Source organism: Flavobacterium cutihirudinis (genome assembly GCF_003385895.1).
GTDB lineage: Bacteria > Bacteroidota > Bacteroidia > Flavobacteriales > Flavobacteriaceae > Flavobacterium > Flavobacterium cutihirudinis.
The window spans coordinates 346029-403699 of sequence record NZ_QRDQ01000008.1 but is presented as its reverse complement, the minus strand read 5'-3'; the positions used below and the strand labels follow the sequence as shown (position 1 = coordinate 403699).

Here is a 57671-nt window from a genome sequence, read left to right as displayed (position 1 = left end):
ATCCAAATCAAATTCATATTCCGGGAATTATGGTGCAACGTATTTTTCAGGGAGAAAAATTTGAGAAACGAATTGAACAACGCACCGTAAGACAGAGAGCATAATTAGATAATTTGCAATTAGATAATGCATCACTTTACGTGAAGAAAAATTATCTAATTATCAAATTGACTAATTGCCACATTAAAAAATGCCACATTAAAAATATGACGAAACTTTCTATCCTTCTGATTTCATTTTTGACTTTTCAGACTTTTTCGCAGTCAACTTCTGATCTTCGAAAAGAGCTAAATCAGATTATTGCAACTAAGAATGCAACAGTTGGAATTTCCATTAAAAGTATTGAAGATAAAGATATGTTAAGCATTAATGGAAATTTGAAAGCGCCGTTAATGAGTGTTTTTAAATTTCATATTGCCTTAACTGTTTTAAGTAAAGTTGATGAAGGAAAGCTTTCATTAGATCAAAAAATCTTTATCAAAAAGAAAGATTTGAATGAAAACACCTGGAGTCCGATGAGGGATGATTATCCGGAAGGGAATATGTATTTAACGTTGGATAAATTATTGCGATACACGGTTTCACATAGCGACAATAATGGATGTGATTTATTGATTAAGTTAGTTGGAGGAACTAAAGAAGTTCAGAAATTTATAAACAAACAAGGAATTAAGGATTTCGTCATTAAGGTCAATGAAAAGCAAATGGAAACCTGGAAAAACCTTTACGTAAATACGACAACACCATTGGCAACAACAGAATTGCTTGAGAAATTCTATAAAGGAGAAATTCTAAAAGAAACGACCATAAAGTATTTATATCAAATAATGGTTGAAACGTCAAGAGGACTTACTTGGTTGAAAGCCGGCCTTCCTGAGGGAACTGAACTGGCACACAGAACGGGAATTTCAGGAACGAATGATAATAATCTGAGAGTTGCTATGAATGATGTTGGAATTGTAAAACTTCCAAACGGAAAGCATTTTATTATTTCAGTTTATTTAAAAGAGATAACAGAAACCAAAGAAGATACGGAGAAAATAATTGCAGATATCGCAAAAGCAACGTGGAATTATTTTACCAAAAGAGAATTAGATAATTAAGATAATGTGATAATTAGATAATTGATAGATTGTGCAAAGTGAAGCATTATCTAATTATCTAATTTCCAAATTGACACATTGAATTTATGTTAACAAAAGAAGATATAGCAAAACGAATTGCAAAAGAAGTAAAAGATAGATATTTTGTAAACCTTGGAATCGGGATTCCGACTTTGGTTGCGAATTACGTTAGAGAAGATATTGCGGTTGAATTTCAAAGCGAAAACGGAGTGCTCGGAATGGGACCTTTTCCTTTTGCCGGAGAAGAAGACGCCGATATTATCAACGCAGGAAAGCAAACTATTACAACACTTCCTGGCGCAAGTTTTTTTGATTCGGCTTTTAGTTTTGGAATGATCCGCAGTCAAAAAGTTGATTTGACGATTTTAGGCGCGATGGAAGTTTCGGAAAATGGAGATATTGCCAATTGGAAAATCCCAGGGAAAATGGTAAAAGGAATGGGTGGCGCAATGGATTTGGTGGCTTCCGCCGAAAATATCATTGTAGCCATGATGCACGTAAATAAAGCAGGCGAATCTAAAATCTTAAAAAAATGTACTTTGCCATTAACCGGCGTAGGATGTGTTAAAAAAGTCGTAACCGAGCTTGCGGTTCTCGAAGTAACCGAAAAAGGTTTTAAGCTCTTAGAACGCGCGCCAGGTGTTTCTGTCGAGCATATCATCGCCTCAACTGAAGCTGATTTGATTATTGAAGGTGAAATTCCTGAAATGCAGTTTTAAGAGAGATTGCCACAAAGGCACAAGGACACGAAGATATATAAATAAAAAACCGCCTAATTAGGCGGTTTTTTATATCATATAAAAATATACTTTGTGTCCTTGTGCCTTTGTGGCAAATCGTTATTGCAAATTAAACGAAGCTCCTAGACTAAAAGTTGTCTGATTATTTAAGTGATCGAATACATCATTATTTTCACTGTATTTTGCAATTGGGAAACCAATTTCTGTGAAAACACCAAATCCGTCTGTAAAGAAATAACGGCCTCCAATATGACCTCCAAAATTTTTCAGACCTAAACTTAAACCAGGATATATATCCAATTGCTCAACTCCAATAACACTGCTTAAGTTAGCATTGATTCTTGCTTTTGCATCAAAACGATCTTTAAATTCCGGTTTGTAATCGGTGTATGGAGTTGGATGGTTGCCGTAGAAGCCATTAAAGTTATCTACACCAAGTAAATAATTTGATACAAAACCAAAAGAGAAATTTTCTCCTAATCCAAAATCTACAGAACCCTGAATTCCAGAACCACCATCCTGAATATTAGCACCAACATTTACTCTAATATCTCCTTTTCCTGTAAAAGCTTTTTGCGCATTTATAAATCCAAACGATACTAAAAACAAGAGTGTAACAACTTTTTTCATAAATTTTATATTAACAATTTTAAAGTGCAAAAATAGTTTTTTGAGGATTAATTCCTACCTTTTTCTTCAGGATATAATTCATTTAATGGTTCGCTTTGCCAGAATTCCTTGGTATCTACATTCATTATGGTCAAAGGTCCTTTGAAGGCTGCACCTGTATCAACATTCCAAACACATGCTTTATTTACCGGAACAGTTTCTCCAATTCGGGTAACTGGCGTATGGCCAATATAGATTTCTTTGTAAACCGTAAAACGCTTTGGATAATACAAATCATCAGGTTTTAAGTTTGGGTTCAAAGCAAGAGCCGATTCCCAAAGTGTTCTGTCCCAATAAAATAATTTTGGAAAGTATTCCCAGACAACTCCATTTAAATTGGTAAAGCCGGCATGAACAAAAAGACGGTTTTGATCATCCAGATAATAATCCTTAAGTGATTCTAAGAAAGTAATATGTGTTTTCTTTTTTTCTTCAGAAAGTTTAGAATATCCTTCAACAGTAGCTTTTCCGCCATGTTTGTACCACATTTCTTCATCAAAATCTTCGTGTCTGTTTTCAAGCCAGTCGAGTGCCAACTGATCATGGTTTCCTCTAATACAAATGCATTTTTGTTTGCTTTTAAGCTCAATCAAAAAATCGATTACTTCAGCCGATTGGCTCCAGCCGTCAACATAATCGCCTAAAAATATAAGAGTATCTTCTGTAGTAACTTCGGCTCTATCCAACACTTGTTCAAGTGCACGTAATCCTCCGTGTATGTCGCCTAAAACAAATGTTCGCATTTTTAAAATTTTCGGGTAGGAATACAAAAATAGAAAGAATAATTGGTTTCAACTCAATGAATTTTTATTCTTTAGAGATTGATATTATTTATAACCATTTGGCACGACTTTTTATTGCTTTACTTTTTAAATTTGCAATATGTCAGAAGCGCCAGCATATCGAAAAATTATCCATATTGATATGGATGCTTTTTATGCTTCCGTAGAGCAGATGGATAATCCTGCTTTGCGCGGAAAACCTGTTGCGGTTGGTGGTTCTGAAAATCGGGGAGTGGTTTCGGCGGCAAGTTATGAAGCCAGAAAATTTGGTGTTCGAAGTGCAATTAGTGGCGTTTTGGCTAAAAAATATTGTCCCGAAATTATTTTTGTTCGCCCGAGATTTGACCGTTACAAAGAGATTTCGGCTAAAATTCATAAAATCTTTCACGAATATACTGATTTGGTCGAGCCGCTTTCGCTTGACGAAGCTTATCTTGATGTTACTCAAAATAAAAAAGGAAATCCAAGTGCCAGTTTACTTGCGCAGGAAATCAGACTTCGAATCCTGAATGAAGTTGGTCTTACAGCTTCGGCAGGGATTTCAGTTAATAAGTTTGTGGCTAAAATTGCCAGCGATGTCAATAAACCAAATGGTCAGAAAACAGTAAATCCAGATGAAATTCTAGATTTTCTAGAAGAATTACCGATTCGAAAATTTTATGGAGTTGGAAAAGTGACAACCGAAAAAATGTATCAACTTGGTATATTTACCGGACTGGATCTCAAAAGCAAGTCGGAAGAGTTTTTAGAAAAGCACTTCGGAAAATCGGGTTCTTTTTATTACAACGTAGTTCGTGGCATTCACCATAGTGAAGTCAAAGCACATCGAGTAACAAAATCTGTGGCTGCAGAACATACTTTTGATGTTAATCTATCGTCGGAAATTTTTATGCTGGAGCAATTGGATAAAATTGCCTCTTCATTGGAAAAAAGACTCAAAAAACATAAACTTTCCGGGAAAACGGTTACACTTAAAATTAAATATAGTGATTTTACGCAACAAACTCGAAGTAAAACACTTCCGTATTTTATTTCAGATAAAAGCCTGATTTTAGAAATAGTAGAGGAATTACTGTATCAGGAAAAGATGAAAGACTCGGTTCGTTTATTGGGAATTTCACTAAATAACTTGAATAATGAAGAAAAAAAAGCTGTCGTAGTTCAGCTAAAATTTTCGTTTTAAATTACATTTGCAATGTATAATTTATGTTTGATTTGTGATTTTGTGATGAATTTTCTTTCTACCTTTGAGGGAGATTATTTAAATTTAGTAAAATGAAAGATACTAGTCCAGAAGAACCTTCGTATCGTTATTCCGTTCCTATAATGGCTTGGGATTTTCATTATTTGTATCTAAATGAATTGAAATCTATAGTAAAGGATCTGAAAAGGCTCAAAGAAATTTCAGCGCAGTTTTCATGGAATCAGGATAATTTGGAAATCGAAGAACGAATTAAAGATGAAGTGGTTTTAATTACGGATCTCACTTTAAAGATTGTATTTGCTTCCCGCGGAATAAAAAAAATGACGGGATATATAGAGGAAGAGGTTTTGGGTAAAACACCCAAAATGTTTCAAGGGCCAGCTACTTCAAAAGTGGTTTTAGAAGAGATTAAAGAGGCAATTCAGTTAAAAGTTCCATTTAGTAAGACGCTTGAAAATTATAAAAAAAATGGCAAAACTTATAAATGTAAAATTGATGCCGTGCCGGTTTATAATTTAAAAGGTAAAATTTCGCACTTTATAGCATTTGAAAAAGAAGATAAAAGTGCTTAGTATTTTAGGGTCAAAGGCACAAAGTTGCAAAGGCTCAAAGTGAAACAATTATAAATAATAAAACCGCCTTTTAGGGCGGTTTTATTATTTTAAAAAACTTAGCAGCTCAGTAACTTAGTATCTCAGCAGCTAAAAAAAAATTATAAATTCTCAAAGAAATCATTTCCTTTATCGTCTGTAATGATAAAAGCAGGGAAATCTTTAACGGTGATTTTACGAACCGCTTCCATTCCTAATTCTTCAAAATCTACTACTTCAACTTTTAGAATGTTGTCTTGAGCCAAAATCGCAGCAGGACCTCCAATAGAACCAAGGTAGAAACCTCCGTATTTGTTGCAGGCATCTGTAACTTGTTTAGTACGGTTTCCTTTTGCAAGCATCACCATACTGCCGCCATGTTTCTGGAATTCATCAACATAAACATCCATACGACCAGCAGTTGTTGGTCCAAAACTTCCTGAAGCCATTCCTTCTGGAGTTTTTGCAGGTCCAGCGTAATAAACGGGGTGATTTTTGAAATATTCCGGCATTGGTTTTCCGGCATCCAATAATTCTTTAATTTTTGCGTGTGCAATATCTCTTGCTACAATAACAGTTCCGTTTAGTTTTAAACGGGTTTTGATAGGATATTGAGATAATTTAGCCAAAATATCTGCCATTGGCTGATCTAAATCAATTTCAACCGGCGCTTCTAAATGTGGCGCTGTTTCCGGTAAAAATTGTTTCGGATTTACTTCTAGTTGTTCAACGAAGATTCCGTCTTTTGTAATTTTTCCTTTGATGTTTCTATCAGCAGAACAAGAAACGCCTAATCCAACCGGACAAGAAGCCGCGTGACGAGGCAAACGGATTACACGAACATCATGTGTGAAATATTTTCCTCCAAACTGTGCTCCAATCTCACTTTCCTGACAGATTTTCTGAACTCTTTCTTCCCATTCTAAATCACGAAACGCCTGACCAGCCATGTTTCCTGAAGTTGGCAAGTGATCATAATATCCTGCAGAAGCTTTTTTAACGGCGCTTAGGTTCGCTTCCGCAGAAGTTCCACCAATTACCAAAGCCAAGTGATAAGGAGGACAAGCCGAAGTTCCTAAATCTTTGATTTTTGCACGAATAAAAGCATCCATAGATTTGTCGTTCAATAACGATTTGGTTTGCTGATATAAGTAGGTTTTATTTGCAGATCCTCCACCTTTTGCCATAAACAAAAATTCGTAAGAAGCTCCTTTTTTAGCATAAATATCAATTTGAGCCGGAAGATTTGATCCTGAATTTTTTTCTTCAAACATCGAAATCGGAACGATTTGAGAATAACGTAAATTACGTTTTTGGTAGGTATTGAAAATTCCTTTGCTCAACCATTCTGCATCATCAACACCCGTGAAAATACTTTCACCTTTTTTCGCCATAACGATTGCTGTTCCGGTATCCTGACAACTTGGTAATTGACCTTCGGCAGCAACCGAAGCATTTTGAAGCAAATTATACGCGACAAAACGATCATTGTCTGTAGCTTCTGGATCATCAAGTATTTTTCTTAGTTTTTGTAAATGTGTCGTTCTCAACATAAACGAAACATCTGTCAAGGCTTCTTCAGCTAATAATTCTAAACCTTTTGGATCAACAGTTAAAACTTCGCGTTCTCCAAATTTTTCTGTTTTTACAAAATCTGAGGTGATTTTGCGGTATTGTGTCTCATCCTTTAAGATAGGATAAGGATCTTGGTATATAAAATCAATCATTGCTTTGTTTTTTTACAAAGTTAGAAATTATTTACCTAAGAAAGAATTTGAATTAGGGGTGTTTGTATGTCTTAATTTATAAAAAAAGCAAATTTTAAAAATGCGCATAATATATAAACTGGACTGAAGTCCAGCCCTACAAAATAAATCGTTCCTCCCGAACTAAGAAAGAGCCATCGGCTCGAGCTATATTGTAGGGCTGGACTTCAGTCCAGTTTATTTTAATGTGTTTTGAATATTAAATTAGATTTTCAAAAACACATCGCTCGTCAAATTTGACATTGTATTTGTTTAAGAAAGAGGAATATTCATCTCTGAAGTTTTGTTTTTTATGATGTTCCTCTTGATTAGCAATATATTTGAAAACAGCATCGATATGAGATTTACTATATGAAAAGACACCATAGCCTTCTTGCCATTCAAATTTGTATTTTGTCAATTGATGATCATTGATAAATTTTGAAGATTTGCCTTTTACAAGTTTCATCAAATCCGAAACTGAAATTGTCGGCTTCAGTGCTAGTAGACAGTGAACATGATCTTCGGTGCCATTTATAATAATTGTTTTGCATCCTGTTTCATTTATCAAATTTCCAATTATGCTTAATATTTTTGATTTGCATTCATTAGTAATTAGTGCTTCTCTATATTTGACTGCAAAAACGGCTTGTATGTAAACTTGATGAAAGGTGTTTGACATTTTGTATATTTTTAATATTGGATTCAAATATAAAAATACAAAATTTTCCTACAAACAAATATATCAAATCATTTATATGGTTAAACTGGACTGAAGTCCAGCTCTACAAAATAAATCGTTCCTCCGGAACTAAGAAAGAGCCAATGGCTCGAACCATATTGTAGGGCTGGACTTCAGTCCAGTTTAATATATGCATGTTTTTAAAAAAACCAAGTCGCCACAAAAATCGCCGTAATCACGCAAATCAAATCCACCAAAAGCATGGTGCCCAAAGCGTAGCGTGTATTTTTAATATTTACAGATCCAAAATAAACCGCAATTACATAAAAAGTACTTTCAGCACTACATTGAAAAATACTGCTCAATCTTGCCGTTAAAGAATCGGCTCCAAAAGTATTCATTGAATCAATTAAAAAGCCTCTTGAACCAGCAGAACTAAACGGACGAAGCATCGCAACAGGAAGCGCATTGGTGATTTCTTTGCTTACGCCTAAATTAGAGAATACAAATCCGATTCCGTCACTGATGATTTCGAATAATCCGCTGTTTCTGAATAGCGAAATTGCAACCAACATTCCCAAAACATAAGGGAAAATGGTAACACCGGTTTTAACACCGTTATTTGCTCCAACAACAAAAGTGTCGAAAACAGTAGTATCTGCTTCTCTGAATTTTTTCTCGTGTTTGAAAGAGAAAATCAAAGTAAAAAGAACAATTGTCAGTAAGATTAAACCTGAAAGATTAGAAGTAAAATAATTCTTTCCGATTAAATCCAAATGATTCACATACATCAATAAACCTACGATGGCAGCAATCATGGTAATTAAACCAATTAAAAGTGAAGCACTTTTGAAATTGATTTTTTGTTTGATTCCAACAATTAGGAAAGCGGCAATTGTACCAATAAACGAAGTGATAACACAAGGAAGTATTACATCGGCTGGGTTTGTAGCATTTGCGGCAGCGCGATACCCAATAATCGAAGTTGCAATCAGAGTTAAACCAGAAGCATGAAGACACATAAACATGATTTGTGCGTCGCTTGCTTTATCTTTTTCAGGATTTATTTCCTGCAGACTTTCCATTGCTTTTAAACCAAATGGTGTTGCAGCCGAATCTAATCCCAGGAAATTGGCAGCAAAATTTAAGGTCATGTAGGATATTGAAGGGTGATTTTTAGGAATGCTTGGAAACACTTTTACAAAAACCGGACTTAAAGTTTTAGCTAATTTTCCAGATGCGCCAGAAATAATCAAGAGTTCCATTAATCCGCAGAAGAATGCTAAATAGGCAATAAGAGGAAGAATTAAATCAACCAAAGTACTTTTGCAAGTTGGCAATAAACCATCAGATTTTTGAAGACCGCTATAGATTTTTACGGTTTTGTTTTTGTAAACGTAAGTCGTGTCAGCATTTAGCGTATCACGATTGATAATCATGGTTTGATCTTTCGCTTTTGAAATACTGTCTTTGATAAAAGCAGGAAGTTGCTCGATGTATTTTTCCGAAATTAAAATTGGGTCATCTTTTTTTCCATTCAAAACAGAATCGATTGTATACGTGTTTGCAGTAAACAAACTAACTGCAATAAAGAGAATCGAAGAAATAAAAATCACTAACCAAAATCTGCTCAATACCATAATTATAATTTTTTGTAAATGTAATTATTTAGCAATAATAAGCATAAAGATTTAAGTATTGAAACAGGAAGTAATAGGCAAAAAGAATAATTTTTTACTTAAAATCTGATTTATTCAATAATAATTTCGGTCTCCAGATAATTTTCAAAAGATTTAATTCCTTCAAAGAGAAGTTGTTTTTTAGTCGATTCGACTTCGCTGAAAAATTCGGTTTCTACTTTTGCGTGACCTTTTTTTATGGTTCTTTTCCAGATTCCAATCACTTTTCCATTTTCTAAAATAATCGGCTTAAAAATGCCATTGTTAGTAAAAGCTTTTGATTGATGTTCAGGTTGCATGGAAGCTTCTCTTGTTTTATACGAAATTAAAATCTCATCAAAAGCAGGAAGAAAATGTACGCTTTCGCGGAAATTTTCCGCATCTGAATACGTTTTTCCAAACCAATATTCTTGGTTTTCAATTGTGATTTTATTTAATTGCAACTCAATTGCATTTATGGCAAATTTGCAGTTAGTTGGCGGAAAACCAGACCACCACGAAAAATCAAGTAACGTTGCTGGGCCGTGACTTTCAAAATATCTTAGCGCAAGTTTTGCTAAAGCTTCCTCTTTGCTTATTTTATTTTTAGGTTTTGAAACTCTTTCTTCAAGTAAAGCATAAGTAATTTTTTTGCCCTTCATTTTTCCATTACAGACTAAACCGTCGAGTTCGGCATTCATCATAATAGCGGCGCTTAGAAAATCTTCTTTCGAAGTTTTGCTAATGCCCAGTTCCTGCATAATTTCTTCTCGAGTCAAATAATTGTTTCCGGCTAAAAGCTTTTCAATTGCATTATTGGTTTGGTCAAGTTTTATGGCATCATAACCAAATTTCTTAGCTGCAGAAGCTGTAAAACGTTTCACCTGTGGAGCAGAAAGTTCAAGCATCCAATAAATATCTTCTGAAGAAACAAAATGCCAAGTTGGACGCAGAATATGTGTCCGAATAATTTTAGCCGAATTCACAGCTTCGTCAATTTCCTTTTCAGAAGCATCACAACGCGAACCAATTGCCCATTTTGCCATTGCATAATCTTGTGCCTGCATTGCACCCATATGCTTTACAATTTGCTCTGGCGAATAAGGATTTGTTTTATAAAGCTTTTGAGCAAGCAATCGATGATGCGAAATTTCAGAATGAATCATTTTTGAAACTTTTTATTAAACCATATAAGTGATATAAGCTTGTTTAGTCTTTGTTTTTCAAAAACTTAGAATCTTAGTATCTCAGAATCTTAGCAGCTAAAAAAAGAGCTATACATGAATAATCTCTTCCTCAATCAATAGATCTTCTCGGCGCAAGCGAAGAAAAATCTGCGCTACGGCAATGGTATCTTTTTCACAATACGTTACAATTCGGTCAATGTCTTTCTCTACATAAAAAACATGTGCAACCTGACTTCCGTCGATATCACCTTTTGGAGATGGAATTCCCAAAATTTTAGTCAATAATTTTAAAGAAGTAAAATGTTTGTAATCGCCAAACTTCCATAATTCTAAAGTATCTAAATGCGCAATTTCCCAAGGTTTTTTTCCAAATAAATTCAGTTTGTCCGGAATCGCAATTTGGTTGATAATCATTCGGCGTGCAATAAAAGGAATGTCAAATTCCTTGGCATTGTGTCCGCACAAAAGATGTTGAGGTTGATTGAAATGATTATTAACAAGATTATTGAAGTCTTTCAGGATCTTTTTTTCTTCTCCAAAAAAAGAAGTTACCCTAAAATTCCGAATATCCCCTCTGATGGTGAAATAACCGACAGAAATACAAACTATTTTCCCAAATTCGGCCCAAATTCCGGCGCGGTCATAAAATTCTTCCGGCGTAAAATCGTCTTTTCGCTGGTATTGAGTTTTTAAATCCCAAAGCGATTGCATTTCTGCGTCAAGCGAATTGAAGTTTTCTTCTTCCGGAACAGTTTCTATATCAAGAAAAAGAATATTGTTGAGGTTTATTTTTTCAATCATATTTGTTTGCCACGAATTTCACCAATTTTCACTAATTCTTTGTGGTTATAAATGTACATAAATTTGATATTTCTGTGTGAGTAATTTTACAAATCACACGAATTTTCTTCTTAAAACATCCTTTTGTTTTTAAGGCAAAGAAAAAAATTAGTGAAAATTGGTGAATTGCTTCGCCTGTTCGCTATCGCTCGGGTCGTGGCAAAAAACTTAAAACAAACTTTGCTGTTTACTTGGAATTTCGTGTTCCAAAAGCCATTTTTTACGTGATAATCCTCCGGCATAACCAGTTAAAGAGCCATTTGTGCCAATAACGCGATGACAAGGAACGACTATCCAAAGCGGATTTTTGCCATTTGCAGAAGCCACTGCACGAATCGCTTTTACATCGCCCAACTTTTTGGTCTGATCCATATAACTTACGGTTTTTCCGTATGGAATTTCCAATAGCGCTTTCCAGACTTTTTGCTGGAATTCGGTGCCTTGCGGATTCAATTTTAAGTCGAAATCGGTTCTTTTTCCTTCGAAATATTCTTCTAATTGCGAAACAGCGTCTTTTAAAACTTTTGGTATTTTCTTTGAAACTTCATTTGTGCCAACATCAGAAACAGAAATCACAGCAATACCATCTTCATCGCCAACTATTTTGGTGATTCCTAAAGGTGAATTGATGTAAACTGTTTCCATAATTTTTTTAACCGCAAAGGCGCTAAGATTTACGCAAAGTTCGCAAAGTTTTTGATTTAATAATTGGCTAATCTAAATTTATAATCTAAAACATTTTCAATTTTTTTACTCAAAACTACCTTTTTAATATTCGATTGTTCAGAACTGAATTTTGGCAAAACCAAGTTTTGCTCTTTTGCTTTTTGCGTATAATATTCCTCTCTTGTTGGATGAAATGGCGCTACGGCATTGAAAATTTCATTCCATTTTGATTGGTTTATGATTGATTCAATAATTCCGATACAGTCATTTTGATGAATTAAATTAACGGGAGCATCAGGATTTTCAAGATTTTCTTTTCCGGATAAATGCTTTACAGGATGTCGGTCTTCGCCGATTAATCCGCCGAAACGTAAAATTGTTGTTTGGAAGTTTTTGTTTTCAAGAAGAATGTTTTCGGCCAAAAGCAATTGTTTACCGCTTTCCGTTTCCGGATTTGGGATTGTTTCTTCGTTTATTAAGTCATTTTCATCGCCATAAACCGAAGTTGAACTGACAAAAAGTACTTTCTTAACGATTGATTTTTCTATAAAGGGAATTAGATTTTCGATTTTTCGAACGAATGTCATTTCGAGCGGAGTCGAAAAACTTTGATTTCCACGTAATTTTGGTGGAATATCAATAATTAAGATTTCACTTTCGGATAAAAAATCAGTTATACTTTCTGAAACACTTTCGCTTTCAAGCGCAACCAAAAACGGATTTATTCCGGCTTTTTCTAAAATTGAAAGTTTATTTTCAGAAGTTGTGGAGCCTTTTACAAGATTTTCTTTTTCGAGAAGTCTTTCCGCTAAAGGTAATCCGAGCCATCCGCAGCCTAAAATGCTTATTTGTTTCATTGTTTTTAAGGTTCAAAGGCACAAAGATACAAAGGTTCAGAGGTTATTCGCAATCTTGTCATCCTGAGGAACGAAGGATCACACAAGAAGCTCCTTATTCTAAATCGCCAATCTTTGTCGAGTTTCAAGTGTGATCCTTCGTTCCTCAGGATGACAAAAAACTCTGTGTCTCTGCGACTTTGCGAGATTAAATTTCCAGATAATTACAAATCCAGAAAAAAGCAAATTTTATCTTTTCCTTTTGCACCAATTCTGTGATAAAATTTAATGGCTCTTTCGTTAAATTGTGGTGTACGCCATTGCATATTAACGCAGTTTTTTTCCTTCCCGATTTGTTTTAATTTATTGATTAAAACTTCTCCAATTCCAAAATTTCGGGCTTTTTCTTCTAAAAATAAACAATCCATGTAAATGAAATCGCCCGCGCTCCAAGTTGAGTAGGTGAAATTATAAGAAACATAACCAACAATATCATTGTCTGTTGCCACAACTAAGCAAAATAATTTAGGATTTTCATTAAATAAAGCTTCTTTTAAACCTTCTTCTTTACCTTTCGGATCATAATCAGCTTTTTCGAATTCAGCATGTTTTTGACATAAAATCACCAGTTTTGGTAAATCGGCGATTTCGCATTTTCTTATTGTATATTCCATTGTAGGTTGATTTCGTTTTGTAGAAAGTTGATAAAATGGTGGAAATAATCCGGATAGTTTTCGTTTGCACGGGTGGCGATAAAATGTTTTCTCTTCAAACCGTTTTTTCCGACTTTAATTGCTCTGATCGGACTTGATTTTAGATGTGGCTGAAGCGCCCATTTTGCCATTGACATTACGCCCATATCTGCTTTTACCATTTCCAAGGAAGCTTCTGTCAAAGGCATTGGTGTAATTTTCTTGGGTGTAACTTTGGCTGGAGCCAAAAGAAATTGATGAATAGTAACAGTTTCCATCGGAAGTGAATGAATAATTAAGTGTTCATCAGCAAAATCTTCTGCAACGACATATTTTTTATTTGCCCAAGCGTGATTTTCAGAAACTACCATAACCACTTCATCCTGAAAAAGCTCGGTATATTTGATATTATTGTCTTTAATGGTGTCGCTTACAATGGAGATATCAATGGTATTATCTAAAAGTTTTTGAAGCGGAATATGAGTGGCTTCAATTACTATTTTCAATTCAACATTGGGATATAAAAGATGAAACTGCTTCATAACCGATGGAAGCCAGTGATAACTCGAGAAACATTCTGTACTGATTCGGATTTCGCCATATTCGCCAAAAACCATTTGCTTAATCTGAGATTGAGTTTCGGTGAGTTTATTTAGAATTTCGTTGGCTAATTCATAGATTTTTTCGCCGGCTTTTGTTAAAACCAGTTTTTTATTAGTGCGTAAAAAAATGGCAGTTCCCAATTGATATTCTGCTTCTTTGAGCTGATGACTCAATGCCGATTGTGTCAAATGAAGTTTATCGATTGCTTTTGTGATGCTGCCTTCTTCGACAATTGCTTTTATCAATTTTAAATGACGTATTTCCATTTCTTTAGCTTATTAATACACAAAGTAACAAAATTTTAGAGTGGATTTTGTATGAAAAAAAGTAATGTTCTGCATGAATTCTTTTCGTTTTTATAAGATTGTAAAGCGTTCTACTTTTGGAAAAACAAAACTCTTAAAACAACACACTATGGAAACGCAAATTAAACATTACGAAAATAAACTGGCCTTTGAAATGGATCCATCCGATTTGTTTGATGCCTTAAATAATGGTGAGAAAGTAATTGCACTTGATGCCAGAAAAGCTTTTGGATTTGATGCAGAACATATTCCGAATGCGATTAATATTCCGCATCGTGAAATGTCTTTAGAAACTACCCAACATTTAGACCGAGACGTTTTATATGTTACGTATTGCGACGGAATTGGCTGTAACGCTTCGACCAAAGGCGCTTTAAATATGACAAAATTAGGATTTAAGGTAAAAGAATTAATTGGCGGAATTGAGTGGTGGAAGTTTGACGGTTATGCAACCGAAGGCACAAAAGGAGTAAAAGAAGGATTAAAAATTGAATGTGCTTGTTAAAAGGGACAAAGGCGCAAAGGTACAAAGTGACAAAGGTTTCTCAGAATGTCTTAAAAAAAAGCACCATGAAAATAGTGCTTTTTTAATCTTTGTAGCTATGTACATTTGCTTCTTTGAACCTAATTTTTCAAAATATGGGTTATGTTAATACTTTTATTGAGGTTTAACAACCGCTGGTTTTAAACTGTCTTTTGCAATTGCAAGACTGTCTACAACAGGTGCCGTTACAATTGGTGCAACAGGAGCTACATATCTTTTTATTTTCTGCTGAATCAAAACGGCATCATTTAATACAAAAGGCGTCGGCATCATCCAGTCGCTTCTTGGTTTAACTTTTAGTAATGGATTGGTCATTAAATCGAAAGAACTTTCAATTAAATCCATATCAAAAATAGAAGCTTTATTGATGTAAAACTCCATTTCAAGAGGTTCGTTGCCAACAACATAATAACATAATATTTTTGCACCTTCACGCTCAAGACGATTTGTTTTTGCACCCAATTCTGAAACGCCGTTTGCTTTGAAGTTGTAAAGAGTCATTTTTGGATTTGCAAAAATGTCGTAGCGATTTACTTTTCGGTTTGGCGTTATTCTAATTTTCAGATATCTTTTGTTTCCAATTACACTGTCTCTTAAAAATGATATTGTCGGTTTAGGAATATCAACAACTGGAGCAATGGCACTATAAGTAAAACCAGAATTGTACTTGCTGGCAAGCGGAAGACTATTCAGGCCTACAGCTTTTTGATTTTTTTCTCCCAAATATGATTTCGTCCATTCGTCTAAATTAACATCATATGTCGTCCAGACTGCAGAGTTGGTATTGGCATTATAAACATATAATAAACTGTTTGATTTTGCTTTTCCGTGCTCGTATCCGGAATGATAACCCGCATAAATAAAAAATCCTATAGAAACAGCAAAGAAGAACATTGTCCAGGCGCCTTTTTTTACAAATGACCCAAAAATCGGAAGTAATAAACCGAAAGTCAAAACAGTTAAAATGGCGCTTCCGTAAAGGATTTTCAATCCTAATCCAATTGGGAACATTACAATAAATGGTGATACGATCACCAAAGCAGGAATACCAAACAATAAGTTCATTCCTAAGCTGTAATGTTGTGTAAAAACATAAATCCCGAATAAAAGTATTCCAAAATAAACGGGAATAATCAGAAATCCTGCGCCAGTTAAGCTATTTGCAATAACAGCGTTTATGATTATCCAAAGTAATAATGGCGAAACATAATGATTCATTGTCGATTTTGCTTCCGAAAAATGATGATAGAAAGCAAAACAAATAGCAATACTTAATGTTACAAAAGCACCTATGTAAGCATGACCGTTATAAGTGAATCCGTTCAATAGATCGGAATATTGTGGGTAAAACTGCAAAACAATTTTCCATCCTAAAAATGTAACCAGTCCTGCAATAATTATGGAACCCAACAACGGAACAAATCCTTTGAATATTTCTCTGAATGTGATTAGGCGTTTTGCTTTTCCTATAAAAATGAAAAGAATCAAAAGTCCTAAAGCAATCAAAGTCATTGGCATTACCCAATCAAAAGGATAATTGATGAATGAAAATGGAATACTGAAATAAACATCGTCTTGTGTTGATGTAGTAGCGTTGAGATCGATGTTTGAAAAATATTTCAACAAAGGCATTAAATAAGTCCCTTGATGTGCAAGCGTCGTTTTGTTTAAATGCTGAACATCGTCTTGTTGTGTGTGATAATTATAATGCCCGTCGATAAAAGCAAAATTAAATCCCTGTATGTTACCCTGTTCTCTAAAAACAGTCAAATCAGTATCGTTTGGAAGCATTTTGTAAATGCTGTACATTAATGAATTTGAAACCGGATAAGTGGCTTTTGCATTAGAGAATTCTTTCACAAGTGCTTGGTTTCCTTTATTGGTTTCCATCAACATGTAACTTGGGCCGGAAGATCCTCGGGCTTCAAAGTTTAATACCAAACCAACATCTTTTGCCCAAGGATGTTTATTGACAAAAAGGGCAGCTCCGTTTAAGCCCAATTCCTCAGCATCTGAAAAAAGGATAATGATATCATTTTTTTGGGGTTGTTTTGAATATAAAAAAGCACGAATTCCTTCGAGAATAGTAGCAACTCCCGATGCATCATCGCTTGCACCTTTAGAAAATGAATGCGGAGCACTGTCATAATGAGAAAGAAGAAGGAGCGCTTTAGTATTATTGGTTCCTTTTATACGGGCAAGGATATTTTTTGATTTTACTAAAAGACCTTTGTCATTAAGAGTAAATCCTTCTTGAGTTGAAGTTTCAAGACCAATTCGGTTTAGTTCAAGTTTTAGATAATTAGCAACTAGTTCATGATTTGTCGACCCAACATAATGTGGTTTCTGTGCGATAATTTCAACCTGATTTAAGGCTCTTTCTGTAGAAAATTCGGCCAAAGCTTCTTCTTCTTTAGAAATGTATTGCGGCATCATTGTGGTATAAATGATACCCAAAATAGCTAACACGCATAGAAAGCCTAGAATTGAGGTGGGGTTTTTTTTCATGACGAACTGTACTATATTTCTTTTTTTACAAGCATAAAATAATCATTGTCCAAAGATCGATATCCTTGGTCATACAGAAAATAGTAGGTATTCCCTGTTTTGGTGTGCAAGATATTAGTAAAGAAATCAAAATCAAAACCTTTATTAATCATTTTATCCCTTCTTGCTTTTGATTTTCCATCTGTATTTAACTCAGACAAAATACGGTAATTTTTTCGTAATTTATTGTTTACATTTCGCATGAAATTAGTAGTGTCCTTGTTTATTTTATTATTGTAGGCATTTCGACAGCTATCGGAGCAAAATTTCTTGTCTTCTCTACCTACAATTTTTTCGGAGCATTCGGGGCAGGTCTTCATGAATTTAGTTTTTTGATTTCATATAAATCTGTTCTTCTGTCTTTTAGAGTATGAACACTCCCGTGTTCGTGCAGCTCTTTTAATAAATTTAGGTCGACGTCGACAATCAAAGTCATTTCTGTATTTGGAGTAGCCTCGGCTTTGATTCCGTTACTTGGAAAAGCAAAATCGGAAGGGGTAAAAACGGATGCCTGCGCATACTGAATATCCATATTATTCACTTTTGGAAGATTACCAACACAACCTGCAATGGCTACATAACATTCGTTTTCAATGGCACGCGCCTGCGAACAATGTTTAACACGTGTGTATCCGTTTTGTGTATCGGTTAAAAAAGGTACAAATAAGATATTCATTCCTTCATCTGCCAATAGTCTTGAAAGTTCCGGGAATTCGACATCATAACAGATTAAAATTCCAATTTTTCCACAATCAGTATCGAAGGTTTTAAACTCTGATCCGCCTTTCATTCCCCAATGCACGACTTCGTTTGGTGTGATATGAATTTTAGTGTACATTTCTGAAGTTCCGTCTCTTTTGCATAAAAAACCAACATTGTATAGATTGCCATTTTCCATAAGAGGCATACTTCCGGTTATAATGTTGATATTGTATGAAATCGAGAATTCCTGAAAACGTTTCCTGATAGGTTCAGAATATCGAGCAAGTTCCCGAATGGCTTCTGCTTCTGATAAATGGTTATAATCGGCCATTAATGGCGCAATGAAAAGTTCCGGAAACAGCGCAAAATCGCTTCCATAACCCGAAACGACATCGATAAAAAATTCTGCCTGTTCAAAAAACTCTTCCAAATTGCTCAACTGGCGCATTTGCCATTGAATTAAACCAAGTCGGATTACACTTTTTTCAAGATTAATCAGTTTTGGACTTTCATCATAGTAAATATTATTCCATTCCAGTAAAACCGCAAATTCTTTCGATTCTTCGTCGCCTTCCAGATAGTTTTTTATAATTCGCAGCACATGAAAATCATTGCTCAACTGAAAAGAAAGTACAGGATCATACAATTCTTTGTGTTTTACTTTTTCGATATAGTTTTTCGGACTTAATTTTTTGGAGTGTTGTGCATAGTTTGGAATCCTTCCTGCAAAGACAATTGCTTTTAAATTTAACTGTTCGCAGAGTTCTTTTCGTGCATCATATAATCGTCGGCCTAAACGCAAACCACGATAATTTGGATGAATGAAAACATCTATTCCGTACAGAATTTCTCCATCAGGATTATGTGTGGAGAATGTATAATCACCAAGAATCTGGCTGTAATTGTGTTTTTTGTCAACGAGTTTTTCATCAACAATAAGCGACAATGCTGATCCTACAACTATTCCGTCTACTAAGATTACTAGTTGTCCTTCCGGAAAAATAGCCAATAGTTTTTCAATATCTTCAGATTGCCAATACGAATTCGCCATTTCAGGATAAGACTGAATCATCGAATTTTTTAGCTGTTTGTAATCTTCGATCTCTAAATTGCGAAGTTCAACTTTATTGATTTTTGTTTGCATATCGTAGGATTTATCTCAAATATACGAAATAAATTTCCATTTACAAACGCTTACAATTATTTACAACCGATATTAAATAGTTTGAAACCGAATATTTTACGAGTTCGGTTACATCTTTGCCCTGTTGAATTTGACAATCGAATTCTTTAAATGAACATTTTAAATTTTATAAGCCATGAATGCAATGAGAAACAGAGTACAATTAATAGGGAATGTTGGAAATGACCCTGAAATCAAAACACTTGAAACCGGTAAAAAACTTGCGCACCTAACCATCGCAACCAAAGATTATTATAAAAATGATAAAGGTGAAAAAGTAGAGCAAACCGAATGGCACCGCATTACGGCTTGGGGAAAAACAGCTGAAATTATAGAAAGGTTTGTTGTAAAAGGAAAAGAAATTGCAGTAGAAGGAAAGCTAACACACAGAAGTTATGATGACAAAAACGGAGAGAAAAAATATATAACCGAAGTTGTTGTAAACGAGGTTCTGTTGCTGAGCAAATAAATTTGATTAAACGCCACGAAATCGTAAACAAACAAACCCGACAGTCCCGAAGTCTCGAGATAAAACCTGTCGGGTTTAATTTTTGGTTAAGTTACAAAACAGAAGCTCCATTTATGTCTGTAGAAAGTACTTCACTCATATAATCGAAAAAAGGACGCATATTTTTGCAAGTTTCCAAAGCTTGTTCTAAAAAAAGCGGACTTAAAACTTCTTCGTCTGTAAAACGTTTGATTATTAAAAACTGTTTGAAACGCAGTAAATCAATAGCTTCATGATCAGCATCAAAACCTTTCGGTGAAGTTTTGAGTTGTTCACCCTGCAGAACTCCAAAAGTATTTTTGAAAGTTTTAGAATTTAATATTTTTCTAAAGGATTCGTGATCGTGTGCAAATTCACTTCTAATACGTTTTAAATCGGCTGCATTTGGTCCCCAGAAACCTCCGGCAAAAAAGCTGTTTCCTTTTTCCAGATGAAAATAATAGCCTCCTCTTCTGGCTGCGGTTGCACGTGTATAACTTCCTCCCCAAAAAATTTTAAAAGGAGTTTTGTCTTTAGAAAAGCGAATATCACGATAAATTCTATAGACACTTTTTTTGCCCGACTGATTTTCCAGAACATCCGTTTTAGAAAGTTCCCGAAGCAGCGCTCCGGCAAAAGTCTCAATATGATTTAATTCGATTAAATATTGTGGTTTATTGGCTTCAAACCATGGCTTGTTGTTGTTTTGTTTGAGCTGAAGCAAAAAATCTAATGCAGATTCTGGAATAATGATTTGGTTTTCCATGTTGTTTTTGTGTCTTTGATAATCAAAAGTAGATTGCAATTTAAAACTAAAAAACCCACCGAAAAAATTTGGTGGGTTTTGTTTATATCGTTAAGCAGTTTTTTTGAATAAATCAAACATGGGACAACGTGAACAACGTTTCTTTTCGCTTTTTTTGTATTTCTCACAGCAAGAAGATTTACAGTTTTCCAACTTCTTAATGTTCTCAAGGATAGCAGCTTTATTCTTCTTTTTCTTTTTATCCTTTTTTTTGTCCTTGTCTTTTTCTTTCTTGCCCACTTTGCCTCTGTATTATTAAAAACAGAGCAAATATATATCAAAAAAGTTATTTTTAAGCGTTCTAAATAAACTTTAACTTTTTTTATTTTGGATTAATTGCAATCGAGCTTGTAACCGTTAATTGCTGAATATCACGGTCGAACAAGTAGAGTCCGCCTTTATCTTCACCAATTAAATTGATTTTATCCAAAATAGATTTAGCAGTAGCTTCTTCTTCAATTTGTTCAGAAACGTACCATTGTAAGAAATTATGTGTTGCATAATCTTTTTCTTCAAAAGTTATGTGCACTAATTCGTTGATAGATTTAGAAACAAAAAGTTCGTGATTGTAAAGTTCTTCAAACATTTCTTTAAAAGTAGAATATGATATTCTAGGCGCTTTAAGATCTGTAATTTGAGCGTGACCTCCGCGTTCGTTTACATACTTAACCAATTTAAGCATGTGCGCGCGCTCTTCGTCTGACTGTGTGTACATAAATTGAGCGATTCCTTCTAATCCGTGTACTTCAGCCCAACAAGCCATAGAAAGATAAGTTTGCGAAGATTCTGCTTCTATGCGGATTTGCTTGTTTAAAGCTGATTCAATATTTGTTGTTAGCATAATAATGTCTTTTTTGTAAAATTAACGAAAATAATCCATTCCATTTTTCAGAAAGGGCGAAAACATTAGACTTTTGAATTAATTCTTATTAGGTTTTAGATCGCCAAAAGTGGCCGGATTCGATAATAATGCTTTATTCATAATTGGGTTTCCGAGGTCTTCGTTCATAAAACCATCTGTAAATTTACGCATTATATACTTTCGTGAAGCCAGGTCGTAATAGCCTAAAATATAAAAGTCCTTCAGTTTGATAATACTATCAAACGCTATGTTTCTGGTTTTGTATCTATAGTAAGAAATATTGTCGATCGCCAGAATTTCAGGTTGTTTATTATGAACAAATTCAAGATTAGAATCCATAATGGCATCAAAGAAAGCCATTTTAGTTACATACTCGGAATAAGAACCGTCATCAAAATCGGAGAAGAAATTATTTCGATAATCATAACTTGGAGCAGTAGATACGAGAAATTTTTCAAATCCGCCAAAAGTTATAAAAGTGTTTTCTCTGTTTTTTATAACCGAAATTCCTGCTTTTAATGATGATAATTGTTTCAGAAATTTTGCCGTAGTTTTTATTCTTTTCGGAGTTTGACCGTTTGTCTGAAGAAACAAAGGCGAATTCTTGAAAGTAATCGTGTCATTTTTTGAAATAGAAACGTTTTTGATGGTTCCGCCAGATTCAAAATCTTTAACATTGAATAGGAATTCTTCGTTATTCACACTAAACTGAAAAAGCTTCTTATCGATATAAAAAGAGTTGGAAGTTGCTAAAGGTTTTTGAGAAACTGGCTGATCAAATACTTTTCTTTTTACATCGAGAGATTCCAGATTGAGTTCAAAAGTTTCCGTTTTAGCGACATTATAATTCAAGGTCAATAGAATTCTATTATCCAGAAAATACATTTTATTTCTGCGAGAAGTGTTTTCTAAAGGATTAAACTCCGAAGATTCAATTTTTTCAAGTGGATAATATTGAAGGAGAGAAGTAAAAGTAAACTTTCGGCCGTTCTCATTTTGAAATGAAAAGTCTGAAAAGTCGAACATTTTTATCAGGCAGGATCCATCATTAAATTCAAAAAGCAGAAGGTGCTCTTCTCTTTTTTCATGCGCAAGTACATAGAAAGTATTATTTTTTTGAAAAGTGGCGATGATGTTTCCTGTATAGTCCGGAAACTTAAAATTTAATGAACGCGTCGTTTTAGTAGTAAAAAAGTACTTAACAATTCGGATGTCGCTACTGTTATCAGAAGTCCAGTACAATGTAGGATTCCCATCTTCACTAAAACTATGCCCGATCAAAACTTTGCTTTGCAGGTTGTTTATTGTGTCTGTGAATTGATCTGTAAAGAAGAAAAACTTACTGTATTTTAGAATTTGTGTCTTTTTATTGTCTGCAGCAAATACATAAATTTCATTTGTTTTTACATCTTCGGTGCTTAAAATCTGACCGTTTTCCTGCGGACGGTTTAGGTTTAAAGGAAAAGAATTTAATACAGTTTGGCTAAAAAGTACCGATTTTGAGAATAAAAGAAAAAAAAGTAGCAGTTTTTTCATTGGTGTATACGATCGAATGTCTTTTCAAATTTAATCAATTATTGCACCAAATTAAAAAGCCCTAATTGGAAATTTTCCATTTAGGGCTTTTCTTACTCAAATTATTGATTTATTTTACTTTAAAAGTAACTCTTCGAGCTAATCTTCTTGCTTCTTCAGAGTCTTTTTGAATGCTCGTATCTGCGCCTTCAGAAATAACATTTAGTCTTGAAGAAGAAATTCCTGCTTTTTCCAAAATAGATTTAACATTAGTAGCTCTAATATTTGCTAATTTATCGTTGTAAGCATCGCTGCCAACTTGGTCTGCATGACCAACAAGATCAATAGTTGCATTTGGGTTTTTTCTTAAATAAGATAATATAACATCAATAGCTGCGACTGAATTTTGATCAGGAGTTGATTTGTTAAAGTCAAAGTAAACACTGTAATATTTATCATTGATCATATCCTTAACAACATCTTTGTCGTTTACAACGGTATTTGTAACAGGTTTTTCTACAATAACTTGTTTCGACGGTATGTTTTTGATTTGATTTTCAAGCTCAGCGATTTTGTTATCGTATGCTGAAAGATCTACATTTTCAGAAATTACAGTCCAATCAGCGTGTTTAGTGTTTTTACCCAAATAGACATTTAATCCGACAGTACCATTAAAAATTAATCCTGAAAAACCTCTGTTGTTAGAAAGGTAAGCTCCATCAAAAGTACGGTTTTGCGATGCATTAAAGATTGTAGAGAAATCTCCGGTCAAGGCAACTCTGTTTGATAATTTTATCTGACCCGTAACACCAGCGATGAAGTTAACCATTTCATCAGCTCCTTTGAAATTATCATTTCTTAATTGAGCATAACCAAAACCAGCATGACCCAGTAAACCAAGCGTATTAGTCCATGTTTCAAAATTCATGATACGGCCAAAATTTGCAACAGCTTGTAAATCTACTCTGTAGTATTTTGAGTCAAAATCTAATGCGTTACTTTTATTAGTAAAGCTGTTGTAACCAAAATCAGCTTTCAAACCAAATTTGTTATTTAACATATAACGAACTCCAAAATCTCCAACCCACGGACTTGGAGTGCTGGTGAAATAATTGTCAGAAAAAGGTTTTTGAGGTTTGTTTACGCCACCACCAAATTCTATAGACCATTTATTAAAGTTATTTGCAGCCTTAGTTTCTGTTTGTGCATTAACATGCATTACGCTTAAAGCAAATGCCAAAGTAATTACAATTTTTTTCATTGTTATTTGAGATTTAAATTTTTCCCAAACCAACAATTTATTGTAAGAATTGTCTTCTATTAAACGTCAAATTTATAAAAGTATAAGACAATTTTAATTTAGGCGCTTAGCTGTTCATTGCTTCCTGAAAAGTATCTACAAACTGGCCAACATGCAGACCGTCCATTAAACCATGATGTACATGAACCGACATTGCTATCGTTCTTTTTCCTGTTTCGGATGTCATCATTTTACCAAAAGAAATTTTCGGACAACTATCCGGAAAAGTATAACTTCTTGCATGTGAAAGTGATGTGAAATTTAACCACGGAATAGCCGAAAAATGAATCACATTATCATCATCAAACGATCTTGTAAAAATTCCTGTTGTATTCTGGATGCGCTCGATTTCTGCCAAAGCAGTTTTTTCAAAAGTTTTAAAATCAGGATTGTATTCTATTAAGGAGAATCCAAAAGTGCCATCCTCACGACCAATTGTTGCAGATGCATCAACGCGATCGTTAATGTAAATTTGATCGTCGGCAATTCTGTACTTGAAATTCTCAATTGAATTAACAGCAACGAGTGTTTTATGTAAATAATAGATAAAGAAGGAAACTTTAAGTTCTTTGGCTTTTTGATATGCTTTGGTACAATCAATTTCAACAGTTGCACCAAAAAAAGGTTCTTCCATTTGCTTGAAATGCGCAAAATGCTCTTTTCTATTCCAGTTTTCTAAGTCTAAAAGTGTTTTCATTATAATAAATTCGGAACAACTTCTGCAATAGTTTCAAAGGAACTAAAATGCTCGTGTTCTATGGTATGACTAATTTTTTCATGTTCCCAGGTGGTATGAAACGGAATATGAACCGCATAACCACCAATGCCTAAAACCGGTAAAATATCTGATTTTAATGAATTTCCAATCATCAAAAATTCATGCGCCTGAATGTCTAAACGGCCCAATAGTTTTTGATAATCGATTTCCTGTTTGTCTGACATCACTTCAATATGATGGAAATAATGCCCTAAACCAGAACGGTGCAATTTGCTGTGTTGATCTTTTAAATCGCCTTTTGTAGCAACAACCAATTTGTATTTTCCGTGAAGCGCCTGTAAAGTTTCTTCAATTCCGTCCAGAAGTTCGATTGGTTTTTCAAGTAATTCTTTACCGTACTGAATGATTTTTTCAATTACTTCAATCGGAATGGTATTGTTCGAAATATTCATCGCAGCTTCAATCATCGAAAGAATATAACCTTTAATTCCGTAACCATAAAGGGAAAGATTGGCAATTTCGATTTTAAATAATTCCTGCGAAATACCCTGATGCGAAAGATAATCTTCCATCAAAGCACAAAATTTATGTTCGGTTTCCTGAAAATACGGTTCATTTACAAATAAAGTATCATCAGCATCAAAAGCAATTACTTTTAAGTTTGGTATTTTAGTTTTATGTAACATAAGGTTTTTTGTTTCAAGTTTTTACTTGTTTCAGGTTTCAGGTTTTCGCTACAAATTTCACGAATTAACGCTAATTTTTCCCTCAGATACTTTTCAATAAATTAAAAAATAAATCTGCTCGATCTGCCAAATCTGCTCGAAAATTTCTAATCTCAATCTTTAGAAAACAATCTTTTCAAAGAAATCGTTTTATCATAAAAAGTAATTCGGATTCCGAAAAGCAATATGATTCCGCCCAAAACCATTTGTAAAGTTATTTGTTCTTCTAAAAACAACCAAGCTAAAATTGATGTAATTACAGCCTGACTCAACAAACTCAATGAAACTCGGGTTGCGCGCATATGCTGTGTGGCATAACTAATCGAAAGCCAAGCACACAATTGGCAAATAACGGCTTGCAGAACAAGAACAAACCAGCCCGTATTTGAAAATCCTGTGAAAGGTTCGTTTAAGGAATAACATAGAATTCCTAAATAGATGCTTGACGCAAATAAACTAATCGTCATAAATGAAAGAACATCAACAACAGAAAGTACATTTTTGCTTACCAAAAGATAAATAGAATACAGAATTCCTGATAAAACGGCAAACAGAAATGCTTTATCAAAGTTTAAATCAATAAAAAATTCAAAACCAACCAAAGTGATCATTCCGAACAAAGCGACTAATGTTCCTATCCAGAAATTTGTTGCGGGTTTTGTTTTCATAAAGAAAAACGAACCAACGCCAACCCAAACTGGAGATAAATTGGTTAACAAAGAAGCTTGAGTTGCACTAGATTCCTGAATGGCAATATTCCAAACCGCAACATCCGAGGCGAATAAAACACCGCAAAGCGCTGCCAAAAGCGCAAATTTTAAACTTGGAAGTTTAAAGTTTTTGCTAAAAAGTACATATGGCAAAAGCAGAATTACAGCAAAAAACATTCGGTAGAAAGCCGAAATTAATCCTGGTGTTAAACGCAATTTTACCAATATCGGGAAAATCGAAATGCAGAGTATACCGCAGATTAAAGCTAATCTTGGTTTGGTGAGTTTCATTAAATGGTTTTATTTTATGTATTGCTTTCAAAGATAGCTCACGAAAGCCAATAGTTTGAAAGCAAAAGCGTGAATTGGTTAAAAATTAACCATCCACGCTTTTTGAAATTATTAGATTATTTTACTTTTCTATTTTTGAGATCTTGACGATTATCCCAAAATGACACAATTTCAATTTGATTTTCTTTCACTTCGTAAAATATTAAATAAACTTTCATAGAAATGACGCGAGTGATTTTGTTTGAAGTAAGTCTGCCAATTAATTCTGAACTTGAAAGTGTGTTTAATAAATCTTCAACCTCATCAAGTAATTTTAAGCTGTAAGCAGAATCTTCATTTCTAATGAAAAAATATTCAAGAACATTTTCAAGTTGAAGTTTGGCTAAATTAGACCAGACTATTTCTTTTTTAGCCATTCTCGCATTTCTGAAATTACCTCTTCATTTTTATGAAAATTTCCATTTTCAATCTCCGTGCGACTAGTTGCAATTGCTGTTTTTTGATTATTTGATAATTGATAAAGTTCTTGCTCAGATGAATCAAAAATAGTTTGAAGTGCATTTAGGAAATTTAAATCGTTAGAATCTTTGATTCTCGATATTAAATTCTTTTTTATTTGTGTAGTCAAGTCCATAGTATCTCTTTTGTACTCAAAATTAAAGATTTATTCTCAAATTATTTAATCGATTAAAGATTATTTAAGAGTATTATCTAAATAAAGAAAGTTATCTGCCACATATTTTAGGCAGATAACTTTCTTTTATAAATATGATAAATCTTTAGTTTACAGTCGATCCATTTGGAGCATCAGCATCTGGGTTTACGAATACCAATTTTCCTTCAGCGTTTGTTGTCATTAAAATCATTCCCTGACTTTCAACACCGCGTAAAGCTCTTGGCGCTAAATTAGCCAAAACAGAAACACGTTTCCCAATGATTTCTTCTGGAGAAAAACTCTCGGCAATTCCCGAAACAATTGTACGAACATCGATTCCTGTATCCACTTTAAGAACCAAAAGTTTGTTTGCTTTTGGCATTTTTTCAGCTTCTAAAATAGTTCCGATACGGATATCCATTTTCGCGAAATCCTCAAACTGAATTAAATCTTTTTGTGGTTCCGGTTGTTTGCTTTCAGCTAGATTAGCAGTTTTTGTTGCTTCCAATTTATCGATTTGTTTTTGTATTTCTTCGTCTTCAATTTTAGCGAAAAGCAATTCAGCCTCACCAATTTTATGTCCTGCCGGAATTAAATCTGAGTTTTCAGAAATGTCATTCCAACCTAATGTTTTATCAATAATGATGTCTTTAGCATCATGATCTTTTTCTTTCAAGAATTTGCTGAAACCTGCAAAATGTTCTTTAAGGTCAGCTAAATTCAATATTTTAGAAAGTTTTGCCGCTGTAAAAGGTAAAAATGGTTCAGCCAAAACGCTCAACGCTGCAGCAATTTGCAATGCCACATACATTTGTGTTTTTACACGCTCCGGATTGTCTTTCATTACTTTCCAAGGTTCTTCGTCAGCAAGATATTTATTTCCTAAACGGGCAACATTCATCAATTCGCCTAAAGCTTCACGGAATCTGTAACGCTCAACCGAACTTGAAATAACAGCCGGATACGCTTTTAATTCTGCTAAAGTATTTTCATCAACTTCAGAAAATTCATTTGGCGTTGGAATAATTCCGTCGTAATATTTGTTAGTTAAAACCACAACACGATTAATGAAGTTTCCGAAAATAGCAACTAATTCGTTATTATTTCTAGCCTGGAAATCTTTCCAGGTAAAATCATTATCTTTTGTTTCCGGTGCGTTTGATGTTAGTGCATAACGCAAAACATCCTGCTTATCCGGGAATTCTTCTAAATATTCATGCAACCAAACGGCCCAGTTTTTAGAAGTCGAAAGTTTGTTTCCTTCCAAATTCAAAAATTCATTTGCCGGAACGTTGTCTGGTAAAATGTAGCTTCCTTCTGCTTTAAGCATTGCAGGGAAAATGATACAGTGAAAAACGATATTATCTTTTCCGATAAAGTGAACCAATTTCGTTTCTTCATCTTTCCAATACGGTTCCCAATCTTTTCCTTCTCGCGCTGCCCATTCTTTTGTAGACGAAATATATCCTATAGGTGCATCAAACCAAACGTATAATTTTTTTCCTTCTGCACCTTCAACCGGAACATCAATTCCCCAATCAAGGTCACGCGTTACGGCACGAGGCTCAAGTCCGCCGTCGATCCAGGATTTTACTTGTCCGTAAACGTTAGGTTTCCAATCGTTTTTGTGACCTTCTAAAATCCATTTCGTTAAGAAATCAGAATATCTGTCTAAAGGTAAAAACCAGTGTTTTGTTTCTTTTAAAACAGGAGTTTCGCCCGTAATTGTCGATTTTGGATTAATCAAATCGGTCGCATTCAAAGTCGATCCGCATTTTTCGCACTGATCGCCGTAAGCTTCCGGATTGTCACATTTTGGACAAGTTCCCACAACAAAACGGTCAGCTAAAAACTGATTTGCTTTTGCATCGTACAATTGCTCGGTAACTTCTTCAATAAAATCGCCTTTATCATACAAAGTTCTAAAGAATTCCGAAGCCGTATCATGATGAATTTTTGCTGAAGTTCTCGAATAATTGTTGAAAGAAATTCCAAAATCAGAGAATGATTTTCTGATAATTCCGTCATATTTATCGATAACCTCTTGTGGCGTAATTCCTTCTTTTTTAGCTTTCATCGAAATTGCAACGCCATGTTCATCGCTTCCGCAAATAAATGCAACGTCTTTTCCTTGCAAACGCAAGTATCTCGAATAGATATCTGCAGGCACGTAAACCCCCGCCAAATGGCCAATGTGGATAGGTCCATTCGTGTAAGGTAATGCCGCAGTAATAGTATATCTTTTTGGATTCTGTGTCATAACTCAATTTTATTGAGTGCAAAAATAAGCAATAGAATTGAGATTTTGTTATAACGTAGAGATTCGCTAAAGTTTTCGTTGCGTTTTTAATCTCGCAAAGACGCAGTGGCGCAAAGTTTTTTTAATTTTAGCCACAGTTTAGACGGATTTAAGTGAAAGAATCCAGATCCGGATTCTTTTATTTGAAATAATTTTCAAATTCAGTTGGCATTTTACTTATTGGTTTTATTTTGATGTCTTTATAATAAACTTCGGCAGCTTCGCTTTGCAATTGTATTTTTCCATCGATTAAAGGCATAAATTTTTCGCCATCAAAATAACGGGAATTTTGCAAAACCATGACTACTTTTCCGTTGATGATATGAAGACTTTTTCCTTCGAAACAAACCAATTCTATTTCAGTCCAACCGTTATTGGGTGTTTCGGCTCTCATTTTTCGCATGCAAAATCCCGTGTTTTCAGTATGTGTTCCAAACGGAAGAAATTGCTGACTTTCATCGGCTACTGCATTCATTGTTCCTTCCGGAAGATAAGCTTTGATGTCAATTGCCGCATTAGCAATGTTCCAATAATCGCCAAAATGACCTTCCATGATTTGAAATTCCTGCGATAACATCCACGCGCGCCAGTAATCTACGCCCGCTTTTCCTTGCGAATGATAAAGCACTCCCGCATCCATAAGTTTATCGGTTCTTGGTTCCCATTTTTTAGTTCCGAATTTGACTTTAAGCTTCAAGCGATAGTTTTTAAAGGTTTCTTTGGTAAAAACACAACCATAATATTCTCCGGTAACTTTAAGAACATTTTCATTGTTTTCCTGAATTACAGTAAACATATCGTTTACATTTTTGTTGTAGCCAATAGGTTGTATTTCGTTCCCATCAGCATCTTTTGGGATTTTGCCGGAATATCCGTTCTGGTGTTTGTAACTAAGATACATATCCCATTTGCTGAGGTTTTTGTCAAGTAAATTGATCCAACCATCTTCAAAAGAGTTTGTATCGTTGGTTACTGAAGTCAAAGTAAACAGAAAGGCAAATGCTATCAGAATGGAATATTTTTTCATAAATGGTTTTGATAATTTGGATAAAAATGGATTTCTCAAATCTACAAAATAATGTTGCAATGCTATTGTGCAATAAATTCAAAATCAGATGCTATTTCTTCATTTTGTTTTGCTGTATAATATGATTTCATTGTATCAATTTGGCGAATTTACTTTTAAATAGAACCAGTTTAAACTAGCATTCACAGTAAAATCTTCGAAATATATTTTGCAATCTTTGCCCTTCGAAAAAAAACAAAAGAACAATTTTATGAGCAAGACTAAATTAATCATCAATAAAAACGGATCAATCAAAATCGAAGGTGATTTTGAAATCATGGACCCGGAAGGAACTGTTTACGGATTACAAGGAAGACAAGCGCTTGGACTTTGCCGTTGCGGACATTCTGCAAACAAACCATTTTGCGATGGTGCACACAGAAACAATTTTGAACACGATTCAAAGGCGTTTGATTTACCTCCGATGAAAACAAACTAAGATTTTTAGTTTTTAAAATAAAAAAAGCTGCATTTTACGAGATGCAGCTTTTTTATTTATGAGTAATTTATTAGATGATTCTTATTTTGAAATATTCATTGATAAAAGATAATGCAATTAAAAAAACAGAACAAAATAAAAAGCTTATTAGATTAAATTTCAAAGTGAAATGATGTTTTTTAGAACTTTTGTAAACCAAAAAGAAAAGAAAGCAGCAAACAATAAATGATATTGTAAGAAGTCCGATTCCTAATGAAAGCCCTAATCTTCCTTCGTCATTTGGCCCTAACAAATTGGCTAAACCTGCCCAGAATCGCATTGCAAACGGAAAAAGTAAAAAGGGAAATAGTTCTTTCTTAGGATATTTATTTAATAGAAAAAAAACAGCAATTGCTTGTAAGATGGTAAATATTGGACCTGCAGCAGTTATAAAATTTCTATTCCACTCATGCTTAAATTCTCCCGATATTGTATTTGCAGAATTTAAACTAGCGGTCATTTTATTTCCAAGAATTTCTCCCATACTCCAATGCGCTAACTCGTGAAATAGAGTGCTAAAAAAAACTGCAATCAGGATAATTAAAATATACTTTAAATCTATTTTATTCAAGGCATTAGTTATAGTCATTTCTTAAAGGATGGTTTTATTGGAGCGTTAATTTATTATTTAGTTGGGTAAATTAACAGATAAAAAAGTACAAAAACATCTTTTTAGATATAAAGTTCCCCTTTCATGGTTATAATCGAAGAACCGCCAACTAGAATATCTTCTTCACGATTCATAACTTCAATAAGTGAGGCTTGTTTTAATTTTACGCCCTGAAGAATTTTATATTCTTTGTCCGATTTGGTGAATTTCTTTTGCGTTAAAAAACCAATTAAAGGACCAGCTGCAGTTCCGGTCGCCGGATCTTCGTTTATTCCGATTATTGGATTGAAAAACCGCGTTTCAACGATATGTTCCTGATTTTCATCCGCAAGAGCGAAACAATAAAAACCTTCAAAATTATATTCTTTTGAGATTTCGATCAAAAGTTGGTTGTCCGGAATACAGCTATTAAGTAATTGACTGTTTTTTATAGGAACCATCGTGTGTGCGACTTCTGTTTTAACGATTGTCGGAACAAAAGCATTTACATCTAAATCTTCGATTTTTAAACCAAGTGCAACCGCAATTCTATAAGTTGGGATTTCCTGCTTAATTACTGCCGATTTTTGATGCATTTGAACAACAGGATAAAAAGTAGCGGGATCAAAACTTACCGTTACCGGAATTGCCGAATGTTTCATGATTACAAAAGGCTCACTTTCGTTTTGTTCGTCAAATATGGGAATTCCTTTTAGCAGAGCGCCGCAGACTGCGCCTAATAGATTATGCCCTGCGCCGTCAATTTCGATTCCGGTTGGGGTAAACGAACGAACTATTAACGCTTTTTCTCTTGTGGAATAATAAACAAATGAAGTTTCTGAATAACCGAATTCTTTTGAAATATCCTGATAGGTTTCTAATGGTAGATTACCATCTGTAAAAACCACAGAAAGTGGATTTCCTTTGTAGCTTTCGTTTGAAAACACATCTAAAACGTAATATTCTAATGCTTTTCTTCCTTCCATTCTTTTTTCTTTATTAGCTAAATTTTTTAGATGGAATAAAGTTACAGTTTATAAAATATCAAAACAATAGTTGCTACAACATTCGTTTTTGCTCCGCGCTTATTGTAATTGTTTTTTCTAACCTCGAAAGTCTGGTTTTTTCCTGTTTGGCGGTCATAATCCAGTGAATCATAACTTTTTTATAGGACGGAGCCTGGTTTGTGAAAAATTCCCAAGCGGGTTTATTGGTTTTGAATTGTTTTTCGAATTCGGGTGTTAGAACTGAAGCTTCTTTTTCGTGCGAATAAATTCCGGATTTTGATTCAGATCGAAGTTCAAAAGCTTTAATTCCGGCTTCTTTCATCAATCCCGCTTTTGTGAGTTCTTCAATTTTTTTGATGTTGATGGCGCTCCAGATGCTTGATTTCTTTCTCGGTGTAAACCGAATGGTATAACTTTCTTTGTCAATTGATTTTCGGACGCCATCGATCCATCCAAAACAAAGCGCCTGATCGACAGATTCTGACCAGGACATTGATGGTTTCTTGTTGCTCACTTTGTAAAAACCTACTAAAAGTTCGGTTTCTTTTTGGTGATGCTTTTCTAACCATTCTCTGAATTTTTCTTGGGTTGAGAAGAAGGTTGGGGTCATTTTTGGGTATTTGCCAATTCGAATTGTTCTTAAACTTTATAAAAGTAAAAAAATAAACGAGATGTTTAGGTTCTGCGATGAAGTGTTTAGGTTCTATCATATAGTTTTTACCTCTTAAGTCTAAACGATTAGGTAACGAGCCTAAAATTTTACGTAAGACGACGTAAAATTTTAGATTCTTAAGCTAAAATTTTAGGTTAGTTACCTAAAGTTTTACCCAAACGAGCGTAAAATTTTAGGCTAACTAGTCAAAAACTATACGACAGGACCTAAACGGTAATTATGAAAGCTCAACTATCTGTTATATTCATTTTTATTTTTAAGAATAAAGAAGATTACAAAAGGAATAATAAAATTGACAAAAAAGAAGCAATCAAGGTAAGAACTTGAAATAATGATTTCTAAAATTCTTGTTATTACAAGCAAAATAGAGAAGAAAATATTAAACCAGAAGGAGAGGACGAGAAGAAAAACTTTAATTTGATCTGAGTTTTTAATTCTTATAAATGAAAACAAGATTGTTAAAAGACCTAAACCTGAACTTATCCAACAACTGCATTCAAAAAAGATAAGTGTTTTGAATCCGTAAAATAAACCGGGAGCTTCATAAAAATAAATAAAAAATGTAATTACTGCCCAAATATTGGTAATGAGAAGTGAAAGAATTAAGCTTTTGGATATGGCTTTTTGCATGGTTTTAGGGTTTCGTGGTTTAGCTAATATTGGAGCTAACAAAATCTTTGCCAATTCATTACGTCTAATGAAACCAAGTCTGCGTTAGGGATAGCAGCGAAAAGCCCGGAGCCTGACGAAGGAAGTGAGGACTTGTAGCGGATAGCCCGGCCCGGAGGGAAACGCCCAAAAAATTATTATAAATTACATCATTATTTCACCGAACTTTGCAAAACAAATCTTAGATGAGGAAATCATGGCAAAAGGACCTGAAAAAAACACCAAAAATAAGGCTTTGCATACCAAATTGCTGAATCGGAAAAAGGCAAAACTCCGTGAAGAAAAAGAAGCGCAGAAACTTCGTCTGAAAGCTTTAGTTGCAAAGATTAATGAGCAAAAGAAAAATGACAAACCGGATACTATATAAATTCGATTGTGTTTCTTTTCTATTTTTATTTAATTGAAATTTGCAAAAACAATTCAAAAACAAAAGACAATGGAGGAATTTGGCAGAATTATAGTTTCGGAAACAGCGATGAATAGCGGGAATCCGCAGGATGTTATCAATTCTAATATTTCGGTAATCAACCTGATGCGCGAGGAAAAAGTAGACGATGATTTTATTCACGAAGATGCATTGATGAGTTATTATCTGGATTTTTATGCTTCACAATATGCAGCCGGAAATTTTTCGCAGTTTGTTTATAATTCGGGTTGGAATAAAGAACTCAACGAACTTATTGAAGAAGGTTTGGCATTAATTGGTGCCGAAAAACATTTAGAATTGTTTCAGGCGCAAGCCAAAAGAGTGAAATTGCTAAGTACCGTTAAAATTGGAAAATTCTTAAAAGGAAAACTCGAAGGCGTGAACCCAACAAGAGATTTGCTTAATAATAATTCGTTTTTTGAAATTGATGAAAATCTGGTCGAACTAAACGCTAATTTCCTGAAAAATCATCCTGACTTTGAAGTGCTTCCGGTTGATGAAATCTATGAGGTTTTGGAAGAGTTTGTTGGGCATGAGATTAAAAAAGATTAGTTTTTTAGTTAAAGAGATTTTTTACTGCAGAGATATACAAAGTTTTTTTAATCACGCGAAGTCGCGAAGTCGCAAAGAGAATTAAAAACTTTGCGACTTCGCGACTTTGCGAGATTCATTTACGTTCCTTTAAAAAGACCTTTGAATCTTTGAACCTTTGTCTCTTTGTCCCTTTTTAGAAAATCTTTATTAAATTCGCTTTTCATAATAATTAATTCAAAATGAAGAATCTATACAGTTTAATATTGTTTTTTCTTTTTGTTCAAATCGGATTTTCCCAAAACAAAATCAATCTTTTTTCAGAGATAAATTATAATTCCATTCCGGCGGTTTCTTTAGATGATTATAAATCGGTTCAGGAGCGAAATACGCAGTTTCAAAATCCAAATATTGCTTTGGGAATTGGGATTTCCGGAGGAGGATCGAGAGCGCAGTTTTTTAGTTTGGGCGTTCTTCTAGGATTAGAGGAAGTTTGGAAAACAGATTCTAATCATAATTTTTTGAATGAAATCGATTATTTTTCCACTGTTTCTGGTGGTTGTTATTCGGCAGGATATTATTTGACGATTCTGAAAAACAAACTGCAATATGAAAACTGTAGTTTTAATGAGTTTTATTTCTCTAAAGCCGATGCCTACAAATCTGACGTAAATAAATCGGCTACAATCCTTTCTCTCCTGAACAATAGCCGAAACGAAAAGGGCGAAAAGGTTTCCATGGCACAAAGATTAGATTTGGAAGTTTTGCAATACGATAGTACGAATCCTCAAAACGAGAATAAGTTTAAAACCCAAATGCTTTTATCGGATTTTTTTATTCCGAAGGACAGCAAACTAAAACCGCAGCTTCCTATTATGGTTGCTAACGGAACGGCTTACAATAATGGAGAACGTTTTCCTTTTATGCCGCATATTATCCGTAATATGAAAATTAATTCTTCGCTTGCGCCGAATAAAGCGTCACTTCCGCTTGACGGAAATGAAATTAATAATGGTTATGATTTTCCGCTTACTTATGCTATTACGGCAAGTTCAGCTTTTCCGGGTGTACTCCCAAAAACCAAATTCGGAATTAAAAATCAGGATAAAATTTTATGCGTGATTGATGGCGGCGCATCTGATAATACGGGTTATGAAACTTTGATTGAATTGCTTCACAACGATTCTAAAGTAAAGGACAAAAACAAAAAAGCGCTTTTTATTGATTGTTTGGGTCAGGGTAAAAAAGCACCTTTTATAAATGATGAAAAAATTAGGTTGTTATCGTTACTTGAAACAGCATCTTTATATACGGTCCAAACGCGCTATATTACTTTTGAAAGGGATGTTCAAAATGTTCTGGAGAAATATAAAATTCCGACTTCAAATTATCAGGTTATTGGTTTTACGACTTTGCGCGAATATTTATTGACATTGAAAAAAGATCAGGCATACGAAGATCTGGTAACGCAGCTAAAAAATTCTGATGATGAAACGGCAAGCTGGCTTAAACTTCATGATGATTTTAAAGCGCATTTGATTGCGAAATTTGGATTGCAAAGTTTTAAAATTGATAAAAACGGCGAAGCACAACTGGCTAGCTTAGATAAAGAAAAGTTTAAGGATTTTGGTGCCAGCGAACTTTTAATGTTATATGAATATGCATCTCATGTTGAAACTAAATTAAAAACTACTCCCGAAGAAAAAGAAATGCTATTGCTTTCAGGTCGTTTTGCAGCGTATATAAAAACCAAAGAACTTCAGGAATTACTTGTCGAAAATAAGTAAAATTCTATTTTTAGATTAATTTGTAGGAATTATATAAGTGTTTTTTCAAGTTGTGTAACAAATTCGGATTGCTTCGAAATTAATTTAGCAGTATTAATTTTAAAGAAATCAAACATGAAAACTAAACGTATATTTTTCGGACTATTATTATGCATGGGATTATTTGCAGGTTCGTGTAGCAGCGATGACAATGAAGGAGAAACATTAATTCCGCTAGAAGGAAAATGGGATTTAAGTAAAACAGGAATTATTGTTAATGGAACGGAACAATTGAGCGATCCAGTAGAAAACCAAAGTGGATGTAGTAGAGATTATCTAGAACTAAAATTGGATAATACAGTAAATGTTGGTGATTACAGTTCAGCTGTGAGCGCTTGTGCATTAACAGTGCAATCAGGAATTTATTCAAGATCTCATAATAATATAACTACGGTTATAAATGGGGTGACTAAAACTCAGGATATCGTGAATCTTACACTTAAGGAATTGAAAGTGAAAGATGCAGCGGGAATTATCACAGTTTATACCAGATAATTATAAAAACGCATTGTTGTTACTTTTTTTTGAGGCAACATAAAACGGAAATGACTTTTTTTGAAGTTGTTTCCGTTTTTTTGTTGCCATTATTTTAAAGAAATTCATAAAGAAAAACCATGAAGACAAAAAGAAAACTTTGTGAATCTCTGTGAAATCTTAATGTATCTCTTCGAAATAACTTTTTCCCAACAAACTTTGTCTTAATCTTAGGAAACATTTCCTTAAATTTGCTTCCATTATAAAAAAAAATACATTAGTTACAAAAATCAAGCTATGTTACAAATCGCATTTATTAGAGAAAATCAGGAGAAAGTAATCAAGGCTTTAGCAAAACGAAATATCGATGCTAAAAGCGTTGTTGAAGAGGTGGTGCAATTAGATGAAAACCGTCGTGCTGCGCAAGTAGAATTAGACAATGTTTTATCTGAATCTAATAAATTATCCAAAGATATTGGCGAATTGATGAAAGCGGGAGAGAAATCTAAAGCGGCCATTTTAAAAGAAAAAACAGTTTCGTTAAAAGAAAAAAGCAAAGAACTTGGCGAAAAAGCTGAAGCTCTTGCTGTTGAATTGACGAACAAATTATACACTTTGCCAAATCTTCCGGCTGATATTGTTCCTGAAGGAAAAACTCCAGATGACAATTTGAACGTTTTTGAAGAAGGTGAAGTTCCGGTTTTACACGAAGGCGCACAACCGCACTGGGAATTGGTAAAAAAATACGATATCATCGATTTTGAGTTGGGTGTTAAAATTACTGGTGCAGGTTTTCCTGTTTACAAAGGAAAAGGAGCTCGTTTACAGCGTGCTTTAATCAACTATTTTTTAGATAAAAATACTGCTGCAGGATACAACGAAGTTCAGGTTCCGCATTTGGTAAACGAAGCTTCAGGATTTGGAACAGGACAATTACCAGACAAAGAAGGACAAATGTATCATTCAACAATTGATGATTTATATTTGATTCCAACGGCTGAGGTTCCGGTTACGAATTTATTCCGTGATGTTATTTTGAACGAAAGCGAATTACCGGTTTTACATACAGCGTATACGCCATGTTTCCGTCGTGAAGCAGGTTCTTACGGAGCGCACGTGCGCGGATTAAACCGTTTGCACCAATTTGATAAAGTAGAAATCGTACGTATTGAGCATCCGGATAATTCTTATGCAGCGCTTGACGGAATGGTTGAACATGTGAAAAACATTCTTCAGGAATTGAAATTACCATATAGAATTTTACGTCTTTGCGGAGGCGATATGGGATTCACATCGGCTTTGACTTATGATTTTGAAGTGTTTTCTACCGCTCAGGATCGTTGGTTAGAAATTAGTTCTGTTTCTAACTTCGAAACATTTCAGGCGAATCGTTTGAAATTACGTTTCAAAGACAAAGACGGAAAAAATCAATTGGCGCACACTTTGAACGGAAGTTCATTGGCTTTGCCTAGAGTTTTGGCCGGAATTTTAGAAAATTACCAAACTCCGGAAGGAATCGTAATTCCAGAAGTTTTACGTCCGTACTGCGGATTTGATATTATAAACTAAATTTTTCGTAATTTAGAGAATTAAACCTAACAGTCCCGAGGCTTCGGGATAAACCTGTTAGGTTTCTTAGTTTTAATAATTAGCATAAATAAAATAATATGAGCGGAATTCTAAATTGGAATGTAGATCCTGTAATTGTAATGATTACAGATAGTTTTCCTTTAAAATATTATGGAGCTCTTTTTGCCATCGGACTTTTATTAGGCTATTATATTGTCCGAAATATTTATAAAAAAGAAAACATTTCCGTAGAAAACCTCGATAGTTTATTGGTTTACGTAATTGTGGGAACAATTTTAGGAGCAAGATTAGGACATTGCTTTTTTTATGAACCTGAATATTTTCTGCAGCATCCAATAGAAATACTTTTACCAATTGAGAAAATAGGTGGAGTTTACAAGTTTGTTGGTTTTCGCGGTTTAGCTAGTCATGGCGGAACGATAGGTGTTTTAATCGCAATGATTTTATATTGCAGAAAATACAAAGTAAAGCTTTTGTGGCTTTTAGATAGAATGGCAATTGGTGTTCCGGTTACAGGCGCTTTTATCAGATTCGGAAATTTTATGAATTCGGAAATTTACGGAAAACCTACTAATGGAAATTGGGGTGTTGTTTTTCAAAGAGACGATTTAATTCCGAGACATCCAACGCAATTGTACGAAGCATTTGCATATTTGTTGATTTTTGGAGTTTTATTTTGGATGTATAAATCAGATAAAATAAAGCAAACTAGCGGATTACTATTCGGAACTTTTTTAACGTTATTGTTTTTAGCTAGATTTATAATTGAATTTTTTAAGGAAAATCAAGAAGTATTTGAAAATAGTATGATCATCAATATGGGGCAAATTCTAAGTATTCCCTTTATTTTAATTGGATTAACTTTGATTGTCTGGAAATCAAGAACTGAAATTTGAGGATAGTTTACAGTCTCAGTTTACAGTTTACAGTTTTATATTGGGACTGTAAACTGCGACTGCGACTAAACTGCGACTAAAAAACTGAAATATGAAAAACATCTTTATCTATATCGTTTTACTGTGGTCAGGTCTTACATTTTCTCAAAATGAGCAACTTGCTCAATATTACTACGATAAAGGTGATTTCGAAAAAGCAAAAATCAGTTATGAAGAGCTTTTAAACAGTTCGCCGTCAAATACACAATATTTTTTAAGAACGGTCGATTGTTATCAGCAATTGCAGCAATTTGGTGTGGCAGAAAAAGCCATTCAGGATCGTTATAATAAATACAAACAAGGCGTTTTTTTAGTAGAATTAGGTTATAATTATCAGCTGCAGAAAAATGAAGCTAAAGCTAAAAATTACTACGATCAGGCTATCGAAAAAATCCAGAAAAACCCAAATGATGTTTACGGAATTGGAAATTCTTTCGAGAAAAAAGTTTTGCTTGAATATGCTTTAAAAGCCTATCAAACGGCAATGCAGGTTCAACCAAATTATAATTTCAATTTCCAAATTGGAATGTTGTACGGACAACTTGGAAAAACAGATCAAATGATTGATCTTTTGCTAACAGAATCCTATCAAAATCCGCAAAACAGTAATTTGATTCAGACGCAATTATCCCGTTTCATGAATGGTGAGACAGATAATACCGCTTTTAAAGATGCTATGCGTAAAGCCTTAATTCTGAAAACCCAAAAAGATCAGGATGTTTTCTGGAATCATTATTTAAGCTGGTTTTATGTACAGCAGAAAGAATTCGGAAAAGCTTTTATTCAGGAAAAAGCGATCTACAAACGTGAGCCGGAATCGCTTGCAAGTATTGTAAATCTTAGTCAGTTTGCTATGAATGAAGATGATACCGAAACCGCGACCGAAATATTGAATTTTATTCTTCAGAACACAAACGATCTCAATTTGCTGATTCAGTCAAATGCATATCTAATGCAGATAAAAATTGATAAAGCACAGGAAAAAGATTATCCGCTTATTGATACTGAGCTGCAGCAATTGCTCACAACTTATGAGGTAACTCCTTTTAGCTTATCTTTGCAATTAATTAGAGCGCATTTTCTGGCTTTTAATATGAAAAAGACTGATGAAGGTCTTGCCGTTGTAAAAAAAGCTTTAGAATTAAATCTGACCGATTATCAGGAAGCAGATGCCAAAATGGAGCTTGCAGATATTTTGCTTCTTGAAGAAAAGTTCAATCAGGCGTTAATTTATTATTCTCAGATTCAATTGGATTTAAAGAATGATGTTATGGCGCACGAAGCGAGTTTGAAAGCAGCGAAAACAAGTTATTTTAAAACCGATTTCGAATGGGCTTTAAAACAGTTTAAAGAATTAAAAGCGGCCAGCACGCAATTGATTGCAAATGACGCACTGGAGTATTTTTTATTGATAAACGATAACACCGCCGCAGATTCGACCCAAACGGCTTTGAAGCAGTTTGCAAAAGGTGATTTTTTAATTTATCAGAATAAAAAACAAGAAGCTATAACGCAGTTTCAGAACATTCTGAAAACCTTTAAAGGACAGGAAATAGAAGCTGTTACATTGTTGCGTTTAGGTAAAGTTTATGAAAGCCTGAAAGAGTATAATTTGGCTTTAAGCCAATACCAGCAAATCATTGACAATCATAGCGACGGAATTTATGTAGACGAAGCGCTGTTTTTCTCAGCAGAAATTTACAATGACGAATTAAAAGATATAGAAAAAGCAAAGCCTTTATATGAAAAGGTAATTTTTAATCATCAGGATAGTATTTACTTTGTTGATGCCAGAAAAAAATACCGAGAATTAAGAGGAGATAAGAATTTATAGTTGGGTTTAACCGGTGAATCGATTAACCGTTTAACCGAATAAAAGATTAAAAAAGAATTAGGAATGCGATGATTCAACAGCGGTTTTTAAGATTCTCAAAGTAAAAAAACTTAGAATCTTAGTATCTAAGAATCTCAGAAACTTTAAAAAAAATGATTATTTACAACATTACCACAAATATACACGAAAGCGTTCACGATCAATGGTTGAAATGGATGCAGGAAAAACACATACCGGAAATTCTGGCAACTGAAAAATTTTCATCTGCACGAATTGTAAAGGTTTTGGTGGAAGAAGAAATGGGCGGAATTACGTATTCGGTTCAATATACAACAGACAGTAAAGATACGTTGGAGCGATATTATCTTGAAGATCAGCCAAATTTTGACAGAGAAGCTTTAGAATTGTTTGCAGATAAAATGCTTTCTTTCAGAACAGAATTGGAAGTTATTTCAGAACATTAAAAAGATCGTTAGATTATTAGATTCTTAGATTTTCTAAAAATTGTAGAAATCCAAGTCTTTGTGGAGAATAAAAAAATAAAGCTTTGTGTCTTTGTGCCTTCGTGGCAAAAAAAACAGAATAAGCTTTGACCCTTCGGGGTAAAAAGAATACTTTTGCGCCCTCGTGGCAAAACAAGTAAGAAAATGGAAAAAGTAAAAGCCAAAAAACATTTAGGACAGCATTTCCTTAAAGACGAAAGCATCGCAAAAGCAATTGCCGATACTTTGAGCTTGAAGGGATATGATGAGGTTTTAGAAATAGGACCAGGGATGGGTGTGCTCACTAAATATTTACTTGACAAATCAGTTACGACGCGAGTAATCGAGATTGACACTGAATCTGTTGCGTATTTGGACGCAAATTATCCAAAATTAAAAGATAAAATTATTTCAGAAGACTTCCTGAAATACAACATAAATCAGATTTACGAAAACAAGCAATTCGCCATAATTGGTAATTTTCCTTATAATATCTCTTCTCAAATTGTTTTTAGAACATTAGAGTTCAGAGATCAGATTCCGGAATTTTCCGGAATGTTTCAAAAGGAAGTTGCGGAGCGAATCTGCGAGAAAAAAGGATCAAAAACTTACGGAATTCTGTCTGTTTTAGCACAGGCTTTCTATGATACTGAGTATTTGTTTACTGTAGACGAAAATGTTTTTATTCCTCCGCCCAAGGTCAAGTCGGGTGTGATGAAAATGACCCGAAAGGAAGATTATAGTCTTCCTTGTGGTGAAAAGTTATTTTTTACGGTTGTAAAAACAGCTTTTCAGCAAAGACGAAAAACATTACGTAACAGTTTGAAAACATTAAATTTATCAGATAAATTGCGAGAAGACACTATCTTTGATAAACGTCCAGAGCAACTTAGCGTTGACGAATTTATTGTTTTGACTCAAAAAATAGAAGCCGATGGAGTTCAAAGTTAGCAAAGAATTTATCCAACAATTAGAGGAACTTATCGTTAAGAAAAATGACAATGAACTTGAAGTTTTACTTAATGATCTTCACCATGCTGATATCGCTGAAATTCTAGAAGAATTAGATTTTGACGAAGCAACTTACATTTTTAAGGTTTTAGATAGTGATAAAACGGCCGAAATTCTTCTTGAACTAGAAGAAGATCTGCGTGAAAATATCTTAAGCCGACTTTCACCAAAAGAAATTGCTGAAGAGCTTGACGAGCTTGAAACAAATGATGCTGCCGATATTATCGCTGAGCTTTCGCAAGAAATCAAAGAGGAAGTTATCTCGGAGTTGGTCGATGTTGAGCACGCAAAAGACATTGTTGATTTATTACGCTATGATGAAAATACAGCGGGTGGATTGATGGGTAAAGAGCTTGTGAAAGTCAATGAAAACTGGAACGTTTTGACCTGCGTAAAAGAGATGCGAATTCAGGCTGAAAATGTCTCAAGAGTTCATTCGATTTATGTGGTTGACGATGAAAACAGATTAAAAGGAAGATTATCGCTTAAAGATTTATTGACTTCTTCAACCAAAACTCAGATTGGTGATGTTTATATCCGAAAATTAAATTTTGTAAAAGTAGATACCGAAGATGTCGAAGTTGCTCGTATTATGCAGAAATACGATTTGGAAGCAATTCCGGTTGTAGATGAACTCGGACGTTTAGTAGGAAGAATTACAATTGATGATATCGTAGACGTAATCAAGGAAGAAGCCGACAAAGATTACCAGTTGGCAGCGGGTATTACGCAGGACATTGAAAGTAATGACAGTGTTCTTGAACTGACAAAAGCACGTCTTCCGTGGCTTTTGATTGGAATGGTAATCGAAATTGTGGCATCTTTTGTTTTAAAAGATAATGAAAGTGCTTTTCAAAAGTATTCAACTTTAATTATTTTTGTGCCTTTACTTTCGGCAACAGCTGGAAATATTGGAGTTCAGGCTTCTGCAATCGTAGTTCAGGGTTTGGCGAACGGAACTTTGAAAGAATTCAGTCGCGGTTATTTCAGTAAGGAACTTACCGTTTCTATGATTTCGGGAAGCATTATTTCGCTTCTTTTGCTTGGATATCATTCACTTATGTATGGGCAATATTTAGTTGGTATGGCAATTTCTATTTCTATGATTGTTGTGATTTTGTTTGCTGCAACTCTCGGGACTTTAGTACCGTTGTTTTTACATAAAAACAAAATTGATCCCGCAATAGCGACCGGTCCGTTTATCACAACAACAAATGACGTTTTTGGGATTATGCTCTACTTTGGAGTAGCTAAAATGATTCTTGGTTTCTAAATTTTTGCCACAAATTAGCGCGTTGCAGTGATTTAAAATATTTAAATTCTGTGTAATTTGCAGGCGGGAAACAAGATGTTAACCATCCAGAAATAAACTTAAACCAAGCAACATGAATGTACACATTATAGGAGGAGGAAACCTTGGGGTTTCTATTGCCTTGGGAATTGCTCAATTTTCGAAAAACAATCAGGTTACAGTTACAAGAAGAAACGTAGCGAATATTCAATATTTGACTGAATACGGCATTACAGTTTCAAATGATAATAAACACAATATTCAGGAAGCTGATGTTGTAATTTTAACTATAAAACCTTATCAGGTTGATACGGTTTTGGCTGAAATTCTTCCTGTTATAAAAGGAAAAACCATTGCTTCTGCTGTTAGCGGATTGTCTTTGGATATGCTTCAGGACAAAACAAATAATGAGTTTCCGGTGGTACGTATTATGCCAAATATAGCGGCGCAATTTGGAGAATCGGCAACTTGTATTTCTTTTCCGGAAACAGACCGTGAAGAAGCTTTGCCAATTGTTGATTTGTTTCAGGATTTAGGAACTGCTCCGGTTATTGATGAGAAATTGATGGATGCAGCGACAGTTTTAGGCGCTTGCGGAACAGCATATGCTTTACGATACATTCGTGCTTCGATGCAAGCCGGAATAGAAATTGGTTTTGATTCTAATACTGCTTTGGCAATAGCCGCTCAAACGGTAAAAGGAGCTGCAAAAATGCTTTTAGAAGAGCGAGTGCATCCAGAACAATTAATCGACCGTGTAACAACGCCTCAAGGCTGTACAATTGTCGGTTTGAATGAAATGGAACACAATGGTTTTAGTTCTTCATTGATAAAAGGAATCAAAACTTCTTTGAAACAAATCAAAGGGTTATTAAAATAAAATCCCAATTTATAAAATAAGAAATTCCAAATTCCAATTTTAAAGTTGGAGTTTGGAATTTTTTATTTTATAAATTTTACTCCGAATGGCAGTATTCTATTAAATCATAAACATCTTTTTTGGTTAATGTTTTTGAGAACACCGTTTTATGATAATCAATGGCTAGTATTTCTACTTTTGTGCTGTCGATTTTGTGTTTTTTATTCGTTAGCCAATTTATAAAAACTAATGAATCAACTTCATGAAGTGCCGGACCGGTTGATTTGGAGTTTAATTTATGACAGGCTAAACAGTTAGAATCAAATACTTTTTTACCTTTTTTTTGATTGGTTGTTAAATCGGCATTTCCGCAAGAAGATACACTTCGGGTCGAACTATATGGATTTTCAGAATTGTTTTTTTTCAATAGAAGCGATACGCCAAGAATTAAGATTATGGTGGTAAAAGAAAAAAGTATGATTCTTAGCTTTTTCATTTTCATTCAATTTTATTTCTGATTTTAAGCAAATACTTCAAAATGCTCAACATGCTCTTCAAATTCTAATAGAAAATGTTCATCTTCTGGATAATATTTTGCTTTTTCGAAGTCTTCTCCGGCAAAATTCCTGATTACTTCCAGATTTTTCCAATATGTTATAAGTGTAAAATGACCTTCGTTGTTTTTGATATTCCTTAAAAAAGAAAGCTTTACAAATCCCAATGTTTTTTCATAATCTGGAATGGCAGTTTTGATCATGAATTCGGTGTAAACCTCATAATCTTCGACTTTTGTTTTTCCGTGCCAGATCCTTGCAATCATGATTTTAAATTTTGTTTTTTACTCAATGTGTATTTTAAATAGAAAAACCCGAAGAAGCCTGAAAGTAATGAAGCAATTAAAATGGCAATTTTAGAAAAAACAATTGTTTCAGGGTCTTTAAAAGCCAAAATTGTAATGAATATAGACATTGTAAAACCAATTCCGCCCAGCATTCCGGCGCCCAAAATGTGTGCCCATTTCAGGTTTTTTGGTAAAGCGCATAATCCTGCCGTTACGCCAATTGATGAAAAAAGAATAATACCTAAAGGCTTGCCTACCAATAATCCTAATATAATTCCGAAAGTATTTGGATGATTTAAGCCTTCGTGCCAATCCGATTCGATCGCAATACAGGTGTTGGCAATTGCAAATAATGGCAAAATGATAAAACTCACTGGTTTGTGCAGAAAGTGTTGCAGCCTATACGAGGAAGTTTTTTTGCCGCCATCTCCAAACGGAATTACAAAGGCTAGAATAACTCCGGTTATGGTAGCATGAACGCCAGAATTAAGCATAAAGTACCACATTATAGCGCCTCCAATTAAGTAAGGCAGCAGATTATGAATTTTCATTCGGTTTAGAACAAATAATAAAAGCCAAATGACCAACGCAATGGCAAGATTCATAAAAACAATCGAGGAAGTATAGAAAATAGCGATAACCAAAATTGCGCCCAAATCATCAATCACCGCCAAGGCAGTTAGGAATACTTTTAGTGATGCAGGAACTTTATTTCCAAGAAGGGATAGAATTCCGATAGCAAAAGCAATATCAGTGGCCATTGGGATTCCGGCTCCGTTTTGTGTAGCGGTTCCATAGTTTAAAGCAAGAAAAATTCCTGCTGGGATAATCATTCCGCCAATTGCCGCAATAATCGGTAGCGAAGCATTTTTGATATTTGATAATTCACCATGATAAATTTCGCGCTCTAATTCTAAACCAATTAACAGAAAGAAAATAGTCATCAAACCGTCATTGATCCAATGAGTGATCGAATGTCCGCCCAAATCTTTGTGCCAGAATGCAACATATTCATGAGAATAAGCTGAATTGGCAAAGTATAAAGAACAGATTGTAACAAATAATAAGAGCAATCCGCCGGATTTTTCGTTATTAAAAAAAGAGTTAAAAGTCTTGGTGAGTTTCATTTTTGGAAAGGTGTGAAGATTTTGAAGAAAGAATTTCTTTAGTCTTGTATCCTCAAAGTTAAAAAAAATCTGACTAAGAAAAAACTTTAGGTACAAAGGTGCATAGGTGTAAAGGCATAAAAGGTTTAATGAATGTCTGTAACACTTATTAAAGCTCTTTGATAAATCTTTGCGACTTAGTGTCTTTGCGAGATTAATTATTAAAGTTACTTTTAAAGAATTACTTGTATTTTTGTTTTATAAAATAATTAAACATGAGTATAAAAATTTTACATATCGATAGTAATAATCCAGTTTTATGGAATCAGTTGGAAGAAGCGGGTTTTGAAAATCACGCCGATTTTAAATCTTCTAAGGAAGAAATTGAAGCTAAAATTCAGGACTATAACGGAGTTGTAATTCGCAGTCGTTTCAAGATTGATAAGACTTTTTTAGATAATGCAACTAACTTGCAATTTATAGCAAGAGTAGGTGCAGGGCTTGAAAGTATTGATTGTGGTTACGCTTCAGCAAAAGGAATTCACTTAATAGCAGCGCCGGAAGGAAATCGTAATGCCGTTGCGGAACATTCTTTGGGCGTAATATTGTCCCTTTTTAATAATTTAAATCAGGCTGACGCCGAAGTGAAAGCCGGACACTGGAATCGAGAAAGCAATCGTGGTCATGAACTGGATGGAAAAACGGTTGGAATTATTGGTTACGGAAATATGGGAAAAGCTTTTGCTAAAAAACTTCGCGGTTTTGATGTTCAAGTACTTTGTCATGATATTTTGGATAATGTAGGTGATGAAAATGCTACGCAAGTTTCCTTACAGGAGTTACAAAATAAGACGGACGTTTTGAGTTTGCATCTTCCTTGGACGCCGCAAACAGACAAAATGGTCAATGCCGATTTTATAAATGCATTTTCGAAGCCATTTTGGCTTATAAATACTTCAAGAGGTAAAAATGTAGTTACAGCAGATTTGGTTGAAGCTATGAAGTCAAAAAAGATCTTAGGCGCTGGTTTGGATGTGTTGGAGTATGAGAAATTGTCTTTCGAAACGCTGTTTCAGGATAAAAATACGCCCGAAGCTTTTCAGTATTTGTTACAGGCGAAGAACGTTTTGCTTACACCACATATCGCAGGTTGGACTTTTGAAAGTCACGAACGTTTGGCTCAGGTAATTGTAGACAAGATTAAAGCGGTATATGCTATTTAGAAGATTGTATTTTTAGAATTTTATAACGAGTTTTTTCTTGTAAATTTTGTAATTCTTATTAGTTTTATTTACTAATTTTTAATAATATTGTTTCCGAATTTCGAAGAATGAATCTAAATAAAATATTCTCACGGAATCTGGAGAAACCGAAAATCCTAAAAAGAGTAGGTAAAAGTTAACAATTTTATTAAATCATGATTGAATGGTACAAAAAAGTAGTTTTCGAAAACTATGCAAATTTTAATGGTCGTGCAAGAAGAAGTGAGTATTGGTTTTTCACATTGATGCAATGTATAATACTTGTATCATTCATTGTTCTGGGTGCAATTATAGGTTCTTTTTTTGATAGTGCTTTAGGAGGATTGTTAGTTGGGTATTTTGCATTTGCTGTATATTCATTTGCTACTCTTTTGCCAACTTTGGCAGTTGTTGTTAGAAGATTACACGATGTTGGAAAAAGCGGATGGTTTTATTTTATTGCTTTTATTCCTTTCATTGGTGGAATTTGGTTATTGGTTTTAATGTGTACAGAGGGAGATTTTGGTCCTAACGATTATGGAACGGATCCAAAAAATGAAGTTGAAGAAATTAATGAAATTGGAAAAGTTGAATTGCAATAATTAAATAATAATATATAAATGGAAACTACAAAACCAGAAAGCTGGAACACACCATCTCAGCCAAGACCAGAAAATAAAAAAGTTGTTGCAGGAGTACTTGCGATTTTATTAGGGGGTCTGGGTGTACATAAATTTATTCTAGGCTATACACAAGAAGGAATAATTCAATTAATTATCGGTATCGTTACTTGTGGAACGATAGGTGGTTTAATAGGTCTTATTGAAGGAATTATTTACCTGACTAAAACAGACGAAGAGTTTTACCAAACCTATCAGGTTGGTAAAAAAGGCTGGTTCTAAATAATAAATAGTAATCCCATCTGTCGCGGCAGTTGGGATTTTTTTTGCTTAACATTTTATAAGAATTTAAAAACATTAAAAAATGGAAAATACAAAAACAGAACATTGGAATAATCCACCTCGTTCACAGCAGGAAAACAAGAAAATTTCTGCAGGAATTCTAGCTATTTTATTAGGTGCTTTGGGAATCCATAAATTTTATTTGGGCTATACCAAAGAAGGAATTATCCAATTGATTTTAGGTCTTATGTGCGGAATTGGTGGTGTAATTGGAATTGTAGAAGGAATCATTTACCTGACGAAATCTGATGAAGATTTTTTTCAGACCTATCAAGTAGGTTATAAAGGCTGGTTTTAAAAACATATAAAAATCCCGTTCGAAAGAGCGGGATTTTTTGCATTATTATATTTTGGGTTTCAAAATGTCTTTTTATTGTATAATCATAACTTTTAATAGCTGATTGTTCTTTTTAAACTTGGTAATATTGAGGTTAAGTTTAAAAGGAGTAACCGAAAATCCCAAGAGTAGGAAAATTATAAAAAGTCTTAAGAAGATGATTGAAATGTTTAAAAAAGTAGTTTTCGAGAATTATGCGAATTTTAATGGAAGAGCCCGAAGAAAGGAATACTGGATGTTTGTATTAGCATATTATATTTTAATATTTGCATTGATTTTTCTATCCTCTTTATTGCCAGATACCATTGGAGGATTATTAATAGGTGTTTTTTTAATTGCTATTATAGTTCCTACTATTGCGGTTACAATTAGAAGAATGCATGACGTAGGTAAAAGTGGCTGGTTTTGTCTTATTCCATATTATAATTTGTACTTGTGCTGTATTGATGGTGAAAAAGGACCAAATCAATATGGAGCCGATCCTAAAAACCAATTTGAAGAAATGAATGAAATCGGAAATGAATAATTAATTCATATTCAGATAAAATTGTAATTAAGCAAAAAATCCCATCCGCTGTACGGATGGGATTTTTATTTGTATAATATCGAAATTAATCTTCTTTCTCAGATAATTTTCGCTCCAGTTCTACCTGAAACTCTTCAATAACTGGTTTCATAGTGCTTTCTGGAATATCGGCGATTCTAATGTACATTAAGCCGTCTACAGCATTATTAAATAAAGGATCGACATTAAAAGCTACAACACGTGCATTTTGCTTGATGTATTTCTTAATCAAAACCGGTAAACGTAAATTTCCTGGTTCTAATTCGTCGATTATTTTGTCAAATTTATTTAAGTCAGATTCTGCTTCATCAAAAATGAAATCTTTATCGGCGTCTTTTAGTTTTACTTTATATGCTTTTTTCGGGTGAATGTATTGTGCAATATACGGATCGTAATAATTTGATTTCATAAACTCAATCATTAATGATTTAGAGAAATCAGAGAATTGATTGCTAATACTTACACCGCCCAGCAAATATTTGTGTTCCGGATGACGTAAAGTTGTATGTATAATACCTTTCCATAATAAGAATAAAGGCATTGGTTTTTGCTGATATTCACGAACGATAAAGGCACGACCCATTTCAATCGATTTATGCATCATATCATGAAGTTCTGGCTCAAATCGGAACAAGTCTGTCAAATAAAAACCTTCAATTCCATGTTTTGGATAAATTTCAGAACCAAGTCCCATTCGGTAAGCTCCGGCGATTTTTTTGGTATCATCATCCCACAAAAACATATGGTGATAATATTGATCGTATTCGTCTAAATCAATCGATTCATTGGTTCCTTCTCCAACTTCACGGAAAGTAATTTCGCGAAGACGGCCAATTTCATGTATGATATTCGGAATTGCTTTTGCTCTGGCAAAAAACACTTCGTAATTTTTACTTTGTAATAAACGTGAATCGTTTTCTCGTAAAGCCTGAACTTCATCAATCATTTTTGATTCGCTTGCAGGCGTAACGATTTTTTTAGGCGCTTTTGTGATTTTAAGACTGGCTGTATCAATAAGTTTTGTGTCCTTTTCAAAAGGATTCGCCAACATATAGGTTTTTCTTCTTAAGAATTCTGAATATTCTTCAAAAGTTTCCAGCTCATTTTGTTCATTAACAGAAATTGGTTTTCCAATACGAACTTTAATTACACGATCTTTTTGAGTCAAAAGCTCAGAAGGAAGTTTTGCGGTTCTTAAAGTATCATCTATTTTAGAAAGCCAGTAGAATAATTTACTGTTTTTGGCATGAAAATAAATCGGAACAACAGGAACTTTAGCTTTTCTAATTAGTTTTATTGCACCTTCTTCCCAAGGTTTGTCAACAACTAATTTTCCGTCTTTATACGTTGAAACTTCTCCGGCAGGAAAAATCCCCAGAGGTTTTCCATCGCTTAAATGGCGCAACGTTTCTTTTATTCCGACCACGCTTGATTTTGCATCCTTATGATTTTCAAAAGGATTAACCGGCATGATATATTTTTTAAGCGGAACAATACGGTGTAATAAAAAATTAGCAATGATTTTGAAATTTGGCTCTCTTTCAAGCATTAACTTCAAAAGTAAAATCCCATCAATTCCTCCAAGCGGATGATTTGAAATGGTAATATAAGCTCCATCTTTTGGCAAACGTTTTAAATCTTCTTCAGGAATTTCAAATTTGATTTCCATCTCATCCAAAATTCCGTTTAGAAAAGCAACATCCTCTAAATGTTTATTATGATCGTAAATTTTATTAAGGGTCGAGATCTTAAGAACCTTCATAAGAATCCAGCCTGAAAAAGTACCAAATACTCCGTACTTCTCAACATTTATTGCCTTTGCAACTTCTTTCGCGGTAACTAAACCCATGTATTATTTTTAATTAATTAGAGCAGTGGACAAAGATAACAAAAAACTCTACTTTTCCTTTATTCAATTACAAACTTTCCACTTTTTTATTACATTTGGAATCCTAAAAAAAATACTCTGATGAAAATTATTTCTTATAATGTTAACGGAATTCGTGCTGCAATAACAAAAGGTTTTATAGAATGGCTGCAACAGGCAAATCCTGATGTAATCTGTCTTCAGGAAATCAAAGCGACGCAGGATCAAATTCCGGTTGATGCCATTACCGCTGCCGGTTATCCATACCAATACTATTATCCAGCAACAAAAAAGGGATATAGCGGTGTGGCAATTTTGTCTAAAATTGAGCCAAAAACAGTTGTATATGGAACAGGTATTCATCATATGGACTTTGAAGGACGTAATCTTCGTGCCGATTTTGAAGATTGTTCTGTAATGAGTTTGTATCTTCCATCGGGAACAAATATTGAAAGATTAGATCATAAATTTATGTTTATGGATGATTTTCAAACGTATATTAACGAACTGAAACTAACAATCCCAAATCTTATTATTTGCGGAGATTATAATATCTGTCACGAAGCAATCGATATTCATGATCCTGTTCGTAATAAAACAGTTTCCGGATTTTTGCCTGCTGAACGTGCCTGGCTGGATGCTTTTATGAAATCAGGTTTTATAGATAGTTTCCGTCATTTTAATAAAGATCCTCATCATTATTCTTGGTGGAGTTACCGAGCAGGAGCCCGAGGAAACAACAAAGGATGGCGTATCGATTATAATTTAGTTAGCGATTCATTACAACATCGTTTAAAACGAGCGGTTATTCTTCCAGATGCAGTTCACTCTGATCATTGCCCGGTTTTAGTTGAAATTGAGTAAAGTTTGGTATTGTTCTTGTTGAGAAAATAGCGATTCGAAGATTTAAATGTAGATTCCATTAAAAGAGTAAGACTATTTGGAATGTGGATTTTCAGTTTTGGAATTTGTAAATTATTAATTGCCCCAAATAAAACCCAAAAATTAAAAATGATTAAAAAAGCCTCCATCGGATTAGTAGTTTTGGCTTTGTCTGCTACTTCTTGTGTATCTAAAAAGATTTACAACGATCTTGAAACGAAGTATTCAGATTTAAAGAAAGAAAATCGTTCCATCTCTGATGAAAATGCAGATTTAAAAACTGCTAAAAATCAGCTGGAGTTGGATAAAGATAAATTAACCAAAGATCTGGCAAGCACAAAAGATGATCTTGCAAAACAAAAAGCGGATCTTGCTGCGGAACAAAAAAAGTATAAAGTTTTACAAGATTCTTATAATGCATTGGAGAAAAACAGCAATGATGCATTAGAAAGCAATATGGCTAAAAACCGTGATTTGTTGGCGCAATTAGAAGCAAAATCTAAAAAATTAGCCGATGAGCAAGCTCGTTTGGACAAAACGGCAAGCCGTCTGAAAGAGCTTGAAGATATGATTGCAGCGAAAGAAGAATCGATGCGAAAACTAAAAGAAACTTTATCTAAAGCTTTAAATGGCTTTGAAGGAAAAGGTTTGACGGTGGAACAGAAAAATGGAAAAGTTTATGTTTCTATGGAAAACAAATTACTTTTCAACTCAGGTAGCTGGGCCGTTGGAACTGAAGGTAGAAAAGCGGTTGTGGAACTTGGAAAAGTTTTAGGTGATAATCCTGATCTATCTGTTCTTATCGAAGGTCATACTGATGATGATCCGTATGCAGGTTCTGGTCCAATTGCAAACAACTGGGATTTATCTACTAAAAGAGCAACTGCAATTGTTGCGATTTTGAGTGAAAATACTAAAATCAATAAACAAAAATTAACAGCGGCAGGACGTAGCGAGTTTTCTCCTTTGGCAAGCAACGCAACTCCGGAAGGAAAAGCTAAAAACCGTAGAATAGAAATTATCTTGACTCCAAGATTAGATGAAATTGCGGAGATGTTGAATAGCATTAATTAAGGAACAAAGGTTTTAAGATACAAAGGCTCAAAGGTTTTTACTTTTGGGCCTTTTTGCTTTCCTGCAAGGTTTCCAAAACCTTGTAGGTTTGTTTTGATTTTGATATGAAATGTTTATACCTAAAAGGTTTTGGAAACCTTGCGGGAGAAACCAGAAAATCTTGTACTTTTTTTAACCTTTGACAAATTTAGATTTGAAAAATCCCTTTGTACCTTTGTTTCTTTGCAACTTTGAATCTTTAAGAAAAAATGAAATACACTACATTACCCAACACCGACATAAAAGTTAGTAAAATCAACCTCGGAACAATGACTTTTGGTCAGCAGAATACAGAGGCCGAAGGTCATGCGCAAATGGATTATGCGCTTGAACGAGGCGTTAATTTTTTCGATACTGCCGAAATGTATTCAGTTCCTGCTAGTGAAGCTACTTATGGAAGCACAGAAAAAATTATCGGAACCTGGTTTAAGAAGTCAGGAAATCGCGATAAAGTAATTTTAGCATCAAAAATTGCTGGGCCAAATCCGAGTTTTGGTTATATGCGCGAGAAATTAGATTTTTCGCCTGCGAGCATTAAATATGCGGTTGAAAATAGTTTAAAAAGACTGCAAACTGATTATATCGATTTGTATCAGATGCATTGGCCGGAAAGGAAAACAAATAATTTCGGGCAACGTGCTTTTCATGGACATGATGATGTTTGGGAAGATAATTTTAGAGCAATCCTTGAAACTTTTGACGGATTAATCAAAGAAGGAAAAATTAATCATATTGGAGTTTCAAATGAAAATTCATGGGGAATGATGCGTCTTCTGGAAGAAAGTAAATACAATAATTTGCCAAGAATAAAAACGGTTCAAAATCCGTATTCTTTATTGAATCGTTTGTTTGAAGTTAATTCGGCCGAAGTTTCAAAATATGAAAATGTCGGTTTGTTAGGATATTCACCTTTGGCTTTTGGAGTTCTTACTGGTAAATTCTTAACCGGAGAAAGTCATCCGAAAGCGAGAATTAATCTTTTTCCGCAATACAAACGTTACAATAGCGAGCAATGCACACAAGCAACCAAATTGTATCAGGAAATTGCTCAAAAACATGATTTGACATTGACGCAATTGGCAATGGGATTTGTTTTACAACAGCCATTTTTGACAAGTGCAATTATTGGAGCTACAACTTTAGAACAATTAAAAGAAAATATTGATACAATTGATATAGTGCTTTCTAAAGAAATTCTTGCCGAGATTGATGCTGTTCAGGCTATTATTCCTGATCCGGCACCGTAAATATTATCACACTAAGATTAAGCCTATAAAGAAAATATGATTTTTTATAGGCTTTTTTTAATCAAATTTATTTTTAATTGCTCTTTCTGTTTTTTGTCTAATAAAAAAGATAAAAAAAACTATTACAATAATTGCAGCAATAAAGCCTTCATTATCGTTCAAATGTAAGATTGTTCCAATAATAGAAATTATTAATGAACATAACGCAGAAATTATAATCATTTTTGCAGAATATTTTTGTGCAAAATCCCACCGTTCTTGAGATCCTAATGAGTTTTTTGTGCGATATCCTTTTTGATTTCTATCTTTTGGAGGAAATATATATTCGATCAATCCGACAAATATAAAAATGATGCTGAATGTAAAAAGGATTAATGTAAAAGTCAAATCGATAAAATTTAAATATTAGCTTTTTATAATATTACAATTCAAACTCATCTTCAACAGACAAAGAATCATTTTTAATTGCCGTCGAATCCGGAACTTTAATTTTTATCAGCGAACGTGCATTCCCGGAAATATAAACAGGCAATTGCCCTAGTGTATCTTCGGGAACTAAAAGTCCTCTTCTGAACATTAAATTCTTTAAGAATTTTTGGTTTTTAATAGCGAAATCTTTCAAGTTTCCTTCATCATTAAATTGATACATGAATTTTCTTGGTTTCGGAATTATCGTTGCCAAATACAAACATTCATCTACGTTTAAAGCCGATGGACTTTTTTGGAAGTAAAAATGACTTGCTTCGCCAATTCCGTATACATTTGGCCCCCATTCAATGATATTAAAATAGACTTCCAGCATTCTTTCTTTGCTTACAATTCGGTTGTTTTCTAAAATGTAGACTAACAGGATTTCTTCAAGCTTTCGCGAAAGCGTTTTTTCACGCGTTAAAAAAACATTCTTAATCAGCTGCATACTAATCGTGCTCGCGCCGCGAGAGAATTTTTTAGTTCTGATATTTTTTAGAATCGATTGTTTGAAAGCTTCATTTATAAAACCGCGATGTGAGAAGAAAGAGGGGTCTTCGGTCGTTAAAACACATTTTCTCAAATAAGGAGAAATTTGATCCAAAGGTGTATAATTTGGATTCGCATTTCCAACTAAAATTGGTCGTTGCAATACATTTTGGATTATTGCACGATAAACAAATTCACCGTTTAGTTTATTTAAATCGGCTTCGCCATATTTAGTAATTCGTAAATCCTCTTTATTCAGTTTACTGTCAAAAACGAGTTTGTTCGGTTTGTTTTTGTTGAATTTGAAATCCAGTTTATAATCGAAATTTCCTGTTGCCTGCATTCCCTGGAAATGCGTAAATAATCCATCTGGCAAGGAAACAATGAAATCCTGGGCTTTCATTTTTGGGATATCAACTTTTAAAGTATAAACGGTATCTTCTTCGGTATCGTAAGAAACGTAAGGACGCACTTTTATTTTATTCAGTTGCATCGTAGAGCTGCTGTCGATCGAAATAAAGCTATCGCCTAATAAAAAGCGGTAATCAAAGCGGGCATTTTTGATCACAACATCCTTGCTTGCAATTTTTGGATGATTGATTTTTAGATTTACAATCGAAGTGTAACCGTCGATATGCAATTCGCTGCCACTTTTGTCAATATTTTCGACATTCAGTCGGATAGAATCAAAACTTGCTTTCAGATTATAACGTTCATCAAGATAAGGAACTTTAATCGCTCCGGTATCTAGATTAAAAAAACGAATGTCAGCTTTTTGATTTCTTGGATCTGCAAAGCCTTTTAAGTTCCATTTTTGGTCAAAATCTTTGCTTACGACGTGAATGTTGGTTTCGAGCTGTTTGTTGTCTAAAACAAGTTTGTTTATTGCAATATTTGTCTTTTTTCCGTTGTCGTCAATTTTGAATTGGAAGTTTTCCAAATTCATATCGGTCGGAACCAAATTCAGCAATTTTGAAATAATTCGATACGCAAAAGTTCCGTATTTTCTTTTTTCATTTTTTTCAGAATCTTCGTCTTTATTTCTTTTCAGGAAAGCATCAAAATTTCTGATTTTTCCTTTTTTTACGAGCTGAATATAACCGTTATTGACTTTTAAAGTCCCAACCTGAACATCGCCAATTAAT

General features: G+C 34.1%; 62 protein-coding genes (2 of these 62 cut by a window edge). 28 read left to right on the top strand and 34 right to left on the bottom strand.

The annotated features are described in order from the left end of the window. The 3 genes from BD847_RS07555 to BD847_RS07545 form a co-directional block, all read left to right on the top strand. Positions 1 to 104, top strand: the 3' end of a protein-coding gene (locus BD847_RS07555; RefSeq protein WP_115887683.1) for a CoA transferase subunit A. 598 nt of this gene lie to the left of the window's left edge; only the last 104 of its 702 coding nucleotides appear in the window; its start codon lies beyond the left edge, outside the window; the stop codon is at positions 102 to 104. Positions 105 to 206: 102 nt separating this feature from the next. Then, positions 207 to 1103: a class A beta-lactamase, subclass A2 gene (bla, locus tag BD847_RS07550; RefSeq protein WP_115887682.1), complete on the top strand. Its 897-nt coding sequence runs from the start codon at positions 207 to 209 to the stop codon at positions 1101 to 1103. A gap of 86 nt (positions 1104 to 1189) precedes the next feature. After that, positions 1190 to 1843: a CoA transferase subunit B gene (locus BD847_RS07545; protein WP_115887681.1), complete on the top strand. Its 654-nt coding sequence runs from the start codon at positions 1190 to 1192 to the stop codon at positions 1841 to 1843. A gap of 120 nt (positions 1844 to 1963) precedes the next feature. Here the strand turns inward: BD847_RS07545 and BD847_RS07540 are convergent, their stop codons facing one another. Both BD847_RS07540 and BD847_RS07535 read right to left on the bottom strand, forming a co-directional pair. Beyond that, entirely contained in the window at positions 1964 to 2494 is a 531-nt protein-coding gene (locus tag BD847_RS07540; RefSeq protein WP_115887680.1) for a DUF6646 family protein, read from the bottom strand. A 47-nt stretch (positions 2495 to 2541) separates the two neighbouring features. Next, complete coding sequence (locus tag BD847_RS07535; RefSeq protein WP_115887679.1) at positions 2542 to 3276, bottom strand: metallophosphoesterase family protein; 735 nt, start codon at positions 3274 to 3276, stop codon at positions 2542 to 2544. Between the two features lie 139 nt (positions 3277 to 3415). On the opposite strand from BD847_RS07535, the gene dinB reads away from it, so the two are divergent. Both dinB and BD847_RS07525 read left to right on the top strand, forming a co-directional pair. Next, positions 3416 to 4498 (top strand): DNA polymerase IV, encoded by a 1083-nt coding sequence (gene dinB / locus BD847_RS07530; RefSeq protein ID WP_115887678.1) that lies wholly within the window; start codon positions 3416 to 3418, stop codon positions 4496 to 4498. Between the two features lie 92 nt (positions 4499 to 4590). Beyond that, the gene (locus tag BD847_RS07525) at positions 4591 to 5091 is read left to right on the top strand and encodes a PAS domain-containing protein (protein ID WP_115887677.1); all 501 of its coding nucleotides are present in this window, start codon (positions 4591 to 4593) and stop codon (positions 5089 to 5091) included. 140 nt (positions 5092 to 5231) lie between these two features. Here BD847_RS07525 and BD847_RS07520 read toward each other — a convergent pair whose 3' ends face one another. The 9 genes from BD847_RS07520 to BD847_RS07480 form a co-directional block, all read right to left on the bottom strand. Next, complete coding sequence (locus BD847_RS07520; RefSeq protein WP_115887676.1) at positions 5232 to 6836, bottom strand: fumarate hydratase; 1605 nt, start codon at positions 6834 to 6836, stop codon at positions 5232 to 5234. A gap of 238 nt (positions 6837 to 7074) precedes the next feature. Further along, a complete protein-coding gene (gene tnpA, locus BD847_RS07515) occupies positions 7075 to 7536 on the bottom strand; it encodes an IS200/IS605 family transposase (protein WP_115887675.1) in 462 nt (153 codons plus the stop codon). A 200-nt stretch (positions 7537 to 7736) separates the two neighbouring features. Continuing rightward, entirely contained in the window at positions 7737 to 9176 is a 1440-nt protein-coding gene (locus BD847_RS07510; RefSeq protein ID WP_115887674.1) for a nucleoside recognition domain-containing protein, read from the bottom strand. Between the two features lie 110 nt (positions 9177 to 9286). Then, positions 9287 to 10360: a winged helix DNA-binding domain-containing protein gene (locus BD847_RS07505; protein WP_115887673.1), complete on the bottom strand. Its 1074-nt coding sequence runs from the start codon at positions 10358 to 10360 to the stop codon at positions 9287 to 9289. 108 nt (positions 10361 to 10468) lie between these two features. Beyond that, positions 10469 to 11182, bottom strand: coding sequence for a 3'-5' exonuclease (locus BD847_RS07500; protein WP_115887672.1), 714 nt, complete (start codon positions 11180 to 11182; stop codon positions 10469 to 10471). A gap of 207 nt (positions 11183 to 11389) precedes the next feature. Continuing rightward, positions 11390 to 11866 (bottom strand): methylated-DNA--[protein]-cysteine S-methyltransferase, encoded by a 477-nt coding sequence (locus tag BD847_RS07495; RefSeq protein ID WP_115887671.1) that lies wholly within the window; start codon positions 11864 to 11866, stop codon positions 11390 to 11392. Positions 11867 to 11922: 56 nt separating this feature from the next. Next, the gene (locus tag BD847_RS07490; RefSeq protein WP_115887670.1) at positions 11923 to 12744 is read right to left on the bottom strand and encodes an SDR family oxidoreductase; all 822 of its coding nucleotides are present in this window, start codon (positions 12742 to 12744) and stop codon (positions 11923 to 11925) included. A gap of 203 nt (positions 12745 to 12947) precedes the next feature. Beyond that, positions 12948 to 13397, bottom strand: a complete 450-nt coding sequence (locus BD847_RS07485) for a GNAT family N-acetyltransferase (protein WP_115887669.1) — start codon at positions 13395 to 13397, stop codon at positions 12948 to 12950. After that, on the bottom strand, positions 13382 to 14284 hold the full coding sequence (locus tag BD847_RS07480; RefSeq protein ID WP_115887668.1) for a LysR family transcriptional regulator: 903 nt from the start codon (positions 14282 to 14284) through the stop codon (positions 13382 to 13384). The genes BD847_RS07485 and BD847_RS07480 overlap by 16 nt, the downstream gene beginning before the upstream one ends. 148 nt (positions 14285 to 14432) lie before the next feature. Here BD847_RS07480 and BD847_RS07475 point away from each other — a divergent pair, with 148 nt between their 5' ends. Then, entirely contained in the window at positions 14433 to 14828 is a 396-nt protein-coding gene (locus tag BD847_RS07475; RefSeq protein WP_115888337.1) for a rhodanese-like domain-containing protein, read from the top strand. 153 nt (positions 14829 to 14981) lie between these two features. On the opposite strand, the gene BD847_RS07470 is transcribed toward BD847_RS07475, so the two are convergent. The 3 genes from BD847_RS07470 to BD847_RS07460 are packed head-to-tail and all read right to left on the bottom strand — an operon-like array spanning position 14982 to position 19260. After that, positions 14982 to 17375, bottom strand: coding sequence for a M28 family peptidase (locus BD847_RS07470; protein WP_115887667.1), 2394 nt, complete (start codon positions 17373 to 17375; stop codon positions 14982 to 14984). 11 nt (positions 17376 to 17386) lie between these two features. Next, positions 17387 to 17734 carry a hypothetical protein gene (locus BD847_RS07465; RefSeq protein ID WP_115887666.1) on the bottom strand — a complete coding sequence of 116 codons (348 nt, stop codon included), beginning with the start codon at positions 17732 to 17734 and terminating at the stop codon, positions 17387 to 17389. Beyond that, positions 17731 to 19260: a bifunctional GNAT family N-acetyltransferase/carbon-nitrogen hydrolase family protein gene (locus tag BD847_RS07460; RefSeq protein ID WP_115887665.1), complete on the bottom strand. Its 1530-nt coding sequence runs from the start codon at positions 19258 to 19260 to the stop codon at positions 17731 to 17733. Before BD847_RS07460 ends, BD847_RS07465 begins: the two co-directional genes overlap by 4 nt. Positions 19261 to 19435: 175 nt before the next feature. On the opposite strand from BD847_RS07460, the gene BD847_RS07455 reads away from it, so the two are divergent. Then, positions 19436 to 19768 (top strand): single-stranded DNA-binding protein, encoded by a 333-nt coding sequence (locus BD847_RS07455; RefSeq protein ID WP_115887664.1) that lies wholly within the window; start codon positions 19436 to 19438, stop codon positions 19766 to 19768. Positions 19769 to 19859: 91 nt separating this feature from the next. On the opposite strand, the gene BD847_RS07450 is transcribed toward BD847_RS07455, so the two are convergent. The 11 genes from BD847_RS07450 to BD847_RS07395 form a co-directional block, all read right to left on the bottom strand. Then, a complete protein-coding gene (locus BD847_RS07450) occupies positions 19860 to 20552 on the bottom strand; it encodes a DUF2461 domain-containing protein (RefSeq protein WP_115887663.1) in 693 nt (230 codons plus the stop codon). Between the two features lie 361 nt (positions 20553 to 20913). After that, positions 20914 to 21432 (bottom strand): ferritin, encoded by a 519-nt coding sequence (locus BD847_RS07440; protein WP_115887661.1) that lies wholly within the window; start codon positions 21430 to 21432, stop codon positions 20914 to 20916. Between the two features lie 78 nt (positions 21433 to 21510). After that, entirely contained in the window at positions 21511 to 22989 is a 1479-nt protein-coding gene (locus tag BD847_RS07435; RefSeq protein ID WP_115887660.1) for a hypothetical protein, read from the bottom strand. Between the two features lie 109 nt (positions 22990 to 23098). Next, on the bottom strand, positions 23099 to 24229 hold the full coding sequence (locus BD847_RS07430) for an OmpA family protein (RefSeq protein ID WP_115888336.1): 1131 nt from the start codon (positions 24227 to 24229) through the stop codon (positions 23099 to 23101). Between the two features lie 106 nt (positions 24230 to 24335). After that, positions 24336 to 24965 (bottom strand): chloramphenicol acetyltransferase, encoded by a 630-nt coding sequence (locus BD847_RS07425; protein ID WP_115887659.1) that lies wholly within the window; start codon positions 24963 to 24965, stop codon positions 24336 to 24338. Next, positions 24965 to 25672: an HAD family hydrolase gene (locus BD847_RS07420; protein WP_115887658.1), complete on the bottom strand. Its 708-nt coding sequence runs from the start codon at positions 25670 to 25672 to the stop codon at positions 24965 to 24967. The genes BD847_RS07425 and BD847_RS07420 overlap by 1 nt, the downstream gene beginning before the upstream one ends. 152 nt (positions 25673 to 25824) lie before the next feature. Continuing rightward, entirely contained in the window at positions 25825 to 26712 is an 888-nt protein-coding gene (locus tag BD847_RS07415) for a DMT family transporter (RefSeq protein ID WP_115887657.1), read from the bottom strand. A 116-nt stretch (positions 26713 to 26828) separates the two neighbouring features. Then, positions 26829 to 27128, bottom strand: a complete 300-nt coding sequence (locus tag BD847_RS07410; RefSeq protein ID WP_115887656.1) for a type II toxin-antitoxin system RelE/ParE family toxin — start codon at positions 27126 to 27128, stop codon at positions 26829 to 26831. Beyond that, positions 27110 to 27346 carry a hypothetical protein gene (locus BD847_RS07405; RefSeq protein ID WP_115887655.1) on the bottom strand — a complete coding sequence of 79 codons (237 nt, stop codon included), beginning with the start codon at positions 27344 to 27346 and terminating at the stop codon, positions 27110 to 27112. Before BD847_RS07405 ends, BD847_RS07410 begins: the two co-directional genes overlap by 19 nt. A 145-nt stretch (positions 27347 to 27491) precedes the next feature. Continuing rightward, a complete protein-coding gene (gene metG / locus BD847_RS07400) occupies positions 27492 to 29627 on the bottom strand; it encodes a methionine--tRNA ligase (RefSeq protein WP_115887654.1) in 2136 nt (711 codons plus the stop codon). Positions 29628 to 29805: 178 nt separating this feature from the next. Beyond that, a complete protein-coding gene (locus tag BD847_RS07395) occupies positions 29806 to 30693 on the bottom strand; it encodes a 3-keto-disaccharide hydrolase (RefSeq protein ID WP_115887653.1) in 888 nt (295 codons plus the stop codon). Positions 30694 to 30943: 250 nt separating this feature from the next. Here BD847_RS07395 and BD847_RS07390 point away from each other — a divergent pair, with 250 nt between their 5' ends. Further along, positions 30944 to 31171: a CDGSH iron-sulfur domain-containing protein gene (locus BD847_RS07390; RefSeq protein ID WP_026727451.1), complete on the top strand. Its 228-nt coding sequence runs from the start codon at positions 30944 to 30946 to the stop codon at positions 31169 to 31171. Positions 31172 to 31241: 70 nt separating this feature from the next. Here the strand turns inward: BD847_RS07390 and BD847_RS07385 are convergent, their stop codons facing one another. The 3 genes from BD847_RS07385 to BD847_RS07375 all read right to left on the bottom strand — a co-directional run bounded on the left by BD847_RS07385 (position 31242) and on the right by BD847_RS07375 (position 33416). After that, positions 31242 to 31799 (bottom strand): hypothetical protein, encoded by a 558-nt coding sequence (locus tag BD847_RS07385; RefSeq protein ID WP_147298499.1) that lies wholly within the window; start codon positions 31797 to 31799, stop codon positions 31242 to 31244. Between the two features lie 83 nt (positions 31800 to 31882). Next, on the bottom strand, positions 31883 to 32785 hold the full coding sequence (locus BD847_RS07380) for a PhzF family phenazine biosynthesis protein (protein WP_115887651.1): 903 nt from the start codon (positions 32783 to 32785) through the stop codon (positions 31883 to 31885). Between the two features lie 73 nt (positions 32786 to 32858). Then, the gene (locus BD847_RS07375; RefSeq protein WP_115887650.1) at positions 32859 to 33416 is read right to left on the bottom strand and encodes a YdeI/OmpD-associated family protein; all 558 of its coding nucleotides are present in this window, start codon (positions 33414 to 33416) and stop codon (positions 32859 to 32861) included. 649 nt (positions 33417 to 34065) lie between these two features. Here BD847_RS07375 and BD847_RS21045 point away from each other — a divergent pair. The 12 genes from BD847_RS21045 (at position 34066) to proC (ending at position 45429) form a co-directional block, all read left to right on the top strand. Continuing rightward, positions 34066 to 34197 (top strand): hypothetical protein, encoded by a 132-nt coding sequence (locus BD847_RS21045; RefSeq protein ID WP_262511887.1) that lies wholly within the window; start codon positions 34066 to 34068, stop codon positions 34195 to 34197. Positions 34198 to 34344: 147 nt separating this feature from the next. Further along, on the top strand, positions 34345 to 34515 hold the full coding sequence (locus BD847_RS20820; RefSeq protein WP_167443838.1) for a hypothetical protein: 171 nt from the start codon (positions 34345 to 34347) through the stop codon (positions 34513 to 34515). Between the two features lie 69 nt (positions 34516 to 34584). Further along, positions 34585 to 35127 carry a DMP19 family protein gene (locus BD847_RS07365; RefSeq protein ID WP_115887648.1) on the top strand — a complete coding sequence of 181 codons (543 nt, stop codon included), beginning with the start codon at positions 34585 to 34587 and terminating at the stop codon, positions 35125 to 35127. Positions 35128 to 35348: 221 nt separating this feature from the next. Then, the gene (locus BD847_RS07360; protein WP_115887647.1) at positions 35349 to 36893 is read left to right on the top strand and encodes a patatin-like phospholipase family protein; all 1545 of its coding nucleotides are present in this window, start codon (positions 35349 to 35351) and stop codon (positions 36891 to 36893) included. Between the two features lie 114 nt (positions 36894 to 37007). Next, entirely contained in the window at positions 37008 to 37427 is a 420-nt protein-coding gene (locus BD847_RS07355; RefSeq protein ID WP_115887646.1) for a lipocalin family protein, read from the top strand. A 276-nt stretch (positions 37428 to 37703) separates the two neighbouring features. After that, on the top strand, positions 37704 to 38975 hold the full coding sequence (gene serS / locus BD847_RS07350; RefSeq protein ID WP_115887645.1) for a serine--tRNA ligase: 1272 nt from the start codon (positions 37704 to 37706) through the stop codon (positions 38973 to 38975). 98 nt (positions 38976 to 39073) lie between these two features. Continuing rightward, a complete protein-coding gene (gene lgt / locus BD847_RS07345) occupies positions 39074 to 39892 on the top strand; it encodes a prolipoprotein diacylglyceryl transferase (protein WP_115887644.1) in 819 nt (272 codons plus the stop codon). Between the two features lie 91 nt (positions 39893 to 39983). Continuing rightward, positions 39984 to 41765: a tetratricopeptide repeat protein gene (locus tag BD847_RS07340; protein WP_115887643.1), complete on the top strand. Its 1782-nt coding sequence runs from the start codon at positions 39984 to 39986 to the stop codon at positions 41763 to 41765. 152 nt (positions 41766 to 41917) lie between these two features. Further along, the gene (locus tag BD847_RS07335) at positions 41918 to 42229 is read left to right on the top strand and encodes a DUF4286 family protein (protein WP_115887642.1); all 312 of its coding nucleotides are present in this window, start codon (positions 41918 to 41920) and stop codon (positions 42227 to 42229) included. A 183-nt stretch (positions 42230 to 42412) separates the two neighbouring features. Continuing rightward, on the top strand, positions 42413 to 43198 hold the full coding sequence (gene rsmA / locus BD847_RS07330; protein ID WP_115887641.1) for a 16S rRNA (adenine(1518)-N(6)/adenine(1519)-N(6))-dimethyltransferase RsmA: 786 nt from the start codon (positions 42413 to 42415) through the stop codon (positions 43196 to 43198). After that, complete coding sequence (gene mgtE, locus BD847_RS07325) at positions 43182 to 44531, top strand: magnesium transporter (protein WP_115887640.1); 1350 nt, start codon at positions 43182 to 43184, stop codon at positions 44529 to 44531. Before rsmA ends, mgtE begins: the two co-directional genes overlap by 17 nt. Positions 44532 to 44643: 112 nt before the next feature. Then, positions 44644 to 45429: a pyrroline-5-carboxylate reductase gene (gene proC, locus BD847_RS07320; RefSeq protein WP_115887639.1), complete on the top strand. Its 786-nt coding sequence runs from the start codon at positions 44644 to 44646 to the stop codon at positions 45427 to 45429. 76 nt (positions 45430 to 45505) lie between these two features. Here the strand turns inward: proC and BD847_RS07315 are convergent, their stop codons facing one another. Genes BD847_RS07315 through nhaA form a run of 3 tightly spaced genes read right to left on the bottom strand, consistent with a single transcriptional unit; the run spans position 45506 to position 47376 of the window. Further along, a complete protein-coding gene (locus tag BD847_RS07315; protein ID WP_167443837.1) occupies positions 45506 to 45904 on the bottom strand; it encodes a c-type cytochrome in 399 nt (132 codons plus the stop codon). A gap of 24 nt (positions 45905 to 45928) precedes the next feature. Further along, positions 45929 to 46228, bottom strand: a complete 300-nt coding sequence (locus BD847_RS07310) for an antibiotic biosynthesis monooxygenase (RefSeq protein WP_115887637.1) — start codon at positions 46226 to 46228, stop codon at positions 45929 to 45931. Then, entirely contained in the window at positions 46225 to 47376 is a 1152-nt protein-coding gene (gene nhaA, locus BD847_RS07305) for a Na+/H+ antiporter NhaA (protein WP_115887636.1), read from the bottom strand. The genes BD847_RS07310 and nhaA overlap by 4 nt, the downstream gene beginning before the upstream one ends. A gap of 254 nt (positions 47377 to 47630) precedes the next feature. Between nhaA and BD847_RS07300 the strand changes: the two genes are divergently transcribed. The 5 genes from BD847_RS07300 to BD847_RS07280 all read left to right on the top strand — a co-directional run bounded on the left by BD847_RS07300 (position 47631) and on the right by BD847_RS07280 (position 50421). After that, complete coding sequence (locus tag BD847_RS07300) at positions 47631 to 48578, top strand: 2-hydroxyacid dehydrogenase (protein ID WP_115887635.1); 948 nt, start codon at positions 47631 to 47633, stop codon at positions 48576 to 48578. A gap of 194 nt (positions 48579 to 48772) precedes the next feature. Further along, the gene (locus BD847_RS07295) at positions 48773 to 49198 is read left to right on the top strand and encodes a DUF805 domain-containing protein (protein WP_115887634.1); all 426 of its coding nucleotides are present in this window, start codon (positions 48773 to 48775) and stop codon (positions 49196 to 49198) included. A gap of 18 nt (positions 49199 to 49216) precedes the next feature. Then, a complete protein-coding gene (locus tag BD847_RS07290) occupies positions 49217 to 49498 on the top strand; it encodes a TM2 domain-containing protein (RefSeq protein ID WP_115887633.1) in 282 nt (93 codons plus the stop codon). 82 nt (positions 49499 to 49580) lie between these two features. After that, positions 49581 to 49856: a TM2 domain-containing protein gene (locus tag BD847_RS07285; RefSeq protein WP_115887632.1), complete on the top strand. Its 276-nt coding sequence runs from the start codon at positions 49581 to 49583 to the stop codon at positions 49854 to 49856. A gap of 196 nt (positions 49857 to 50052) precedes the next feature. Continuing rightward, entirely contained in the window at positions 50053 to 50421 is a 369-nt protein-coding gene (locus BD847_RS07280) for a DUF805 domain-containing protein (RefSeq protein ID WP_208641792.1), read from the top strand. An 85-nt stretch (positions 50422 to 50506) separates the two neighbouring features. Here the strand turns inward: BD847_RS07280 and BD847_RS07275 are convergent, their stop codons facing one another. Continuing rightward, on the bottom strand, positions 50507 to 52309 hold the full coding sequence (locus BD847_RS07275; RefSeq protein WP_115887631.1) for a GNAT family N-acyltransferase: 1803 nt from the start codon (positions 52307 to 52309) through the stop codon (positions 50507 to 50509). 120 nt (positions 52310 to 52429) lie between these two features. Here BD847_RS07275 and BD847_RS07270 point away from each other — a divergent pair, with 120 nt between their 5' ends. The 3 genes from BD847_RS07270 (at position 52430) to BD847_RS07260 (ending at position 55569) form a co-directional block, all read left to right on the top strand. Continuing rightward, entirely contained in the window at positions 52430 to 53191 is a 762-nt protein-coding gene (locus tag BD847_RS07270; RefSeq protein WP_115887630.1) for an exodeoxyribonuclease III, read from the top strand. Between the two features lie 147 nt (positions 53192 to 53338). Then, positions 53339 to 54283 carry an OmpA/MotB family protein gene (locus BD847_RS07265; protein WP_115888334.1) on the top strand — a complete coding sequence of 315 codons (945 nt, stop codon included), beginning with the start codon at positions 53339 to 53341 and terminating at the stop codon, positions 54281 to 54283. A gap of 248 nt (positions 54284 to 54531) precedes the next feature. After that, the gene (locus BD847_RS07260; RefSeq protein WP_115887629.1) at positions 54532 to 55569 is read left to right on the top strand and encodes an aldo/keto reductase; all 1038 of its coding nucleotides are present in this window, start codon (positions 54532 to 54534) and stop codon (positions 55567 to 55569) included. Positions 55570 to 55626: 57 nt separating this feature from the next. Here the strand turns inward: BD847_RS07260 and BD847_RS07255 are convergent, their stop codons facing one another. Next, positions 55627 to 55956, bottom strand: coding sequence for an SdpI family protein (locus BD847_RS07255; RefSeq protein ID WP_167443836.1), 330 nt, complete (start codon positions 55954 to 55956; stop codon positions 55627 to 55629). A 34-nt stretch (positions 55957 to 55990) separates the two neighbouring features. Then, positions 55991 to 57671: the 3' portion of a transglycosylase domain-containing protein gene (locus BD847_RS07250; RefSeq protein WP_115888333.1), read on the bottom strand. Its footprint extends 287 nt past the window's final position; 1681 of the gene's 1968 nt are visible here — the last part of the coding sequence; its start codon lies off the right edge, out of view; its stop codon occupies positions 55991 to 55993.

Coding starts and splice junctions, on each gene's coding strand:
- bla (WP_115887682.1), top strand. CDS start 207: ATGACGAAACTTTCTATCCTTCTGATTTCATTTTTGACTTTTCAGACT.
- BD847_RS07545 (WP_115887681.1), top strand. CDS start 1,190: ATGTTAACAAAAGAAGATATAGCAAAACGAATTGCAAAAGAAGTAAAA.
- BD847_RS07540 (WP_115887680.1), bottom strand. CDS start 2,494: ATGAAAAAAGTTGTTACACTCTTGTTTTTAGTATCGTTTGGATTTATA.
- BD847_RS07535 (WP_115887679.1), bottom strand. CDS start 3,276: ATGCGAACATTTGTTTTAGGCGACATACACGGAGGATTACGTGCACTT.
- dinB (WP_115887678.1), top strand. CDS start 3,416: ATGTCAGAAGCGCCAGCATATCGAAAAATTATCCATATTGATATGGAT.
- BD847_RS07525 (WP_115887677.1), top strand. CDS start 4,591: ATGAAAGATACTAGTCCAGAAGAACCTTCGTATCGTTATTCCGTTCCT.
- BD847_RS07520 (WP_115887676.1), bottom strand. CDS start 6,836: ATGATTGATTTTATATACCAAGATCCTTATCCTATCTTAAAGGATGAG.
- tnpA (WP_115887675.1), bottom strand. CDS start 7,536: ATGTCAAACACCTTTCATCAAGTTTACATACAAGCCGTTTTTGCAGTC.
- BD847_RS07510 (WP_115887674.1), bottom strand. CDS start 9,176: ATGGTATTGAGCAGATTTTGGTTAGTGATTTTTATTTCTTCGATTCTC.
- BD847_RS07505 (WP_115887673.1), bottom strand. CDS start 10,360: ATGATTCATTCTGAAATTTCGCATCATCGATTGCTTGCTCAAAAGCTT.
- BD847_RS07500 (WP_115887672.1), bottom strand. CDS start 11,182: ATGATTGAAAAAATAAACCTCAACAATATTCTTTTTCTTGATATAGAA.
- BD847_RS07495 (WP_115887671.1), bottom strand. CDS start 11,866: ATGGAAACAGTTTACATCAATTCACCTTTAGGAATCACCAAAATAGTT.
- BD847_RS07490 (WP_115887670.1), bottom strand. CDS start 12,744: ATGAAACAAATAAGCATTTTAGGCTGCGGATGGCTCGGATTACCTTTA.
- BD847_RS07485 (WP_115887669.1), bottom strand. CDS start 13,397: ATGGAATATACAATAAGAAAATGCGAAATCGCCGATTTACCAAAACTG.
- BD847_RS07480 (WP_115887668.1), bottom strand. CDS start 14,284: ATGGAAATACGTCATTTAAAATTGATAAAAGCAATTGTCGAAGAAGGC.
- BD847_RS07475 (WP_115888337.1), top strand. CDS start 14,433: ATGGAAACGCAAATTAAACATTACGAAAATAAACTGGCCTTTGAAATG.
- BD847_RS07470 (WP_115887667.1), bottom strand. CDS start 17,375: ATGAAAAAAAACCCCACCTCAATTCTAGGCTTTCTATGCGTGTTAGCT.
- BD847_RS07465 (WP_115887666.1), bottom strand. CDS start 17,734: ATGAAGACCTGCCCCGAATGCTCCGAAAAAATTGTAGGTAGAGAAGAC.
- BD847_RS07460 (WP_115887665.1), bottom strand. CDS start 19,260: ATGCAAACAAAAATCAATAAAGTTGAACTTCGCAATTTAGAGATCGAA.
- BD847_RS07455 (WP_115887664.1), top strand. CDS start 19,436: ATGAATGCAATGAGAAACAGAGTACAATTAATAGGGAATGTTGGAAAT.
- BD847_RS07450 (WP_115887663.1), bottom strand. CDS start 20,552: ATGGAAAACCAAATCATTATTCCAGAATCTGCATTAGATTTTTTGCTT.
- BD847_RS07440 (WP_115887661.1), bottom strand. CDS start 21,432: ATGCTAACAACAAATATTGAATCAGCTTTAAACAAGCAAATCCGCATA.
- BD847_RS07435 (WP_115887660.1), bottom strand. CDS start 22,989: ATGAAAAAACTGCTACTTTTTTTTCTTTTATTCTCAAAATCGGTACTT.
- BD847_RS07430 (WP_115888336.1), bottom strand. CDS start 24,229: ATGAAAAAAATTGTAATTACTTTGGCATTTGCTTTAAGCGTAATGCAT.
- BD847_RS07425 (WP_115887659.1), bottom strand. CDS start 24,965: ATGAAAACACTTTTAGACTTAGAAAACTGGAATAGAAAAGAGCATTTT.
- BD847_RS07420 (WP_115887658.1), bottom strand. CDS start 25,672: ATGTTACATAAAACTAAAATACCAAACTTAAAAGTAATTGCTTTTGAT.
- BD847_RS07415 (WP_115887657.1), bottom strand. CDS start 26,712: ATGAAACTCACCAAACCAAGATTAGCTTTAATCTGCGGTATACTCTGC.
- BD847_RS07410 (WP_115887656.1), bottom strand. CDS start 27,128: ATGGCTAAAAAAGAAATAGTCTGGTCTAATTTAGCCAAACTTCAACTT.
- BD847_RS07405 (WP_115887655.1), bottom strand. CDS start 27,346: ATGGACTTGACTACACAAATAAAAAAGAATTTAATATCGAGAATCAAA.
- metG (WP_115887654.1), bottom strand. CDS start 29,627: ATGACACAGAATCCAAAAAGATATACTATTACTGCGGCATTACCTTAC.
- BD847_RS07395 (WP_115887653.1), bottom strand. CDS start 30,693: ATGAAAAAATATTCCATTCTGATAGCATTTGCCTTTCTGTTTACTTTG.
- BD847_RS07390 (WP_026727451.1), top strand. CDS start 30,944: ATGAGCAAGACTAAATTAATCATCAATAAAAACGGATCAATCAAAATC.
- BD847_RS07385 (WP_147298499.1), bottom strand. CDS start 31,799: ATGACTATAACTAATGCCTTGAATAAAATAGATTTAAAGTATATTTTA.
- BD847_RS07380 (WP_115887651.1), bottom strand. CDS start 32,785: ATGGAAGGAAGAAAAGCATTAGAATATTACGTTTTAGATGTGTTTTCA.
- BD847_RS07375 (WP_115887650.1), bottom strand. CDS start 33,416: ATGACCCCAACCTTCTTCTCAACCCAAGAAAAATTCAGAGAATGGTTA.
- BD847_RS21045 (WP_262511887.1), top strand. CDS start 34,066: ATGAGAAGTGAAAGAATTAAGCTTTTGGATATGGCTTTTTGCATGGTT.
- BD847_RS20820 (WP_167443838.1), top strand. CDS start 34,345: ATGGCAAAAGGACCTGAAAAAAACACCAAAAATAAGGCTTTGCATACC.
- BD847_RS07365 (WP_115887648.1), top strand. CDS start 34,585: ATGGAGGAATTTGGCAGAATTATAGTTTCGGAAACAGCGATGAATAGC.
- BD847_RS07360 (WP_115887647.1), top strand. CDS start 35,349: ATGAAGAATCTATACAGTTTAATATTGTTTTTTCTTTTTGTTCAAATC.
- BD847_RS07355 (WP_115887646.1), top strand. CDS start 37,008: ATGAAAACTAAACGTATATTTTTCGGACTATTATTATGCATGGGATTA.
- serS (WP_115887645.1), top strand. CDS start 37,704: ATGTTACAAATCGCATTTATTAGAGAAAATCAGGAGAAAGTAATCAAG.
- lgt (WP_115887644.1), top strand. CDS start 39,074: ATGAGCGGAATTCTAAATTGGAATGTAGATCCTGTAATTGTAATGATT.
- BD847_RS07340 (WP_115887643.1), top strand. CDS start 39,984: ATGAAAAACATCTTTATCTATATCGTTTTACTGTGGTCAGGTCTTACA.
- BD847_RS07335 (WP_115887642.1), top strand. CDS start 41,918: ATGATTATTTACAACATTACCACAAATATACACGAAAGCGTTCACGAT.
- rsmA (WP_115887641.1), top strand. CDS start 42,413: ATGGAAAAAGTAAAAGCCAAAAAACATTTAGGACAGCATTTCCTTAAA.
- mgtE (WP_115887640.1), top strand. CDS start 43,182: ATGGAGTTCAAAGTTAGCAAAGAATTTATCCAACAATTAGAGGAACTT.
- proC (WP_115887639.1), top strand. CDS start 44,644: ATGAATGTACACATTATAGGAGGAGGAAACCTTGGGGTTTCTATTGCC.
- BD847_RS07315 (WP_167443837.1), bottom strand. CDS start 45,904: ATGAAAAAGCTAAGAATCATACTTTTTTCTTTTACCACCATAATCTTA.
- BD847_RS07310 (WP_115887637.1), bottom strand. CDS start 46,228: ATGATTGCAAGGATCTGGCACGGAAAAACAAAAGTCGAAGATTATGAG.
- nhaA (WP_115887636.1), bottom strand. CDS start 47,376: ATGAAACTCACCAAGACTTTTAACTCTTTTTTTAATAACGAAAAATCC.
- BD847_RS07300 (WP_115887635.1), top strand. CDS start 47,631: ATGAGTATAAAAATTTTACATATCGATAGTAATAATCCAGTTTTATGG.
- BD847_RS07295 (WP_115887634.1), top strand. CDS start 48,773: ATGATTGAATGGTACAAAAAAGTAGTTTTCGAAAACTATGCAAATTTT.
- BD847_RS07290 (WP_115887633.1), top strand. CDS start 49,217: ATGGAAACTACAAAACCAGAAAGCTGGAACACACCATCTCAGCCAAGA.
- BD847_RS07285 (WP_115887632.1), top strand. CDS start 49,581: ATGGAAAATACAAAAACAGAACATTGGAATAATCCACCTCGTTCACAG.
- BD847_RS07280 (WP_208641792.1), top strand. CDS start 50,053: ATGATTGAAATGTTTAAAAAAGTAGTTTTCGAGAATTATGCGAATTTT.
- BD847_RS07275 (WP_115887631.1), bottom strand. CDS start 52,309: ATGGGTTTAGTTACCGCGAAAGAAGTTGCAAAGGCAATAAATGTTGAG.
- BD847_RS07270 (WP_115887630.1), top strand. CDS start 52,430: ATGAAAATTATTTCTTATAATGTTAACGGAATTCGTGCTGCAATAACA.
- BD847_RS07265 (WP_115888334.1), top strand. CDS start 53,339: ATGATTAAAAAAGCCTCCATCGGATTAGTAGTTTTGGCTTTGTCTGCT.
- BD847_RS07260 (WP_115887629.1), top strand. CDS start 54,532: ATGAAATACACTACATTACCCAACACCGACATAAAAGTTAGTAAAATC.